Consider the following 56,964-nt stretch of genomic DNA (forward strand, 5'->3'; position numbering starts at 1 on the left):
GGTGGCGGGGGGTCCGCTGTGGGACGGTCCTTGGGTGGTGGATGGTCCACCGCGAGGCGGTCCTTCGGTGGCGTGAGGTCCGCTGTGGGACGGTCCCTGGGTGGCGGGGGGTCCGCTGTGGGACGGTCCTTGGGTGGTGGATGGTCCACCGCGAGGCGGTCCTTCGGTGGCGTGAGGTCCGCTGTGGGACGGTCCTTCGGTGGCGTGAGGTCCGCTGTGGGACGGTCCTTGGGTGGTGTGAGGTCCGCCTTGGGGCGGCTCCTGGGTGGTGGGCGGCGGCGTGAGGGGTCCGACGCGAGACGGCCCGGCGGCGGCCTGCGGTCCGCCCATCGGGGAAGCCGCGGTGCTCTGGGACGGGTCGTTCTGGGGGGTGGTTCCGGTGCCCTGGACGGGGTGCGCGGAGGTTCGCGGCGCGGGCGGGCCTCCGGTGCCCTGGGGCGGGCGGCTGCCGAAGCTGCTCGGAGGCGGGACCGGAACGCCCTGGATCACGCTGCCCGAGGTGTGCGGGCCTTCGGCGGCGGGGGGCGTCGGGGTCTGCGGATGGGCCTGGGCAGGCGGGTGGTCGCCCTGGGGAGAGGAGGGTCCGCGCTCGTCTTCCATGGGGGTCGGACGATCCTCCTGGGCGGATCGGCGGCCCCAGACCTCCGGGGCGAACGGGAGGTCGAGTTCGTCGTGGTCCGGGTCCTCGTGTTGCGGGGGAGGCGGCCATACGGGCACGTCGCTCGGTTCGGCACGGCGGCTCGCGGGCCGCGTGTCGGGTTCCTGGGACGTGTCGGGAATGTCGTGCTCTGCCTGGGAGCCGCCTGCGGGCTGGGAGTGAGGAGCGGCCAGGGGTTGAGAGACGGCATAGGGGACACCGGCGGCCGGTGGCGGGCCCACGGAGCCCGGTGCGGGCCGTTCGACCGGGTGGGTGCTCTGGCCGGGACCGCCTGCCGCGTCGGGGAGCGGGGCGGGCGGAGGCGCGGTGGTGCCCTGCTGGGCGGCGGGGGAGCGCTTGGGGTCGAACAGCGGCGCCGGCGGCCCCTTCGGACCGGGCGACGGCACCGGCACCCCGCCGCCGAACCCCGGCCCCGCCTTCCTCGCGAACGGCGGCACCCGGCCGGGCCGGGTCGGTCCCTCCACACTCGGCTGCCCATCGGGGCCGAGGTCCTGGTCGTACGAGGGACGGGTCGGCTCCACGCCGTAGGGCGGCCTCGGGTCCTCGACGGGGTAGACCTCCACGTCGTCCCCGCCGTACGGGGTACGGCCCTCGTCGTCGGCGGGCGGAGGCGCGTCGTGGTCGCCGGGTGTGGGGGCGCTGAGGGGCACCGGGCGTGCCATCGCCTCCGGCTCGAAGTACCGCGACGACAACGCTTCCGTTCCCCAGTCTTCCGGGGCGGATTCGGCATGGGCGGCTGCTGCGGGGGGCTCGGCGTGGCGCCCGCCGGGGTGGGGCGAGGCCGGACCTGACGGCCGGCCGGGAGCCGGTGCGTCGTGCCGGGGGTCGAGTCCGTACGGGCGAGTCTGGTTCCCGCCACTCTGGGGGCCTGGGGCGTAAGGGCCGGGCTGGTGGTCGCCGCTCTGGGGCCAAGGGCTGTAGGGCTGCGCCTGGTGGTCGCCGGTGCGGGGGTCTGGTTCGTACGGGCGGGTTTGGTGGTCGCCGCTCTGAGGGCCGCGCTCGTACGGGTGCTCGCCGCTCTGGGGGCCGGGGGCGTGGGGTTGTGCTCGATAGTCGCCGGTCCGGGGGCCTGGGCCGTAGGGACGGGTTTCGTGCTCGCCGCTCTGGGGGGCGCGCTCGTACGGGTGCTCGCCGCTCTGCGGGCCGGGGGCGTAAGGCTGTGTCTGGGGGGCGCCGGTGTGGAGGTCGGGCGCGTAGGGGCGCGGTTGGTGGGCGCCGGGGTGGGTGTCGTGGTCGATGGTGGCTCGGTCGTGCGCGTACGGCTGGGGGGTGTCGTCGTCGGGTTCGAGTTCGCCGGTGGCGGCGGGCCAGGGGGGCATGGCGGGGGAGTCGGTGACCGGGGCGGGCCATACCTGCATGCCCGCTGCCGCGGCGGTGAACGCCGGGGGAGGCTCCCAGTGGGAGGGGCTGGCGGTGGCGGGCTCGCCCCAGGAACCCTTGGGCGGCTGGGGCCAGGGGATGACGGCGGGTGGGGCGACGGGAACGGCCGCGGGGGGCTCCTCGCCGTCGGCGAACCAGTCGTAGGCCGCGCCCTCCGAGTCCTGCACCTCCCAGGGCTGCGCGCCGGGATAGGCGGGCGGCTCGCCGCCGACAGGCCGGGGCGGTGTGGCCGTGGAGTCGTGTCGTGCGGCTGGGGTGCTGTCTTGCGCGCCCGCTGAGTCGTGTCGCGCGGCTGCGGTGCTGTCTGGTACGCCCGATGAGCCGTCTCGTGCAGCCGCGGAGTCGTCTCGTACGCCCGCGGAGTCGTCTCCTGCAGCCGCCGAGTCGTGGCGGGCGGAACGGCTGCCGTGGGCTCGTGCCTCTGCGGCTTCGTCCCGTACGTCCGCGCGGGACGGTGGGGCGGAGTCGTCGACGGCGAGCCAGGTCTCGGCGGGGGCGGTGCCGGGAGGCTGCCAGGCGTCGTCGTGCGGCGGGTCGCCGTCGATGGTGAGCCAGGCTTGCGCCGAGGGGTCGTCCGGGAATGCCGGTGGACCCCCCTGCTCCTGGGGTGGCTGGCGACCGAAGCTCGGCGGGGGCGTCGGAGGTGCGCCGCCCGCTTCCCTGCGCTCGTGCTCGGACCCGGGTCCCTGGCCACGCATAAGCCGAGCGTAGCGAGAGTAGCTAGATCGTTCCCACGGTATGAGTGTTCCGGGCCTGATCGATCGTTACATTTGCGGGATTTTCTCGTACGAAGTGAAGATTCAGGCCGCGCGGGCCCCCGTCAGGGTGCGGACGTCGAGGGCCTTGAAGACCGTCGCCTTGGTGATGTCGTCGGCCGCCTGGAAGAGTCGCTTGGACGCCTTCTTGTCGGGCTCGGAGCCGTCCTTGTTCTGGAACCAGACCAGGACGGCGTAGTGGCCGTGGGTCCAGACCTTGGCGCCGCCGCTGCCCGAGCCCAGGAACTTGGTCACTTCGTCCTTGCCGGCGAGGGGCTTGACGTAGTTGGACTTGTCGCCGGTCTTGGCGACCCTGGCGGCGTTCTTGGTCGTGCTGAGGTTGGCCACGCCGACCGTGCCGATGATCTCGCCCTTCTTGTCACGGAAGCTGGCGCGCATCATCTGGGTGCACTTGGCGGACTTGAGCATCTTCGTGAGCTTGTCGCCGAGCACGCCGTCGCCGCACTTCTTGTCCTTGCTGGTGATCGTCATCTCGTACTCGCGGCCTGAGACGGCGATCTTCTTGGTCTTGAAGAGCTCCTTCACGGTGAGCGGGTCGGGGTCGGTGCTGCGGCTGCCCGCGTAGCCGAACTCGCCGGGCGGGGCCGACGGGAGCGGGGCGGAGGTGCGCTGCGCCGACTCGGACACGGCGGCGGGGTCGTCGGCGTTGAACATCACCGCCAGGCCGCCGCCGAGCAGCGCGAGCACGCCGAGACCGGCGAGCGAGGCCCACAGCGGCCCACGGGAGCGCGGGCCCTCGTCGTAGGGGCTCCACGTCTGCCGGGGAGCGGGCTTCTCCGACTTGTCCTGCGTGTCGGGGGAGTCGGCCTCGGGCTTCTCCGCCTTGGCGGCCTTCCTGCCGCGCCTGCCCCGAGGGGCCTCCTTGGCGCCGTCGGCGTCGGGGGCGGCGTCCGCGGGCGGCCCGGCCGGCGGCTGTCCGTTCGCGGGGTTGTTCGCGGGGTTGAAGGACTCCGGGGGCTGCGGCGCGCCGGGCGGCGGCTTCCTGTTGTTCGGCGTGAACGCGTCGGACGGGCCGTCGCCGCCGAAGGGGTCTGACGGGTTGCGCGGGCCGGGAGCGGCGGCGCCGGGCGATCCCTGCGGGCCGGTGGCGAGAGGGACGGGCGCGCCCAGCGGACCGTTGGGCGGGCCGCCGAACGGGTCGCCACCGGGGCGCGGGCCGGCGAACGGGTCCGCGCCCGCCCGAGGGCCGGGGGCGAAGGGGTCGGACGCGCCGCGCGGGCCGGACTGGCCCTGCTGGCGGGGCGTGAAGGCGTCACCGGCCGGGGAAAACGCGGGGGACGGCGGCTGCCCGTCGGCGCCCTGCTGGGCGGGCGTGAAGAAGCCGGAGTCGGCCGGGGGCTGGCGGTCTCTACGAGAACGACGCGGGGTGCCGTCTGTGCCGGTTTGCGGTTCCTCGGGAAAACCCATGCGGAGACATTACCGTGAAGGGGGTCACGAACGTCCGAAATCCTGCGTCCACCAAGGCCCTCCGGGGCCTGACACCACGCCGACGCCGATGGCGTTGAAGTCGCAGTTGAGCATGTTGCGGCGGTGGTCGGGGCTGGCGAGCCAGCCGCGGACGGCCTCCTGGGCGGAGGCGTAGCCCCGGCCGATGTTCTCGGCGGTGCCGTTGTGATATCCGGCCCGTTCCATCCGGTCCCAAGGCGAGGCGCCGTCGGGCGATTCGTGGGTGAACTGCCCGGACCTGGCCATCTCCATGGAGTGGGTACGGGCCGCCCGGGTGAGCCTGGCGTCGGTCTTGAGGGGGCGGCAGCCGTTCTTGGCCCGCGCGGCGTTGGTGAGGCGGACGACGTCGGCGGCCATGCCCGGCATGCTCCTGAGCGACTGGTCGTCGCCGAGGACCCGGACCGGGTCGCCGTCGGTGAAGCCGGCGATCTCCCCGGTGGGGCTCTTGGTGGGCCGGACGTCGGTCTTGCCGCGCGGGATCGTGGTGGTGGCCTGCCGGGGGATCCGCTCGGCCTGCGGCTGGGCCTTGCGCGGCGTGGTCTGCGGGGCGGCCTGTGCGGCGGTGGGCGGCGTCGTCTCGTTCAGGAAGATGTGGTCGTCGGGGATCGAGTCGCCCGACATGCGGCCGAGCAGCACACCCGTGAACAAGGCCGCAGCGAGCAGGCCCACGGCACCCAGGTTGGTCCGGCGCCGGACGGTCCGCTGGGTGTGCCGGGTGTGAGAACTCTGCCACATACCGCCACCAACGATAGGGATGTCGGGTCCTGGTAAAGAAGGGATTGCCGGGAACCGAAATAGATTCGTTCTGTGGTCAGGTAGAATCACGACAGGTTACCGGTCTTTTGACTGCCCTCCCGAGGGCAGGTAACCTCTCGTTCGTTGTGTGCATAGGTCCGCGTGACCGATGCGCGGCGCGTCCGGCGTCATCTCCCATCACCAAGGTCCATCGGGCCGGGAGACGGAAGGTCCGGGCCGTCGTGTGCCCGCACCGACCGACCCCAAGCGCCGCCGTGTCCGGCGGCGCGCCGAAGACGCGAGCATAAAGAAGGCTACGACCGTGCGCACGTACTCACCGAAGCCCGCCGACGTCCAGCGTCAGTGGTACGTCATCGACGCGACCGATGTCGTCCTGGGCAGGCTGGCCAGCCACGTCGCGACCCTGCTCCGCGGCAAGCACAAGCCGATCTTCGCCAACCACGTCGACACCGGTGACTTCGTCATCATCATCAACGCTGACAAGATCGCGCTCAGTGGCAACAAGCTCGAGCAGAAGAAGGCGTACCGCCACTCGGGTTACCCCGGCGGTCTGCGTTCCGTCACCTACGGCGAGCTCATGGAGAAGCGGCCCGACAAGGCCGTCGAGAAGGCCGTCAAGGGCATGCTGCCGAAGAACTCCCTCGGCCGGAAGATGATCAAGAAGCTGAAGGTCTACGCGGGCTCCGAGCACCCGCACCAGGCCCAGCGGCCCGTGCCGTTCGAGATCACCCAGATCGCCCAGTAGACCACCACCTGCGAGGGGGCGCCCCTCGCCAGGGCAGTACCGAGTTTCGAAAGATTCAGAGGAGAACCGTGGCTGAGCCCACCGGTGTCGAGACGGCCGTCGAGCCCGAGCAGGAGGACTTCTCCAGCGAGGAGTTCCCGTCCGAGTACACCACCGAATCCGCCGCCAGCGCCGACGCCCCCGTGCGCAAGCCCGTGACCACGGGCAACTCGTACGGCACCGGCCGCCGTAAGGAGGCGATCGCCCGCGTGCGCATCGTCCCCGGCACCGGCAAGTGGACGATCAACGGTCGTTCGCTCGACGCCTACTTCCCGAACAAGGTCCACCAGCAGATCGTCAACGAGCCCTTCGTGGTGCTCGGCGCCGAGGAGGCGTTCGACGTCATCGCGCGCATCGACGGCGGCGGCGTGACCGGCCAGGCCGGTGCGCTGCGCATGGGTCTGTCCCGCGCGCTGGCGATCCTGGACGTCGAGGTCAACCGCCCGCCGCTGAAGAAGGCCGGCTTCCTCACCCGTGACGCCCGCGCCACGGAGCGGAAGAAGTACGGCCTCAAGAAGGCCCGTAAGGCTCCGCAGTACAGCAAGCGCTAAATTGGCGCGGCTGTTCGGCACCGACGGGGTGCGTGGGGTCGCGGGACGCGACCTCACGGCCGAGCTCGCCATGGACCTTTCGGTCGCGGCGGCTCACGTCCTCGGCGATGCAGGCGTGTTCGCCACCGGCTCCAGCCTCAAGCGGCCGGTGGCGGTCGTAGGCCGGGACCCGCGAGCCTCGGGGGAGTTCCTCGAGGCCGCCGTGGTCGCCGGCCTCGCGTCGTCCGGAGTGGATGTGCTGCGCCTCGGCGTGCTGCCCACCCCGGCCGTCGCCTACCTCACGGCCGCGCTCGGCGCCGACCTGGGCGTCATGCTGTCGGCCTCGCACAATCCGGCGCCCGACAACGGGATCAAGTTCCTGACCAGGGGCGGCTTCAAGCTGTCCGACGCGGTCGAGGACGAGATCGAGCGGCGGATCGGCGAGGAGTGGACCTTCCCGGTCGGCTCGTCCGTCGGGCGGGTGCGTGACGCGTACGGCGAGGCCGACCGTTACATCAGCCACGCGCTCGACACGGTCAGTGGCCGGCTCGACGGGCTCGACGTCGTGGTCGACTGCGCCCACGGCGCCGCCCACATGGTGGCTCCTGAGGCGCTGCTGCGCGCCGGGGCGCAGGTGCAGGCCATCGGCGCCCGGCCCGACGGCCTCAACATCAACGACGGCCACGGCTCCACGCACCTCGACAAGCTGCGGCAGGTCGTGATCTCGCGTGGCGCCGACCTCGGCATCGCGTACGACGGTGACGCCGACCGCTGCCTGGCCGTCGACCACACCGGCGCGATCGTCGACGGTGACGCGATCATGGCCATCCTGGCCATGGACATGCACGAGCAGGGCACGCTGGCCAAGGACACCGTGGTCGCGACCGTCATGTCCAACCTGGGCTTCAAGCTGGCCATGCGCGAGGCGGGCCTCACCGTGATCGAGACCGCGGTGGGCGACCGTTACGTGCTGGAGCGGATGAAGGCCGACGGCTACAACCTGGGCGGCGAGCAGTCGGGGCATGTCATCATGCTCGACCACGCCACCACGGGCGACGGCCTGCTCACCTCGCTCCACCTGCTGTCGGTGATGGCCAGGACCGGCCGGTCGCTGCGGGAGCTGGCGTCGGTGATGACGGCGCTGCCGCAGATCCTGATCAACGTCAAGGGCGTCGACCGGGGCAAGGCCGCCGCGCCGGAGCTCAAGACCGCCGAGGCCGAGGCCGAGGCGGAGCTGGGCGAGACGGGCCGGGTGCTGATCCGGCCCAGCGGCACCGAGCCGATGATCCGCGTCATGGTGGAGGCCTCGTCGGAGGAGCAGGCCACCAAGGTGGCCGAACGGCTCGCGGACGTGGTCCGCACCGTCTGCGCCTGATCGATCCTCCGGGTACGGATCCCGTACCCGGAGGTCACGGCGGTTCGAGCCGTTACTCGTCGCCCGTGAGGGAGTAGGCGCGCAGGCGCACGCCGGCCCAGAGGACGGCGGCGACGGTGACGATGATCAGGGCCGGGACGGCGAAGCCCAGGCTGACCTCCGCCTCGAAGAACGGGGAGGCGGTGATCTGGTCGGCGATGCTCTGGCCCCACTGCTGGATGGAGAACCGCTTGGCCCCCGGCACCAGGCTGCCGACCAGCGACTCCCAGACCAGGGCGTAGATGATGCCGATCGTGACCGCATGGCGGGTGACGACGCCCAGCAGCAGGAAGACGGCCGCGTAGGCGATGCCCGCGACGAGGGTGCCGACGGCGAATCCGGCGGCGATGCCGTCTTCGTTGCCCACGAGGATCCAGGCCGCGAGATAGGTCGGCACGGCCGCGAACACGGCCACCAGCGAGGCGGCGACCGCGAACTTGGTGGTGGCGATGGCCGGCCGGGAGATGGGCTTGGACATCAGGTGGATGATGGTGCCGTCGTCGATCTCGGGGGCGATCACGCCGGTGCCGGCGATGAGGCCGAGCAGCGGCAGGAGGGTGCTGATGGCGAACGAGCGCATCAGCTCGATGGTCGTGCGCTGGTCGCCGCTGTCGAAGAAGCTGAACAACAAGGCCAGGGCGATCAGCGCGAGGGGCAGCAGGAGCAGCAGGATGACCCTGCGCCTGCCCAGCAGCGCCCGGTAGGTGATGCCTGCCACGACGGTGTTCATGTCAGCTGCTCCTGTTGATCAGGTAGGAGAAGACGCTCTCCAGGTCCTCGTCGGCGGGTGACACCTCGTGCAGGCGCACGCCCGCGTCGCGGGCCACCCGGGGGAGCAGCCGGGTGAACCTGCGGAACTCGGTGGCCTGCACCTCCAGGCCGTCGCGGCCGAGGGTGACGCCGCCGGCGGACTCGTCGCGGATGAGGGCGGCGGCGAGCTTGCGGTCGTCGCTGGAGCGGATCCGGAACAGGTGGGGCCGGTCGGTCATGAGCCGGCGGATGTCGCGGAAGTCGCCCGAGGCGGCGTGGCGGCCCGACACCAGCACCTCGACGTGCTGGGCGACCCGCTCGACCTCCTCCAGGATGTGGGAGCTGAACAGGATCGTCTTGCCGGAGGTGCCCATCGCCCGGATGAGGTCCATCAGGTGGAGCCGCTGGCGTGGGTCCATGCCGTTGAAGGGCTCGTCGAGCAGCAGCACGGCCGGGTCGTGGACGAGCGCGGCGGCCACCTTGACCCGCTGGCGCATGCCCTTGGAGTAGGTCTCGACCCGGCGGTCCTTCGGCTCTTCCATCTCGACCGTGGCCAGCGCCTTGCGCGCGGCCTCCTCAGGGTTGGGCAGGCCGTGGAGCCTGGCCGCCGACAGGACGAACTGCCAGCCGGTCAGGAAGCCGTAGACGCCCTCGCGCTCGGGCACCAGGCCGATGTCGCGGTAGATCTGGTGGTTCTTCCACACGCCGGCGCCGTCGAGGGTGACGGTGCCGCTGGACGGGGCCAGGAACCCGGCCATCATGTGGAGCAGCGTCGACTTGCCGGCGCCGTTGGGCCCGAGCAGCCCGGTGACGCCCGGCCCGATCGTCATGGTGACGTCGTTGACCGCGACGACGTTGCCGTACCAGCGGGAGACCTGGGAGAGCTCGATCTTCACTGCGAGGCCGCCTTCCGGTAGCGCGCAGACAGGACCGCCACGGCGGCGGCGATGAGGGCCGGCACGATGAGGAGGGGCGCCGGGCCGCTGGGGTACAGGCCGTCGGGGACGTGCGCGACGCTGCCGAACAGCCACACCTGCAGGGCGTCGATCAGCCAGAACGGGTTGATCAGCCACCCCCAGGCGCCGACCGACCGGTAGCCGGCCTCGTAGAGCGCGGCGTAGAACATCGGGGCCGCGCCGGTGGACAGCAGGTAGACGGTGATCACCGAGGCGACGCCGAGCCCGCGCCGGGGCGTCAGCGCGGCCAGGGCAAGCCCGACGGTGGACAGCAGCAGGGCCAGCACCGCGGCCGAGACCAGGGCGCCGAGATACTCGCCGGTGGGAGTCGGGCCGGGCATGTCGACGAGCAGGTCGCCGAGGAACATCACCGTGAGCGGCACGGCCAGCAGCAGGAACAGTGCCACGGTCATGGCCGCGACCTTGGCTCCCACGTACTCGGTGATGGTGACCGGGCGGGAGAGGTAGAGCGGGAGCACGCGGTGGCGCAGGTCGGGGGCGACCACGGTGGGCGCCTGGGAGGCCAGGAAGATGGCCACCACGGCCTGCATGACGACGGCGTAGCCGCTGTAGTCGAGGATCCGCTGCTGGGTCAGCGACATGACGGCGATGGCCACCACGACCGGCATCATCATGATGGCGGCCAGCGAGAACGGCATGATCTTGGAGCGGGCGGGCCGGCCCAGCCCGAAGACACCGCGCAGGCTGTGGACGCCCAGCGCCAGCGTGGTGTGGGAGCGGCCGAGCCGGGGGCCGTCGTAGTGGCGGTAACCGATGTCGTAGATCTCAGACACGGGCGGCCTCCTCCCTGAAGACGTCCTCGATGCGCTGGCGGCCCTGCTGCAGGCGGATGAGGCACAGGTCGAGGTCGGCGGCGGCGTCGCGGACGGCGTCGTAGGTCTCGGGGCCGCGCACGCTGACGAGGAGGGTGCGGCCGAGCGGGGTGACGGTCTGGCCGAGCTCGGACAGCCGCGCGGCCAGGGCGTCGGCGCCCTCGTCGACCTCGACCGTGATGGACTCGGTCGCCTGGGTGAACTCGGTGAGCGCGGAGGAGCGCAGCAGGCAGCCGGCGTCGATGACGATGACGTGGTCGCAGACCCGCTCCAGCTCGCCGAGCAGGTGGGAGGTGACGAGCACGCTGATGCCGAACTCGGTGCCGATGCGCCTGATCAGGGTCAGCATCTCGTCGCGGCCGCGCGGGTCGAGCCCGTTGGTCGGCTCGTCGAGGAGGACCAGCTTGGGGTCGTGGACGAGCGCCTGGGCCAGCTTGACCCGCTGCTTCATGCCGGTCGAGTAGCCGCCGATCGGGCGATAGCGCTCCTCGGCGAGGCCCACGTGGCGCAGCACGTCGGCGGCGCGCTCGCGGGCGGCGGTGCGCGGCAGCCCGGACATCCGCGCCAGATGGACGACCAGCTCGGTGGCGGACACGTCGGGCGGCAGGCATTCGTGCTCGGGCATGTAGCCGACGAGCCTGCGGATCTCCGCGCCCTGGGTGAAGGAGTCGAGACCGAGCACGGCGGCCCGGCCCTCGGTGGCGGGCAGCAGACCGAGCAGGATCTTGATCAGCGTCGACTTGCCCGCGCCGTTCGCCCCGACGAGGCCGGTGACGCCGGGACCGACGGTGACCGTGAGCCGGTCGAGCGCCGTGACGGTGGGGAAGCGTTTGGTCAGCCCCTCGATGGCGAGGATGTGCATGCCCCGGACCCTACCGGCCGGGGTGCTTCCGAATCGTCGTCCCAGGGGATGAATGGGTGTCATCCCTGAGTCCGGGATCCGGGGCCCGGCCGGGTCGTCCTCAGGGTTCAGGTCCTGCGCAGCACCACCCTGCGGACGGAGTGGTCGCGGCCCTTGTGCATGACCAGGTCGGCGCGGCCGCGGGTGGGGGCGATGTTCTCGACCAGGTTGCGTTCGTTGATGTCGCGCCAGACGTTGACGGCGAAGTCCGTCGCCTTGTCGTACGGCATCTCGGCGATGTACCTGAAGTAGGACTTGGGGTCTTCGAACGCGGTGCGGCGGAGCTTGTGGAAGCGGTCGACATACCACGTGCGGACGTGCTCGACCTTGGCGTCGACGTAGATGGAGAAGTCGAAGTAGTCGTTGACGGCGAGGGAGGTGGGCGGGGCGGGCTGGAGGACGTTGAGCCCCTCCATGATGAGGATGTCCGGACTTTTCACGACCTGGTGGGCGCCCGGGACGATGTCGTACTCCAGATGGCTGTAGACCGGCGCCCGCACCTCCGCGGCCCCCGCCTTCACCTCCGCCACGAACCGCACCAGCGCCCTGCGGTCGTAGCTCTCCGGGAAGCCCTTGCGGTGCATGATGCCCTTGGACTCCAGCACCGCGTTGGGATAGAGGAAGCTGTCAGTCGTCACCAGCTCGACGCGCGGGTGCTCGGGCCACCTGGCCAGCAGCGTGTGCAACAGCCGCGCCGTGGTCGACTTGCCGACCGCGACGCTGCCGGCGATGCCCAGGACGTACGGCACGCGCCGCTCGGGATGCCCGAGGAAGGCGCTCAGCACGCTGCTGCGCTGTTTGGATCCGGTGAAATGGAGGTTGAGCAGTCGCGTCAGCGGCAGGTAGATGTCGGTGACTTCGGTGAGGTCGATGGGGTCGTCGATGCCGCGCAGCTCCTCGAGCTCGTCCGCGGTGAGAGTCAAGGGCGTGTTCTTGCGGAGGTCGCTCCACTGCTCCCTGCTCAGTTCAACGTGGCCGTTGTTCACTCTGGCAGCGTAACGACGCCGTCCGGGTCCGCTGTCGGCCGGGGTATCCACAGGCTGTGGACGAAAACGGGGGATTACCGATAACCAGTTCGGGGAAGGATCGCCCATTCGCCCGAAGGGCAGCGGCGTCCGGGCTACTGTTTCGGATGTCGCCGCTGTTCGGAGGCGTCTTCTGGAGGTCGTGTGGATCGTCGTAGCTTCCTGGCCGGAGCGGCCGTCCTGGTGGCCGGGCCGTTCGCCGGGGTCGCGTGCGCGGGGCAGCGCGGCGGCGCGCAGCCGATCCTCAGCGACGGGCCGGGCAGAGGCTACGGCCGGCTGAAGCCCGTGCGCGACCAGGCCGACGGCAAGGTCCGGCTGCACCTGCCCGAGGGCTTCCGCTACCGCTCGTTCAGCGTGGCGGGCGAGCCGATGCCCGGCGGCGGCGAGGTTCCCGGCAGGCACGACGGCATGGCCGCCTTCCCCGGCCCGCGCGACAGCGCGATCCTCGTACGCAACCATGAGGTCGACGGCCCCGTCGGCGCGTTCGGTGAGCCCGGCCGCGCGTACGACAGGATGGCCGGCGGCGGCACCGTCACCCTCCAGGTGACCCGCCACGGCGAGGTGCTCAAGAGCCGGCCGTCGCTCACCGGCACGATGAAGAACTGCTCCGGCGGCCCCATGCCGTGGGGCGCCTGGATCAGCTGCGAGGAGACCGTCGACGGCCCCGACGTGCCCGGCTCGGGCAACGCCCGGCTGACCAAGAAGCACGGCTACGTCTTCGAGGTCCCGCTGAAGGGCTACGCCAGCGGCCGGCCGATCAAGGCCGCGGGCCGGTTCGCGCACGAGGCCGCCGCCTTCGACCCTTCCAGCGGCACGCTCTACCTCACCGAGGACAACTTCGACGACCCTTCTGGTCTCTACCGGTACGTCCCGCCTGAGGACCCCATGCGGGCCGGGCGGCTGCTCGACGGCGGCAAGCTCCAGATGCTCGCGATCGAGGGCGACCCGGGCGCCGACCTGTCCGTGGGGCACCCGACCGGCAGCGCCTTCGCCACCACGTGGGTGGACATCGAGGACCCCGACCCGTCATTCACCCCGGGCACGTCCCGCGCCGAGGCCGCGCGGGCCGTCGGCGACCAGGGCAGGACCGCCGGCGCCGCCGTCTTCGCCAGGCTCGAAGGCGCCGTCCACCACCAGGGCACCGTCTACTTCGTCTCCACCCAGGGCGGCGACACGGACCCGGACGACGACCCGCCCGACGGCTTCGGCGACGGGCGCGGCCAGATCTGGGCGTACGAGACGTGGAGCGGCACGCTCAGGCTCGTCTACCAGTCGCCCAGGGCCGCCGCGCTCGACCTGCCCGACAACGTGACCGTCAGCAACCGCGGCACGCTCGTGCTCTGCGAGGACGGCGACGGCGCCAACTACCTGCGCGGGCTGACCAGAAACGGCGAGATCTTCGACTTCTGCCGCCTGATGCCCGTCCCGGGAGACCCGGGCGCCGAGTTCGCCGGCTCCACGTTCGGGCCCGGCGGCCAGACCCTGTACGTGAACGTCCAGGCCGAGCGGGGACGCTCGTTCGCCATCTGGGGGCCCTGGCAGCGTGGCGCCTTCTGAGCGACGCCTCGCGCGGCGCTGGCCCCGTGCGCGGATCATCCCCGAGTAGCCTGGGACGATGATCCTCGGCATCGGGGTCGACGTGGTCGACATCGCACGCTTCCGCGACGCGCTGGAGCGCACGCCCGCGCTGCGCGAGAGGTTGTTCACCGCGGCCGAGCGGGATCTGGCGATCCAGTCGCTGGCCGCCAGGTTCGCCGCCAAGGAGGCCGTGGCCAAGGCCCTCGGCGCGCCCCGCGGCCTGAGCCACCTGGAGGCGGAGGTGCGCCGCGACGGGAACGGCAGGCCCGAGCTGCGCGTCACCGGCGAGGCCGCCGAGGTCGCCCGCGAGCTGGGCGTCCAGCGCTGGCACGTCTCGCTGAGCCACGACGGCGGCGTCGCGATGGCCTACGTGATCGCCGAAGGCTAGGTTGGTCAGGGTGTTCACCGCCTACACCGCCGACCAGATCCGGGCCGCCGAGCACGCGCTGATGGCCACGCTTCCGGAGGGCACCCTCATGCTGCGCGCCGCGACCGGGCTGGCCGCCGTCTGCGCCGCCGCGCTTCCCCGGGTGTACGGGAGCCGCGTCGCGCTCCTCGTGGGCAGCGGCGACAACGGCGGCGACGCCCTGTACGCGGGCGCGGACCTCGCCCGGCGCGGCGCCGCGGTGACGGCGGTCCTGGCCGGCTCCCGCACCCACGAGGCGGGGCTGGCGGCCCTCCTGAGAGCCGGCGGCCGGGCCACGAGAGCGTCCGGGGGCGCGGGCGGCGTGCGCCGGGTCGTCGAGGGCGCGGATCTGATCGTGGACGGGCTGGTCGGGATCGGCGCGGCGGGGGCCCTCCGCGAGCCGTACGCCGGACTGGCCGAGATGGCCGGCGACGCCGCCGCGCCGGTCGTCGCCGTGGACGTCCCCAGCGGCGTGGACGCCTCCACCGGGCGGGTCGAGGGGGCCGCGGTCCGGGCCGCGGTGACGGTGACGATGGGCGCACGCAAGACCGGCCTGCTCGTCGACCCAGGGGCGGCTCGCGCGGGCCGGGTCGAGCTGATCGACATCGGGCTCGGCCCGTACCTGCCGGACCCGGACGTCACCGCGCTCACCCGCGCGTCGGCGCCCGGTCTGCTGCCGCGCCCCGGCGCCGAGTCCGACAAGTACCGCAGGGGTGTGGTCGGCATCGCCGCCGGCAGTGACCTCTACACCGGCGCCGCCGTGCTGGCCGTCGGCGGCGCGCTCAACGCGGGCGCGGGCATGGTCCGCTACGCCGGTCCCGCCGGGCCCGCCGGCCAGGTGCGGGCGCGCTGGCCCGAGGCCGTCGTCACCGTGCTGGACGAGCCCACCCTGGACGAGGTGGGCAGGGTTCAGGCGTGGGTGGTCGGCCCCGGGATCGGCACCGGGCCGTGGGCCCGCGAGCTGGTCCGCCGGGTGCTCGCCACCGACGTCCCGGTGCTGGTCGACGCCGATGGGCTGACGCTCGTGGCGCAGGATGCCGCGGTGCTCCGCCGTACCGCGCCGGTCCTGATCACCCCGCACGCGGGCGAGCTGGCGCGGCTGACCGGAGCCGCGCGCGCCGGCATCGAGGCGGCGCCGCTCCGGCACGCGCGCGCGGCGGCGGCCGAGCTGGGGGTGACCGTGCTGCTCAAGGGATCGACCACGGTCGTCGCCGAGGAGGGCGCGCCGGCCCGGGTGAACGTCACGGGGACGCCGTGGCTGGCCACCGGCGGCACCGGCGACGTGCTGTCCGGCATCGCGGGCTCGCTGCTCGCCCAGGGGCTCGGCGCCCGCGACGCCGGCTCGCTCGCGGCCTACCTGCACGGGCTCGCCGGCCGCCTCGCCGCCGACGGCGCCCCGCTCACGGCGGCGGGCGTCGCCGAGACCCTCCCCACCGCCATCAGAACCCTGTACGGCCGCGCGCCGGCATGAGGACGCCGCCCGGGTGCGGACGGTGCCGGGGTGGGGCGGTGAGCGGGGAAATCGCGCTCGGCCACGTCCGGGAGCTGCCAAACTAGAAGGATGAGCTCCCCGATGGCGACGCCCGCCGAGGCGCGGGTCGACCTGGCTGCGATCAGGCACAACGTGACGCTGCTGCGTGAGCGGGCCGGTGGGGCGGAGCTGATGGCCGCCGTCAAGGCCGACGCCTACGGGCACGGGCTGGTCCCGGCCTCCCGGGGCATGCTGGAGGCGGGGGTGAGCCGGCTCGGCACCGCGTTCGTGCGGGAGGCGCTCGACCTGCGGGCCGCCGGGGTGACCGCGCCGATCCTGGCCTGGCTCATCACGCCCGGCGAGCCGATCGGCGAGGCGATCGAGGCCGGCGTCGAGGTGTCGGCGTCCGACGAGCGGCTGCTCGGCGAGATCGCCGACGCGGCCCGGGCCACCGGCGTCACCGCGCGCGTCCACCTGGAGGCCGACACCGGCATGAGCAGGGGCGGGGCGCCGCTCGCCGCCTGGCCTGGCCTGCTGCGCAAGGCGCTGGAGCTGGGTGCGGAGGGCGCGGTGGAGGTCGTCGGCCTCTGGTCGCACTTCGCCTGCGCGGACATCCCGGGCCATCCGTCCGTCGAATCCCAGCTCGACACCTTCGAGGCCGCGCTCAAGCTGGCCGAGCAGGCGGGTGTGGCCGGTTCTCACGTGATCAGGCACCTCGCCAACTCGGCCGCCGTGATGACGCTGCCCAGGGCGCACTTCGACATGGTGCGCGCGGGCATCGCCGTCTACGGTCTGAGCCCGATCCCCGAGATGGGCGACTTCGGGCTCCGCCAGGCCATGACGCTCGTCGCGCGGATCGCCATGGTCAAGCGGGTGCCGGAGGGTTCGGGGGTGTCCTACGGGCACCTCTACGTGACCAGTGGGGAGACGACGCTCGCGCTGGTCCCGCTGGGTTACGCCGACGGGGTCCTGCGGCACGCCACCGACCGCGCGGAGGTGCTGGCCGGCGGCCGGCGCAGGCGGGTGGCCGGTCGTGTGTGCATGGACCAGTTCATGATCGACGTGGGTGACGACCCGTTGCGGGCAGGGGACGACGTCGTCCTGTTCGGACCGGGAGACCAGGGCGAGCCGACCGCTCAGGAGTGGGCGGATACGCTCGGCACGATCACGCATGAGATCGTGACGAGGATCGGATCACGCGTGCCGAGGGTGTACGAAGGATAGGGGACATGACGACGACAACACGCCGCAAGGTCGGGATCGCCGGCGCGCTCGTCGGTGCCGCGTCCGCGGGGATCGCGGCGGCCGCGATGGCCAAGCGTTACGCGGTCGGCCGCATCCGCCTCCGCCCCGATCTGGAGGCCGGCGAGCCCTTCGGCGAGCTGCGCGGCACGGAGCACACGTTCATCACCTCCGACGGCGTCGCCCTGCACGTCGACGTCGACGAGCCCGAGAACGCGGGCGAGGGGGCCGAGCCGCCGCTCACCGTCGTCCTGTGTCACGGCTACTGTCTGAGCCTCGAGTCCTGGCACTACCAGCGCAGGGCCCTGCGCGAGCAGCACCGCGTCGTGCTGTGGGACCAGCGCTCCCACGGCCGCTCCCAGCGCGCCGTCTCCGGCGACACCTCGATCGACCGGCTCGGCGACGACCTGGCCGAGGTGCTGGCCGCGTTCGTGCCGGGGCCGTGCGTGCTCGTCGGCCACTCCATGGGCGGCATGACGATCATGGCATTGGCCGACCGTCACCCCGAGCTGTTCGGCGACAAGGTGCGCGGCGTCGCCCTGATCGCCACCTCGGCGGGCAAGCTGGCCGAGCTGACGCTCGGGCTGCCCGCGCTGGTGTCCAAGGCGGTGCACAGGGTCGCCCCGACGACGGTCTCGATGCTCGGCCGCAGGGGCTCGTTCGTCGACCGCACCCGTCACGCGGGCAGCGACATCGCGTTCCTGCTGACCCGCTACATGGCCTTCGGCGACTCCAAGAACATCAGCCCCACCCTCGTCGACTTCGCCGAGTCCATGATCAGGGCGACCCCGACCGAGGTGGTCGCCGACTTCTACCCCGCGCTGATGAACCACGACAAGCTGTCCGCGCTGCACGTGCTCGACCCGGTGCCGACGGCCATCATGGTCGGCGACAAGGACTGGCTGACGCCTCCCGACCACAGCCGCGCCATGGCCGAGGCGCTGCCCAAGGCCCAGTTCACCGAGGTGTCCGACACCTCTCACCTGATCCAGCTCGAACGCCCCGACGCGGTGAACGACGCGCTGCGCGACCTGATCAAGCGGGTGGCCCTGTGAGGCTGCGCACCGTCGAGGAGACGCGGGCGTACGGTTCGCGCCTCGCCTCCCGCCTGCGCCCCGGCGACCTGCTGGTCCTGTCGGGCGCGCTCGGCGCCGGCAAGACCACGCTCGTGCAGGGCATCGCCGAGGGGCTCAAGGTGCGCGGCCCGATCACCTCGCCCACGTTCGTCATCGCCCGCGTGCACCCGTCGCTGCGCGGCGGCCCCGCGCTGGTCCACGTCGACGCCTACCGGCTCGGCGGCGACCTGGAGGTCGACGATCTCGATCTCGACGCCTCGCTGGAGGAGTCGGTGACCGTCGTCGAATGGGGCGAGGGCCTGGTCGAGGGGCTGTCGGACGACCGCCTGGAGATCCACATCGACCGTGAGTCCGGCGACGACGCCCGCGTCGTGACCCTGCGCGGCGTCGGCCCGCGGTGGGCCGACACGCCGCCTGACGCCTCACAAGAGTAAAACCCACGCCAACGCCGGGTCATCCTGTCACCCTTGACGTACCTTCGCCATGACGGAAAACATGATCATTGGTAAGGGTTGGCCCAGAAAATCTGGGTATTCAGGAGTTCGGTGTCCACGAAAACGGTGGATGCTAGTAAAAGAGCGGCGGAGTGGGGTGCGGCGGTGCTCAGGGTCAAGCGAGTCGCGTACGCGGGGGCCATCCTGATGATCGGGGTCATGGGCTGCGCCGCGGAGGCACAAACGCCGACGGGCAGTCCGACGCCCGCGGGCACGGGCAGCCCGACCGGCACGGCCGCCCCGACTGCGACGGCGACCACCACCGCCACGACGACGACCACGGCGACCGCCACGCCGACCGTCCCCTCCATCTCGGTCCAGCTCAACCCCGACCGCGTCACCGCCGGAGAGAGCTCCACCGTGTGGATCCTGGCCAACTGCCCGGCGCCGCAGGGCGGGCCCGCACACACCGGCACCGCCACCTCCCGGGCGTTCGTCAGCGGCGTCACGCTCAACCCGGCCCCGTCGGGCGGCACGCCCAGCCCGACCGGCAGCGCCGGCGGTGACTGGGTGCGCGGTCAGGCCCAGGTCTCCGGCACCGTCCGGCGCGGCTCGTACCGCGTGGACGTCAAGTGCGACGGCACCAACCACGCGGGCCGCGCCACCCTGCGCGTGGTCCGGCCCGAACCGCTGCCCAGCGACGTGCCCACCAGGGCGCCCAGGGCGGGCGGCGGCGGCACCTTCGGCCAGGACGTCGACGAGGGCTCGTCGATCCCGCTGGGCGGCGTGGGCGCGGCTCTCGGGCTCGCGCTGGCCGTGGGCATCGGCGTGGCGGTCAAGCGCCGCCGGTCGTAGGCCATGGCGAGTTCCGGACGGGTGGTGCTCGCGGGCGCCGTCACGGGTCTGCTGCTGGTCGCCTTCGGCCAGAGCTTCGGGCAGCCCGAGCAGGCCGCGGCCGCGGTCGTCCCCGAGAAGATCGACATCCCCTCGATCGACGTCGAGGCGCCGCTGATGAAGCTCGGGGTGAAGGACGGCGAGGTCGAGCTGCCGCCCTACGAGAAGCCCGGGATGGCCGGCTGGTACACCGGCAGCGTGGTGCCGGGCGAGAAGGGCGCCTCGGTGATCATCGGCCACGTCGACACGAAGACCGCGCCCGCCGTCTTCTACAAGCTCCGCCACGTGCGCAAGGGCTCGAAGGTGCGGGTCGAGCGGAGCGACGGCAAGGTCGTCACGTACAAGATCGACGCTGTCGAGCAGGTGCACAAGGACCGGTTCCCGTTCAGGAAGGTGTACGTCGAGGACGGGCTCAAGCTGGTGACCTGCGGCGGGACGTTCGACCGGGCAAAGGGCGAGTATCTCGACAACGTCATCGTGTACGCCTCGCCCGCCTGAAAACCGGTTGCCCCGCCGGGGATCATGGAAGGGTGAGCACAGTGCAGAACCCGCCCGCGACCGGCGTCCGCGTGCCCTGGCCCGACGTGCACCCGCGGGTGCGCGCCGCGGTCGAGGAGTTCCTCGGCGGTCACGTGATCGAGGCGGTCACCCAGGACGGCGGTTTCTCCCCGGCCGCGGCCGTGCGGCTGCGCACCGGCGGCGGGCGCCGCGCCTTCGTCAAGGCCGTGGGGCCGGAGCCGAACGCCGACGCCGTCCGCATCTACCGGGCCGAGGCCGCGATCGCCGCCGTGCTGCCCGCCACCGTGCCCGCCCCCAGGCTGCTCACCACGTTCGAGCTCGACGGCTGGGTGGCGCTGGTGTTCGAGGACATCGAGGGCCGCCATCCGGCGACGCCGTGGCGCCGCGACGAGCTCGACCGGGTGCTGGCCGCCGTGCGGCGGATGGGCGAGGAGCTCACGCCCGCGCCGATCGACGCGCCGACCGTCGAGGAGCGGTTCGGCGACGTGTTCCGCGGCTGGCGACAGCTGCTGGAGGAGGACACGGCCGGGCTCGACCCGTGGGCGCTGCGCCATCTCGCCGCGCTGGCCGAGCTGGAGTCCGGCTGGGCCGCGGCCGCCGCCGGTGACACGCTGCTCCACTCCGACCTGCGGGCCGACAACCTGCTCGTGTCCGGCGACCGGGTGTACGTCGTCGACTGGCCGTGGGCGTGCCGTGGCGCCGCCTGGTTCGACCTGGTGGCGATGCTGCCGTCCGTGGGGATGCAGGGCGGGCCGCCGCCGCACGAACTCCTGCCCGACCCGGACCCGGCCATCACGGCGGCCCTGGCGGGGGTGGCGGGGTTCTTCGTGGGGCAGGGTCGCCGGCCCGACCCGCCGGGGCTGCCCACCGTACGCGCGTTCCAGCGCGCTCAGGGCGTGGTGGCCCTGGAATGGCTCCGGCACCGCACGGGGTGGTCCTGACCCGGCCCACGGCCGGATCAGGGGCTGAGGCCGGGGTCGGGGCTGCGGTCGGGGGCTGAGGCCCGGGTCCGGTGCTTCCGGTACGGGCGCGATCGGGGGTGGGCCGCGGGTAGGCTAAACAGTCGTGCTGGTCCTGGCCTTTGACACCGCGACGCCCGCCGTCACCGCCGCTGTCCACGACGGTGAGCGGGTGCTCGCCGAATCCACGACGATCGACGCCCGGCGGCACGGCGAGCTGCTCGCGCCCACCGTCGAGCGCGTCCTGTCCGAGGCCGGGGTGCGGCTGCGCGACGTGACGGCCGTCGTCGCCGGCCGCGGCCCCGGGCCGTACACCGGCCTGCGCGTCGGGCTGATGACCGCGCAGGGGCTGGCGGCCACCCTCGGCGTGCCCGCCCACGGGATCTGCACGCTCGACGCGCTCGCGTACGGCAGCGGCCTGGACGAGCCGTTCCTGGCGGCGACCGACGCGCGGCGCAAGGAGGTCTTCTGGGCCCGCTACGCCGACCGGCGCACCCGGCTCGACGGCCCGTCCGTCGACAAGCCCGCCGACGTGCCCGTGGCGGGCCTGCCGGTGGTCGGCGCCGGTGCGGAGCTCTACCCCCAAGTCCTCGGCTGGGCCGCGGAGCCCGCCTACCCGTACGCCGGGTTCCTGGCCGCCCTGGCGGCCGAGCGCATCGCGGCGGGAGCGCCGCTCGACGAGGCCCGCCCGATCTACCTGCGCCGCCCCGACGCGGCGGTGCCCGGTGCGCCCAAGAAGGTGACGGCGTGAGACTCCGCCAGATGACCGAGGGCGACCTGCCGGAGGTCATGGCGATCGAGCGCGCCACGTTCCCGCTCGACGCGTGGAGCGAGGTCATGATGCGCGGCGAGCTGGCCGACCAGCCGCGCACCCGGCATTACGTGGTGGCCGAGGTCGACGGGGTGATCGTCGGCTACGCCGGGGTCGCGGTCGCCGCCGACCAGGCCGACGTGCAGACGATCGCGGTGCTGCAGGCCCATCGCGCGGCGGGCATCGGCGCCGCCATGCTCACCGAGCTGCTGGCCGAGGCGCGCCGGCGCGGGGCCCGCGAGATCTTCCTTGAGGTGCGGGAGGACAATCCGGTGGCGCGCGGCCTCTATGAGCGATTCGGGTTCGAGAGCATCGGCACCCGCCGCCGCTACTACGACGACGGCACCGACGCGATCATGATGAGAAGGAAGCTGGATGGCTGACGCACCCCTGGTCCTGGGCATCGAGACGTCCTGCGACGAGACCGGCATCGGCCTCGTCAGGGGCCACACGCTGCTGGCCAACACCATCGCCTCCAGCATGGACGAGCACGCCCGGTTCGGTGGCGTGGTGCCGGAGGTCGCCTCGCGCGCCCACCTGGAGGCCATGACGCCCACCGTGGACGCGGCGCTGGCCGCCGCCGGGCTGAAGCTCTCCGACGTCGACGCGGTGGCCGTCACCGCGGGGCCGGGGCTGGCCGGGGCGCTGCTGGTCGGCGTGGCCGCCGCCAAGTCCTACGCGCTGGGCCTGGGCGTCCCTCTCTACGGCGTCAACCACCTGGCCGCGCACGTCGCCGTCGACCAGCTCGAACACGGGCCGCTGCCCAAGCCGTGCATCGCCCTGCTGGTGTCCGGCGGCCATTCCTCACTGTTGCTGGTGCCCGACGTGGCGCAGGACGTGATCTCGCTCGGGTCCACCGTCGACGACGCGGCGGGGGAGGCGTTCGACAAGGTGGCGCGGGTGCTCGGGCTGCCGTTCCCCGGCGGCCCGTACATCGACAAGGCGGCCCGCGACGGCTCCGGCACGGCCGTGGCGTTCCCCCGGGGCAAGATCGACGACGGTACGCTCGACTTCTCCTTCTCCGGGCTCAAGACCGCCGTGGCCCGGTGGGTGGAGGCCCGCGAGGCCGCCGGCGAGCGCATCCACGTGCCCGACGTGGCCGCTTCCTTCCAGGAGGCGGTGGTCGACGTGCTGACCCGTAAGGCGTTGCAGGCCTGCCGGAAGTACGACGTGCACGATCTGCTGATCGGCGGCGGGGTGGCGGCCAACTCACGGCTGCGCGCGCTGGCCCAGGAGCGGTGCGAGGCGGCCGGCGTGCGGCTGCGGGTGCCCCGCCCGGGCCTGTGCACCGACAACGGCGCCATGGTCGCGGCCCTCGGCTCCGACCTGGTCGCGGCCGGGATCACGCCTTCGGCGCTGGACATCCCGGCCGACTCGTCGCTGCCCATCACGACCGTCCACGTGTAGCGCCGCGCTTCGCGATCGTCCACGTGGGGCGAGGAGGGCACGATCGCAGGGTGCGGTGGTGCGGTGTCGCCGCCCGGCGGGAGGTGGCCTGGCCGTGCCGTTCGCCGTAGGTGACCGGCGCTGCCGGTGATGAGCGTGCCTTCGGGCGCGGCCGGGCTCAGGCGATTTTCCGGACGTGCGACGCCTCGGCGGATAGCGGCGCGCCGTCTTGGTCGAGCGGGTGGAGCTCGGGAAGCTCCCGTCCTCGGTCGTCGACGAGGACGGAGTGTGGCTCGTCAGGGGCGAAGGCATGGCGCTCGCCCCATTGACGCAGGGCGACGACGGCCGTGAAGAGGTCCTGCCCCGCTTCGGTGAGCCGGTAGGTGTGCCGTCTGCCGTCCGCGGCGGCGCTCTTGTCAAGGATGCCGTGCTCGACGAGTTTGCGGAGCCGGTCGGTGAGGATGTTGCGGGCGATCCCCAGCCGCTGGTGGAACTCGGTGAAGGTCGTCGCCCCGTCCATCGCGTCGCGGATCATCAGCAGGCTCCACCGGTCGCCTATCAGGTCGACGGTCCGCGCGACCGGGCAGGCCGGGTCGGTCCAAGCGCCTCGTGCGGCGGGTGTGACGTCCACTGACTCCTCCGAAATGGGTTGCAATATGAAACCATTCTACCCGTACCCTAGATAGGTTGCATTTCGAAACCTATCGGAGGGTGATATGCCGTCAGGATCGGCCGGGAGGCAGCGGGCCGTGCTCGCGCTGGTGTGCGCGGCGGCGGTGTCGACCATCTACGGCATCCAGCCGGTCCTCGAGGCCGCGGGTGAGGACCTCGGGCTGGGGGAAGGAGCGCTGGGGTGGCTGGTCGCCGCCGGCCAGATCGGCTATCTCGCGGGGCTGGTGCTGCTGGTCCCGCTCGGCGACCTGTTCGACCGCCGCAGACTCATCACGGTGCACCTGCTGCTCACAGCAGCGGGCGCGGGGACGGCCGCCGTCGCGCCCGGCGGCGGCATCGTGATCGCGGGCCTGGCCCTGGCCGGACTGTTCGCCGTGGTCGTCCAGATCACGGTGGCCTACGTCGCCGCCGTCTCGCCGCCCGGCGAGCGCGGCCGCGACATCGGAGCCGTCACCTCGGGTGTGGTCCTCGGGATACTCGGAGTACGTGTGATCGCGGGCACCCTGGGCGAGCTGACCGGCTGGCGCACGGTCTACCTCGTGATCGCCGGGCTGTGCGCGGTGCTCGCGCTCGCCGCCCGATTCACCCTGGAGGCCGACGTCCGCCGCCCCCGAGCCCGGTACGGGCAGTTGCTGTCATCGCTGGGCCGTCTGGTCGTCGGCGACCGGCTCCTGCTCAGCCGGGGACTGGTCGCGTTCTTCCTGTTCGCCTCCTTCGGCACGCTGTGGAGCGGACTGGCGCTCCCGCTCGGCGACGAGCCGTGGCACTTCGGCACTACCGAGATCGGATGGTTCGGACTCGCCGGTCTCATCGGGGCGCAGGGCGCGGCCCGGGCCGGCCGATGGGCCGACCGGGGCCTGGCCCTCTCGGTCACCGGCTGGTCGCTGGTCCTGCTCACCGCCTCGTGGCTGCTGATCGCCCAAGCGCGGGCCTCGCTGTGGCTGTTGATCGTCGGCGTCATCGTCCTGGACTTCGCCGTGCAGGCCGTTCACGTCAGCAGCCAGCACCTGCTCACCACCGCCCGCCCCGACCGGAGCAGCACCGTCATCGGCGCCTACATGGCCTTCTACTCCCTCGGCTCGGCGCTCGGTGCGATCACCGCCACCTGGGCCTACAGCGCCGCGGGATGGCCGGGCGCCAGCCTGCTCGGCGCGGCCTACGCCGCACTCGGGCTCCTCGTGGCCACCTCGACCCGGCGGTTCGCCGCCCTGCCCCGGGTCACTCCTTGCCGCGGCTCGGCCGCAGCAGGGCCTCCGCCAGCGCCAGCATGGTCTCCTCCAGGGCGCCGAGGCGCTTGTTGAGGTCGGTGGTGGCGGGTTCGACGATGTCGGAGACGGTCTCGGCGAGCGTGTCGCGGTCGGGGCGGGAGCGGACGATCTCGGCGAGCGAGGCCGCCGCCTCGGTCAGCCGCTCGCCGTGGGTGTCGAGCAGCTCGCCGATGCCGAGGGCGGCGGGCAGGCCGTCGATGCGGCGGCCGACCGCCTCCAGGGTCTCCCCGGCCTGCTCGGCGCGGGTGTTGAGGCCGGTCAGGTGGGCGTCGAGGCCGTCGACCCGGTGGGCCAGGCGCTCCTCGGCCTCGGTCAGGCGCCCGTCGAGCGAGGTCAGGTGGCCGTCGATGCCGGTGAAGCGGTCTTCGTGACGGCCGGCGGCCTCGGTCAGGCGGCCGTCGACGGACTCCAGCCGCTCGTCCTGCGAGGTCAGCCGGTCCTCGACGGTGTCGAACCGGCCGATCTGCGCGATCAGCCGCTCGTCGACCGCGTCGAAGCGCTCTCCCTGCGCGGCGAGGCGCTCGTCGACGGCGTCGAACCGGCCGGTCTGGGCGGCGAGGCGGCCGTCGAGGGCGTCGAACCGGCCGCCGTGCGTGGTGAGGCGCTCGTCGAGCGTGTCGAACCTGCCGGTGTGGCCGATCAGCCGCTCGTCGACGGCGTCGAAGCGCTCCCCGTGCGCGGCGAGGCGCTCGTCGACGGTGTCGAGACGGCCGGTGAGGCGCTCGTCCAGCGTGTCGAGCCGGCCCGCGTGGCCGGCCAGGCGGGCGTCGAGCGTGTCGAACCTGCCGGTGTGCGCGGTCAGGTGCTTGTCGAACGCGTCGAAGCGGCCGGTGTGGGAGGTCACCCGGGCGTCCACGCCGCGCAGCCGGGCGTCGACGTCGGCCAGGCTCTCCTCGGCCGTCTCGAAGCGGGTGTCGAGCGCCATGAGCCGGCTCTCCACCCGGTCGACCCGGCCGTCGACGCCGTCGAAGCGGCCGGACAGGTTCTCGCCGATCTCCTCGACGCGGGTGCGCACCTCCAGGGTGGCGCCGGCGACCCGCTCGTCGAAGGTGTCGGACAGGTCGAGCACCACGCCCTCGACCCGGTCGGTGCGCGAGTTGAGCTCGGCCAGCGACTTGTCGAGCCGGGTGAACCGGGTGGCCGCCACCTCCATGCCCGCGCTCACCTGCGCCAGCTTGGCCGTGACGTCACCCATCCGCTTGGCCATGTCGTCGGTGAACTCGACCACGGTCTGCAGCCGGCCCAGCGTCTCCTCCACCCCCTGGCACACGGCGGTCACGTCGGCGCGCAGCTTGGGCAGCTCCATGACCGGGTGGACGCGCTTGCCGACCGACTCCACGGCCGAGTCGACGCCGCCGACCTGCTCGCCCACCGCGTCGACGTGGTCGCGCACCGCCTCGACGTGCTGGGCCAGGCCCTCGGCCCACATGGGGGGCTTGGCGGCGATGTCGTCGAGGCGGCCGCTGACGGTCGCCAGGGTGCCGCTGAGGCCGCCCAGCTCCCGCTCGCGCACCTCGCGCAAGAGCCACTCCATGCCTTCCAGCCGCTGCCGGATCTCGTCGAGCACGGCTCCCTGCGTGCGCTGCTCGTACACGTGATCCTGCGCGGCACGTGCCAGCAGCTCCCGCATCCGCTCCGAGATGGCGGTCTGGCCACCCGCTTGCAGCAGGGTGGTGTGGTTGGAATGGTCCACCGAAAGGCTCCTTCGCTGTCGACGGTCTGCCGCGTAGCGGTGGGATGGTCCGATTTGCAGATAAGAAGGAGAACGCGGCTCACCGCAATAGGGGGGAGAACTCCCGCCCGCTCACCTTAGCCTCTCGATCAAGGTCCGTCAGGGGCGAAGAAAAACATCGCGCTTATCGGTGAATCGCCCTGGTTTGTCATTCATGCAGGTGGGCTGGGGTCGCAGATCAGGACAGTGGGCTTATCGGATACCCGGGTCAGAATGACCACAGCGGTTTTGTCGCCAGATAGTCTGAGGTCTCCCCGCAAACGTTCTATGTCGACCGCCGAACCGCGTTTCTTGATGACGGCGTTGCCCACGCCCCGCTCCCTGAGCGCGGCCCGCAGCCGCTTCAGCGAGAAAGGCAGCACCTGCCGCACCTCGTAGCGGGCGGCCCAGGGGGTGTCGACCGGTTCGTCGCCCGAGATGTAGGCGATCATCGGGTCGGGCAGCCATCCGCCCACCAGCTCGGCCACCTCGCCGACGAGGTGCGCCCTGACGGCCGCCCCGTCGGGCTCGTACACGTACCGTCCGGCCGGACCGGTGGCCGCCCGCACGCCGGTGGCGGTGAGCGTGTGCCCTCCCGGCAGCAGCGTGGCGCGCCGCGCCGTCCCCGGCGCGCGGCCGGTCCACAGCGTCGCCTCCTTCACCTCGCCCTTGTACGAGACCCACTCGGCCTCGGCGTCGTCCGGGATGAACTCGTACGGGATGCCCGGCGCGACCTTCACGCAGCCCGCCCGCGCCCGGCCCAGCAGGTCGAGCACCACCGGCCAGGGCGGGGAGTAGGCCAGCGGGTCGAACGTCCGGCCCCGGGTGGTGCGCCTGGCGGGGTCGGCGAAGAGCACGTCGTACGCCTCCGGCCGGACCTCGGCCGCGTCGCCCACCCGTACGGTCACCAGGTCGGCCACCCCGAGCGCCTCGGCGTTGGCCGTGGCCACGGCGACCGAGAGCGGGTCGGTGTCGACGGCGTCCACCGCGCACCCGGCCCGGGCCAGGGCCAGCAGGTCGCCTCCGATGCCGCAGCAGGCGTCGGCCACGCGCAGCCCGGGGGCGGCGCCCAGGCGGCGCGCTCGGTGCGCGGCGACCTCGGCCCGGGTCGCCTGCTCCAGGCCGTGGGGCGTGAAGAACATCCGCGCGGCGTCGGCGCCGAACTTGGCCCTGGCCCGCTCGCGCAGCCGGGCCTGGGTGAGGGCGGCCGAGGTGAGCGCGGCGTCGTGGCTCTTGCGCATGCGGGTCGCAACGGCGACGGGGTCGGCGTCGGCGAGCGCCTCCGCCTCGGCGAGCGCCGCCCGGCCTCGCGGGGTCAGCAGCGCGGTGAAGGCGTCGAGATCCACGACATCCGACGGTATCGCCCGTACGGGACCGTCCCGGGTCAGCGTGTCGGCCCGGGGGCGGCGTCCGCGGCCGTAAGCTGGGACCCCAGGCGCCTCCGACGCGGGGGCGACCTCGCTCGCGATCGCTCTGAGCAGACGCGTTCGTGTTGACTGTCAAGCCCCTCTTGCATATGTTTCCTGTTGGCACTCTCCCCTTGAGAGTGCCAACGTGCGACGAGGCAGGTCTGGCACCCGCGACGGCAGGCCCAGCTGGTCGCCTCTTCTAATCAGTCAAATCTGAAGGGGAGGTCCGATCGTGACGACCGCCACCAAGGTTCCCGTTAAGCCGCTCGGCGACCGCATCGTGGTGCAGCCGCTTGAGGCAGAGCAGACCACCGCTTCCGGCCTGGTCATTCCCGACACCGCCAAGGAGAAGCCGCAGGAGGGCAAGGTCCTCGCGGTGGGCCCGGGCAACTGGGACGAGGACGGCGAGAAGCGGATTCCGCTCGACGTGAGCGAGGGCGACATCGTCCTCTACAGCAAGTACGGCGGCACCGAGGTCAAGTACGGCGGCGAGGAGTACCTCGTGCTCTCCGCCCGCGACGTTCTCGCGATCATCGAGAAGTAAGCCGGATGTGTCGGGCCCCGGGCGCCTAGCAGGGCACCCGGGGCCTTCGACGCCAGGAGAGGACTTTCAGCAAAATGGCGAAGATCCTGGAATTCGACGAGGACGCCCGTCGCGCGCTCGAGCGCGGCGTCAACGCCCTCGCGGACGCCGTGAAGGTAACCCTCGGCCCCCGCGGCCGCAACGTCGTCATCGACAAGAAGTTCGGTGCCCCGACGATCACGAACGACGGCGTCACCATCGCTCGCGAGGTCGAGCTGGATGACCGCTACGAGAACCTCGGCGCCCAGCTCGCCAAGGAAGTGGCCACCAAGACCAACGACATCGCGGGTGACGGCACCACCACCGCGACCGTCCTGGCCCAGGCCATGGTCCGCGAGGGCCTGCGCAACGTGGCGGCCGGCGCCTCGCCGCTGTCGCTCAAGCGCGGCATCGACCGGGCCGCCAAGGAGGTCAGCGACAAGCTGCTCGCCTCCGCCCGGCCGGTCGAGGACAAGAAGGAGATCGCCAACGTGGCGACGATCTCCGCCCAGGACGCCAAGATCGGCGAGCTGATCGCCGAGGCGTTCGACAAGGTCGGCAAGGACGGCGTGCTGACCGTCGAAGAGTCCAACGCCATGGGCATGGACCTGGAGTTCACCGAGGGTCTCCAGTTCGACAAGGGCTACCTGTCGGCCTACATGGTCACCGACACCGAGCGCATGGAGGCCGTCCTGGAGGACGCCTACATCCTGCTCACCCAGGGCAAGATCTCCTCCATCGCGGACTTCCTGCCGCTGCTGGAGCAGGTCGCGCAGACCAAGAAGCCGCTGCTCGTGGTCGCCGAGGACGTCGAGGGCGAGGCCCTGGCCGTCCTGGTCACCAACAAGATCCGCGGCACCTTCACCTCCGTCGCCGTCAAGGCCCCCGGCTTCGGCGACCGCCGCAAGGCGATGCTGCAGGACATGGCCATCCTCACCGGCGGCCAGGTCGTCAGCGAGGAGATCGGCCTCAAGCTGGAGAACGTCGGCCTGGAGGTGCTCGGCACCGCCCGTCGCGTGGTGATCGACAAGGACAACACCACGATCGTCGACGGCGCCGGTGACGCCGCCGCCATCGAGGACCGCGTCAAGGAGATCAAGCTCGCGATCGAGCAGTCCGACTCCGACTGGGACCGCGAGAAGCTCCAGGAGCGCCTGGCCAAGCTGGCCGGCGGTGTGTGCGTGCTGCGCGTCGGCGCCGCCACCGAGGTGGAGCTCAAGGAGAAGAAGCACCGCCTGGAGGACGCGATCTCCGCGACCCGCGCCGCCATCGAGGAGGGCATCGTCTCCGGCGGCGGCTCGGCGCTGATCCACGTCTCCAAGGAGATCGACGACCTCGGCCTGTCGGGCGACGAGGCGACCGGCGTCAACATCGTGCGCCGCGCCCTGGTCGAGCCGACCCGCTGGATCGCCGAGAACGCCGGTCTCGAGGGCTACGTCGTCACGCACAAGGTGTCGGAGCTGTCGGCCGGCAACGGCCTCAACGCCGCCACCGGCGAGTACGGCGACCTGATCGCCCAGGGCGTCATCGACCCGGTCAAGGTCACCCGTTCGGCCGTGCAGAACGCGGCGTCGATCGCGGGCATGCTGCTCACGACCGAGGCGCTTGTCGTCGACAAGCCCGAGGAGGAGGCCCCGGCCGCCGGCCAGGGTCACGGTCACGGCCACGGCCACTGATCCCCCTTCCGGCTCCTCACGGCCCGCACCGGTTCCGGTGCGGGCCGTCGCCGTTTTCGGACCTCGGCTCCGGGCGCATTCGCATCGCACCTTCTTTCGAATGGCTAGTGGTATGTCATGTTGCGTGCGACGCATCTTGATGGAGAATGTCGGATAAATTGGGTAAACCATCTGCCGGTGCTATGCGTCTCCGTCTGACAAATGTCGTGCATAGCGGGTTATTCGATGAAATATCGCGTCACACTCAAAGGCTTAGTGTGATCAAGTGATTACCGAGAGTTATCGTCGCGTCAATGTGACCAATCCGTAGCCGTTCGCCATGACGACAGGCCGGATCAACGCGGGCATCATGCCTATCGTGAGCGAGGGAAGCGTCGCCGACGCCAAAATTGGGGTAAGGCTCGCGTCGAGACTTCCGGCACGGACGGATGACTCCGACCTAAGAGAACTGACGAGCCTCGCCGTGCAGGGTGATCGCAGTGCGATCGAATCCTTGCTCGGCGAGTTGCGTCCGATGGTGGTGCGCTATTGCCGCGCCAGGCTGGGCAGGGTGTCAGGGCAATATCACATCGCCGATGACGTGGCTCAGGAAGTGTGCATCGCGGTCCTGTCCGCGCTGCCGCGATACCGCGACATGGGGCGGCCGTTCGCGTCGTTCGTGTTCGGCATCGCCTCGCACAAGGTGGCCGACGCGCTGCGCAGCTCCGTGCGCTCGGCCGTGCCGACGCAGGACCTGCCCGACGGGCCCGACGACGGGCCGGGGCCGGAGGAGACCGTCGTCCGCTACATCGAGGTCGAGCACGCCCGCCGGCTGCTCGCGCGGCTGCCGCAGAACCAACGTGAGCTGCTGCTGTTGCGGGTGGTGTCTGGGCTGTCGGCCGAGGAGACCGGTAATGTACTCGGCATGTCACCAGGCGCCGTACGCGTCGCCCAGCACCGGGCGCTCGCCAGGCTGAGGCAGATGGCCGAGCTGGAGTCCGCTTGACGCCAGAGGAAGAGAGCGACGCGCTGCTGGACGCGCTCGCCGCCGGAGAGCCGCCCGACCGCGACGACCCCGCCGCGCGGGTGCTCGCCATCCTCGTCGGCGAGGTCCTCGATCAGCGGCGTTCCTCGGTGTCGATGACACCGTCGACGTAACCTCTGGCGTACTCCCAGGTGACGTAGTCGGCCGGGTCAGGGTGGAAGGCGGGCTCGTGCACCTGGGGCCGGCCCTGCTCGATCATCTGGCGCAGGTTGCCGCGCAGCAGATCCCAGTCGAAGAAGTGCTGCTCGCCGCACTCCGGGCAGTCGAGCACCAGCCCCAGCACCCCCTGCGGCTCCAGCAGGGAGCGGAAGACCTCCACGTCGGCCAGGTCGGTGATCGCCTCGTCGCGCTCCTCGGCGGTCAGCGGCTCGGCGTCGTCGAGCCGGCCCATCGCGGACGACGGGTCGTTGGGATCATCCGCGAACGGGTCGCGGGGCACGTCTTCCGGCACCTTCCCACCATATGACCGAGGCGGCGGCTGCGGTGGTCATTGACCCAGCCATCCGCGCCGGGCCGCCTCCACACCCGCCTGGAAGCGTGACTGCGCGCCCAGCTCCGCCATGGCCTCGGCGAACCTCGCGCGCACCGTACGGACCGACACGCCGAGCTGGCGCGCGATCGTCTCGTCGGACAGGCCCTGCGCGGCCAGGCGGACCACCTGGACCGTGGCGTCGCCCCTGCGGCCCCACGGCAGCGGGACCGCCCGGCTCCACAGCTCCTCGAAGAGCGAGGTCAGCATGCCGACCACGATCGGGGTGCGGAGCAGGTAGAAGTTGTACGCGAGCTCGGGCAGGTTGCCGCCCCAGCGGGCGGGCAGGCCGGCCGCCTCCGGCCCGGCCGTCATGAACCAGCTCGGCACCCGGTCCAGCGTGCGCATGCTGCCCCCGGCCTCGATCACGCGCGTCATCGCGTCGCGTACCCCCGGCAGCGGCAGCACCCCGACCGGCACGATGGCGCGCACCTCCATCAGGCCGCGCTCCTGAGCGTCGATCCACAGGTCGGCGAACTTGCGGGCGAAGTCGGTCATCGTGCGCCCGTCGGGGATCGCGACCAGCAAGGTGAGCGGCGGCGCCTGCACCGCCATGCCCATGACGCTCTCGTACAGCACGTCGGCTCCGCTGACCAGCTCGACGGGGAACGGGCCGCTGCGGTAGTCGCGCCCCATGTCGTAGTCGCGGATCAGGGTGCGGATGGAGCCCAGCGCGCTGTCGATCCTGCGGCTCTCCTCGGCCAGCCGGTCGAGCCGCTGCGCCACCAGCCGGCCCAGCGCGGCCGCGGGATGCCGGGCGAGATACTCGCCCGACTGCTCGTCGACCACCCCCAGCCTGACCAGGTCGTCGAGCTGGCTGCCCACCGTGTCGACGGGGCCGTTCATGGCCTCGGCCAGCTGACTGCGGGTGGCGCGGTGCAGGCGCAGGATCGCCGTGTAGAGGGCCCTCTGGGTGGGATCCAGACCCAGCGTTTCGAGCGGATCGGCCAGACTCTGCTGCTCGTTGCGCATCGTGGCGGGCTCCGTTGGGGGATACGGCGTGCCGTGAGGATAACCCGGCATGGCGCCCTTGTCCGCCGGTTGTGCCGGAGGCGGTGCAACTTCGTGCAATTGCACGTTTTCACGTTGCGGTATGCCGAAGAGTGACGCAGGCTTAACAGAGCGTCGGTGCTCCTTGTGCGGCCGGAGCAGTGCCAGCCATCAGGACGCGGAGGGGGGTTCGGTGGCAGGGCGCGCGCTCTCCGACCCGGGTGCCGGTGGCCGGAGGGTGGGCGGTGACACCGACCGTCCGCCCTCCGGCTCTTTCGATGCCGGGAGTACGACGAACCGTGGGGGTCCTCGTCCTCCCGGCATCCGTGCGTTTTGCAGTCACCCTCTAGACTTGGCCTAATCAGGCGAGGCAGGGGAGGGGCCGCGGCATGTCCAAGTTCACGCAGACGGGTCTGACATTCGACGACGTGCTGTTGGTTCCGGCGTACTCGGATCTCCAGCCGGGCGAGGCCGAGACCGCGACCCGGCTCTCGCGCGGCATCACGCTCAACATCCCGCTGGTCTCCGCCGCCATGGACACCGTGACCGAGGCGCGCATGGCCGTCGCCATGGCCCGCCAGGGCGGCATCGGCATCCTGCACCGCAACCTGTCCGTCGAGGAGCAGGCCCAGCAGGCCGACCTGGTCAAACGGTCCGAGGCCGGCATGGTCACCAACCCCGTGACGTGCAACCCCGACGACACGCTCGCCGACGTCGAGCGGCTGTGCGCCACCTACCGCATCTCCGGGGTGCCGGTCACCGACACGACGGGCATCCTCGTCGGCATCGTGACCAACCGCGACATGCGCTTCGAGACCGACCACGCGCGCCCCGTCCGCGAGGTCATGACGAAGATGCCGCTGGTGACCGCCCCGGTCGGGGTGTCCCGTGACGAGGCCTTCAGCCTGCTGCGGCGCAACAAGATCGAGAAGCTTCCCCTGGTCGACCCCGACGGCAGGCTGCGCGGCCTCATCACGGTCAAGGACTTCACCAAGAGCGAGCAGTACCCCCTGGCCACCAAGGACTCCGACGGCCGGCTGGTGGTCGGCGCCGCCGTGGGCGTCGGCGGTGACGCCGAGCTGCGGGCCAAGGCGCTGATCGAGGCCGGGGTCGACGTCGTCGTGGTGGACGTCGCCCACGGCCACTCCAAGGGCCTGGCCGACATGATCGCCAAGATCAAGGCCAACGCCAAGGTCGACGTCATCGGCGGCAACATCGCCACCAGGGCCGGTGCCCAGATGCTGGTCGACGCCGGCGCCGACGCGGTCAAGGTGGGCGTGGGCCCCGGCTCCATCTGCACCACCCGGGTGGTCGCCGGCGTGGGCGCGCCGCAGATCACCGCCATCCACCAGGCGTCGCTCGCCTGCGCCCCGGCGGGCGTGCCGGTCATCGGCGACGGCGGGCTGCAATACTCCGGCGACATCGCCAAGGCCATCGCGGCCGGCGCCGACTCGGTCATGCTCGGCTCGCTGCTGGCCGGATGCGAGGAGTCGCCGGGCGAGCTGATCTTCATCAACGGCAAGCAGTTCAAGTCCTACCGCGGCATGGGCTCGCTCGGCGCGGTGCGCAACCGCGAGCGCGGCGGCACCTCGTTCAGCAAGGACCGTTACGCCCAGGCCGAGGTCGGCGGCGAGGACAAGTACATCCCCGAGGGCATCGAGGGTCAGGTGCCCTACCGCGGGCCGGTCGCCGCCGTCGCCCACCAGCTCGTCGGCGGGCTGCGCCAGGGCATGTGGTACGCGGGCTGCCGCACCATCGAGCAGATGCACACCAGCTGCGAGCTGATGCCCATCACCGCGGCGGGCCTCAAGGAGAGCCACCCCCACGACATCCAGATGACCGTGGAAGCTCCTAACTATCACAGAAGGTAATCAATGACTCAGCAGGTGGAGATCGGCCGGGGCAAGTCGGGCCGCCGGGCGTACTCGCTCGACGAGATCGGCCTCGTGCCCTCGCGGCGCACCCGCGACCCGGAAGAGGTCTCGATCGCCTGGCAGATCGACGCGTACCGGTTCGAGCTGCCCGTCGTCGTCGCGCCGATGGACAGCGTCGTCTCGCCCGCCACCGCGATCGAGATCGGCCGGCTCGGCGGTCTCGCCCCGCTCGACCTCGAAGGTCTCTGGACCCGGTACGACGACCCGACCTCGCTGCTGGAGGAGTGCGCCTCCCTCAGCGCCGAGGCGGCCACCAAGCGGCTCCAGGAGATCTACGCGGCCCCGATCAAGGAGGAGCTGATCGGGCGGCGCATCGAGGAGATCAGGGCCGCCGGGGTGACCACCGCCGTCCGGCTGTCGCCGCAGCGCACCGTCCAGTACCACAAGGCGGTGATCGACGCCGGTGTCGACATCTTCGTCATCCGCGGCACCACGGTTTCCGCCGAGCACGTCTCCGGCCGGGCCGAGCCGCTGAACCTCAAGCAGTTCATCTACGAGCTCGACGTGCCGGTCATCGTCGGCGGCTGCGCCACCCACACCGCCGCGCTCCACCTGATGCGCACCGGCGCCGCGGGCGTGCTGGTCGGCTTCGGCGGCGGCGCCTCCCACACGACCCGCAACGTGCTGGGCGTGGCGGTGCCGATGGCGACCGCGATCTCCGACGTGGCGGCGGCCCGCCGCGACTACATGGACGAGTCCGGCGGCCGCTACGTGCACGTCATCGCCGACGGCGGCATGGGCACCTCCGGCGACATCGCCAAGGCCATCGCCTGCGGGGCCGACGCCGTCATGGTGGGCTCGCCGCTGGCCAGGGCCACCGAGGCGCCGGGGCGCGGGTTCCACTGGGGCTCCGAGGCGCACCACCCCGACCTGCCGCGCGGGCGCCGGGTCGGGTTCGGCTCGGTGGGCACGCTGGAGCAGATCCTGCACGGCCCGTCGAGCGTGGCCGACGGGTCGATGAACCTCATGGGCGCGCTGAAGCGGACGATGGCCTCCACTGGTTACTCCGACATCAAGGAGTTCCAGCGGGTGGAGGTCGTGGTCGCGCCGACCCAGTAACGGCGCGCCACGCTCTCAGCCGGAGAAGAAGGCGGTCAGGGCCGGGGCGAGCGCGTCGGCCTGGACGTCGTGGGTCTGGCCGTCCAGGGTGCGGTGCTCCGCCGTCGGGATGGCGTCCGCGGTGGCCTTGGCGGCCCCCTGCAGCTCGTCGGGGCCGGCGCCGCCGGAGAGGACCAGGGTCGGCACCGTGATCGCCGACGCCAGGTCGCCCGGCACCCGGCCGCCGCCGAGCAGTTCGTCGTCGTACGCGAGCGTCGGCGCGATGGCCTCCAGCACGGCGAACATCGGCTGGGCGCGCATGCCGTCGACGGCCTGGGGCGGCATGCCGACGTGGGCCATGAACAGCGCGACGGCGTCGCCCGCGCGTCCGGCGGCGAGCAGCTCGCGCAGGCGGGCGGTGTATGCGGCGTTGCCGGGGCCCTCGATGAACGGCGGCTCGTAGAGGGCGAGTCTGGTGATGCCGGGGCCGGTCGCCGCGGCTCGCAGGGCGAGGGCCGCGCCGGAGGAGATGCCGTAGACGTACGCCTCGCCGCCCGCCTCGGCGATGAGCGCCTGGAGGTCCTCGACCTCGCGGGCGGGCGCGTACGGCAGGGTGTCGGTGCTCTCGCCGCGCCCGCGCCGGTCGTAGGCGTAGACCGTGAACGACGAGCTGAGCAGGGCGGCGAGCGGGCGCATCGGGCCCGCGGCGCGGTCACACATGGCGCCGTCGACCAGGATGAGCGCGGGGCCGTCGCCGGAGCGCTCGTAGCCGATCACGGTGCCGTCGGGTGAGGTGATCTCGGGCATGGTGGTGTCCTTCACTCGGTGAGGCCGGCCACGTAGGCGTCGAAGCGGTCGAGGCTGGTGGCGAAGCCCGCCCGCGCCTCGGCGCTGAGGTAGGCGGCCGGCACGTTGGTCTGGTGGGTGATCACCTCGGTGCGGCCGTCGCCCAGGTCGCGGAAGGTGATCGTGGTCTTCATGCCGCCCTCGACGCCGGGCTCGATCCACACCAGCCGCTCGGGGCGGCGCACCTCGACGTAGGTGGCTTTCATCGTGTACGTGCCGTCGCCGGCGTCGCTGACCATGGTGGTCTCGAAGGCGCCGCCGGGCCGGAGGTCGACGACGATGCCGTCGGCCGGGGTGATCGTCCCGGCCGGGCCCCAGAAACGGGTGAGGTGCTCGGGGCTGGTCATGCAGTCGAACAGCAGCTCGGGTGAGGCGCGGTGGACGCGTCGGTAGGTCATCTCGCCCGTCTCGGTCATGGCGTCGCGCCTCCCTGACGCCGCAGCGCGGCCAGGTGCTCGTCGAGCCGGTCGTGGCGGTCGGCCCAGACCTGGCGGTGACGGGCGATCCACCCGGCGGCGGTGTCGAGCCGCTCGGTGTCGAGGACGCACGGACGCGACTGGGCGGAGCGGGTGCGGGTGATCAGGCGGGCGTGTTCGAGCACTTTGAGGTGCTTGGAGACGGCCTGCTGGGTCATCGCGAAGGGCTCGGCGAGCTGGCCCACGGTCGCCTCGCCCTGGGCCAGGCGCTCCAGGATGGCCCGGCGGGTCGGGTCGGCGAGCGCGGAGAACACCAGGGTCAGCTCGTCTTCGGCTACGGTCACGCCTCGGAGCCTATCCACAACCTCTAGCTTGCACAACCATTCGGTTGCAAAAGGACGCGTGCCGGGGGCCCGGCGGGCGCGGTGCTCCCTGAACTTGTTGCGATTGCCGCAGCGCTCCATCGCGCACCAGCGCCTGGCCCCGGGGCGGGAGGTGTCGACGAACACCATGGGGTAGGGGTGTCGCTCGCGCACTCGCGGAAGCGCTCGGCGAGCGGGCCGGACAGCAGCTCGATCATCTCCCGCGCCAGGTTGGACAGCGCCTGCGTCGCGCGCACCGGCGGCGTCCCAGATCGCCTGGCGCAGGGTCTTGGCGGCGGTCAGGTCGCGGGCCGACGCGGGGACCGTCAGCCAACCCCGAGGGGCTGCACCGGAGTCCGGCCTTCAGCCAGGCCGTCGTGGTCGAGCAACCCGCGAAGACGATCGACATCGGCGGCCAGAACGGGGTCGACGACCAGGGCAAGGTCGTCGGCCCGACGCTCAAGGAACCGGCCACGCGGGCGTTCCGCAACATCGCGACCATCCTGGAGAGCGAGGGCGCGAGCCTGGCGGACGTCGTGCACTGGCGGATCGCCGCGGTGCAGGGCACGTCGTTCGACGAGGGGGTGGCCGCTTCCAGGAGGTGTGGAACCGGGACGATCCGCCACCGGCGATCACGGTCCACTTCGTCGCCGGGCTCGGGCCCGGGATGCTGGTCGAGACCGACGCTGTGGCGGCCGTCTGAGCCCGTGGGGCGGTCAGCGCGCGTCGGACAGCGTGGTCCTGGCGAGACGCGCGGCCTCCGGCGGGGTGAGGGCCGTGCCGCGCAGGAACGTCTCGGCGTGCGCTGCCTCACCCAGGACGGCTCTCGTCACCGCCATGATCCGATCCACGTCACCGCGTTCGGCGGGCGGCAGCGGCGCGCCCACGCTTCGCCGCGCCGCGTCCGCCGCGCCGAGCAGCAGCACCGCGGTCTCGGCCCGGCTCGCGCCGCCGGACACCGCCGCAGCGCCCGCCAGCCCCTCGAAGGACAGGGCCACCGCCCGCGGCTCCCCGAACGAGAAGGCGACCTCCAACCCGCGCAGCTGACAGTCCGCGGCCCGCGCCGCGTCCCCGCGGAGCTCGGCGGTGAAGCCCAGCTCCACGAGCAGCAGGTGCTCGCCGGCCGCCGAGGACGGGAGCTCGTCGCGAAGCCTGATCAGGTACGCCTCCGCCGCGTCGAGGTCGCCGGAGCGGCGGGACCCCAGGGCGAGCCCCATGACCGCGTGCACCTCGCCGAAGACGTAGCCCTGCTCCGCGGCCAGCCGCCGGGCCTTGTCGTGCAGGTCATGGGCCTGGTCCCAGTCATGGGAGAGCAGGGCCAGCCGGCCCAGCCCGGAGTGGCGGGCGGCCACCTCCGCCGCCAGCCCCAGCTCCTGGGCGATCCGCAGCCCCTCGGTCTGGCGGCGGGCGGCCTCGGGGTAGTCGCCCTTGATCTCGGCGAGCGTGGAGAGCGGTGACACGGTCTGCAACGCGCCCCAGCGGTCCCCGAGCTCGTGGAAGAGCGCGGCGCCGCGCAGGCCGTCGCGGGCGACGGCGTCGAGGTCACCGCCGGTCAGCGCGTTCATGGCCCGCAGCCCGAGCGTGGCCGCCGTGCCCCACGCATCGCCGGTCAGGAGGCCGAGCGCCTGGGCGTTGACCTCCTGGCTGATGGCCGGGAGCCCGGCGTGATAGAGGCCGTACGCGTGCAGCCACAGCGCCCGGCCCCGTCGTACCGGATCGTCGATCCCGGCGGACGGCGGCGGCTCCGGGCTGGAGCGGTCGCCGGTCAGCAGCGCGAACGCGGCTGACAGCACGCGCAGCTCGGCGGTCTCGGCTGTCTCGGGGGCTTCGGCGGTCTCGGCTGTCTCGTCGGCTTCGGGGGCTTCGGGGGCTTCGGGGGCTTCGGGGGCGACGGCGAGCACTGCCGACAGGGCGCGGTGGCCCTCGTTCAGCCTGCCGCGCAGCAGCCACCACCAGCAGAGGGCGGTGGCCAGCCGGACGGCCGTGTCCGGCAGGACCGGCTCCTGGAGCGCCACCCGGACGTTGGCGGCCTCGGCGTCGAGGCGGTCGAGCCACGCCTGCTGCCCCGGCCCGCGGAGCCGAGGTTCGGCCTGTTCGGCGAGGTCCAGGTAGTGGCGCAGGTGCCGCTCGCGGACGCCGTCGAGCTCCTCCGCCTCGCGCACGCGCTCCGTCGCGTACGCGGCCACCGATTCGAGCAGCCGGTAGCGCGGCCCCGCCGGGCTGTGGGCCAGGACGACCATGGACCGGTCGACCAGCCGCGCCACCAGGTCGAGCACGTCCTCGCGCGGCACCTCGGCCCCCGCGCACACCGCCTCGGCCGCGTCCAGCGTGCAACCGCCGGCGAACACGGCCAGGCGGCGCAGGACCACCTGCTCCGGCTCACCGAGCAGCCCCCAGCTCCAGTCGATCATCGCCCGCAGGGTCTGCTGCCGTGCCGGGGCGCCCCGCTGCCCGGCGGTGAGCACCCGGAAACGGTTCTCCAGCCGCGCAGCCAGCTCCCGGGTCCCCAGGCCCCGCACCCGGGTGGCCGCGAGTTCGAGCGCGAGCGGGATGCCGTCGAGGCGGCGGCAGATCTCGGCCACCGCGTCGCGGGTCTCGTCGTCGAGAGCGAAGCCCGGGGCGGAGGCGGTGGCCCGCTCGGTGAACAGCCGGACCGCGTCGGCCGGTCGGAGCGGCTCGACCGCGTACACGATCTCGCCTGTCAGGCCGAGCGGTTCTCGGCTGGTGGCCAGGATGCCGATCCCCGGCGCGGCGCGCAGGAGGAGAGCCGCGAGCTCGGCGGCAGGCTCGATGACCTGTTCGCAGTTGTCGAGCACCAGTAAGATCCGGCGCTCGCGCAGAGCGGCGGCGAGCCGGTCGGCGGGCGCCCCGGGCGTGCCGGCCGGGAGGTCGCCGCCGAGACCGAGGGCGGCCGCGACCGCCTGGGCGAGGTCGGCCACGCCCCCGCGCTGGTCGGCGAGCTCGACCAGCCATACCCCGTCAGGGAAGAGCGGACCGGGCGACGAGTCGTCCTGCGGTGCCCGCGCCGCGATCCGGGTCGCGGCCTCCACCGCGACCCGCGTCTTGCCCACCCCGCCCGGTCCGATCAGCGTGACCAGACCTGCGCCACCGAGCAGCCTGTCGACCTCCGCCAGCACATGATCGCGCCCGATCAGGGCGGTGAGCTGGGCCGGGAGATTGGTCCGGGGGCGCCCGGGGACATCACGCCCGGGGACATCACGAGGCGGGCCGGGTAAGGGGTCCTGGTGCGGGATGCGGATCGGGCCGGGCGAGGGGTGCGGGGCGTGAGGCGGGCCGGGTGAGGGGTCCTGGCGCAGGGGGCCGGACGTGCCGGGTGAGGGGTGCGGGGCGTGAGGCGGGCCGGGTGACGGGTCCGGGTGCGGGATGTGGGGCCGGTCGAGGGACGGGTCCTGGCGGAGGATCGCCTGGTGGAGAGCGGCCAGCTCCGGGCCGGGGTCGACGCCGAGTTCGTCCGCGAGCAGGCGGCGCAGCTCCGCGTACGAGGCGAGCGCCTCGCTCTGGCGGCCGGCCAGGTAGAGGGCCCGGAGCTGGACGGCGCGCAGTCGTTCGCGCAGCGGGTGGAGCGCCACCAGGCCGTCGAGCTCCGCGGCGAGCAGGAGGTGGTCGCCCGCGGCCAGCCGGGCCTCGGCCTGCTCCTCCACGACGGCGAGACGTTGTTCGGTGAGGCGGTGCGCCGCCGCGCGGACGAACTCCTGGTCGGCGAAGTCGGCGTACGCCGGCCCGCGCCAGAGCCCGAGCGCCTCGGTGAGCAGCGCGGCCCGCGTCGCGGGGTCGGCGGAGCGGGCCTCGGCGACCAGGGCCAGAAAGCGGTCCGCGTCCACCTCGTCGGCCGGGCCGAGGCGGAGCAGGTAGCCGGGCGCCTGGTGGGCCACGCGGTCGCGGCCGACCGCCCGGCGCAGCTGGGAGACCTTGGCCTGCAGGGCGTTGGCGGGGTTGCCCGGCGGCTGCGCCCCCCACAGGTCGTCGATGAGCCGGTCGGCGGCGACCGTCCGCCCCTCGTGCACGAGCAGGTCGGCGAGCAGCGCCCTGACCTTGGCTTCGAGGACCTTGACCGGGCGGCCATCGTCGTCTTCCACCATCAGGGGACCGAGCACTCCGAACCGCACGCTGGCCACCGTACACAGGACCGGGCAGCGGGCCGTCAGCGGACCGTCAGCCACTCCGAAGCGCCGGGGAGCACAGTCGTCACTGCCCCACAGATCATGAGAGATCGGACGACGACCATGTCAAGCGCAGCGTTCACCTCCCGCCTGTTCGAACCCGCCAGGCTCGGCGGTCTCCACCTGCCCAACCGGCTGGTGATGGCCCCGCTGACCCGCAACCGCGCGTCGGCCGGCGGTGTCCCCGAGCCGATCATGGCGACGTACTACGCCCAGCGCGCGTCCGCCGGGCTGATCATCGCCGAGGCGACCACGCCGAACGCGGTCGGGCAGACCTATCCCGACATCCCCGCGATCTATGACGAGGCGCACGTGGCCGGCTGGCGGCGGGTCACCGGCGCGGTGCGCGCCGCGGGCGGCACGATGTTCCTGCAGCTGCAGCACGGCGGCCGGATCGGCCACCCGGACACCAGCGGGCTGACGCCGCTCGCGCCCTCGCCGGTGGCGTTCCCCGAACCGATCCACACCCCCGGGGGGTCCAGGCCGGGGGTCGTGCCCCGCGAGATGACCGTCGCCGGGATCCGGTCCACCGTCGCCGACTTCGCCGCTGCCGCCCGGCGTGCCGTCGACGCCGGGTTCGAAGGGGTGGAGGTGCACGGCGGCAACGGCTACCTGATCCACCAGTTCCTGTCGGAGGTCACCAACCGCCGCGCCGACGCCTACGGCGGCTCGGTGGCCGGGCGCATCCGCTTCGCGGTCGAGGTGGTCGAGGCCGTCGCCGACGCGATCGGCCCCGCGCGGGTGGGCCTGCGGATCGCCCCCGGGGTCACGGCCAACGCCATGCGGGAGCACGACATCGAGCGGGTCTATCCCGCGCTCGTCGGGGCGCTGGCGGACAAGGGTCTGGCCTATCTGCACGTCGTGTTCGCCGACCCGGCCCAGCCGCTGTTCCACCGCATCCGCGGCGGCTGGCCGGCCGCGTTGATCGCCAACCCGGCGCTGCCCTGGCCGACGCCGTTCCCGGCCGACGGGGGCAGGCACGCGGGGGAGCGGCTGCTCGGGGCGGGCGCCGACCTGATCTCGCTCGGCCGGGCGTTCCTGGCCAACCCCGATCTGGTCGAACGGTTCCGGCGCGGCGCGCCGCTCAACCCGGTGCGCGTGGAGCACTGGTACGGCGGCGGTGAGGTCGGCTACACCGACTATCCCGTACTGCGGGAAGAGCTCGTCTGACGCGGCGCTCAGGCGGACGTCAGCACGCCGAGCAGGTGGGTGACCTCGCGGGCGACCGCGTCCCTGCCGGACCGCACGTACTTGCGGGGGTCGACCACCTTGGCGTCCTCGGCCAGATGGTCGCGGATCGCGCCGGTGAACGCCTTGTTCAGGTGGGTCGCGATGTTGATCTTCTTCATGCCGTGCCGTACGGCCTCGCGCAGGGTGTCGTCGGGCACCCCGGAGGAGCCGTGCAGGACCAGCGGGACCGGCAGCGCGGCCCGCAGCTCGGCGATGAGCGCCAGGTCGAGCACCGCCTCCTTGGTGGTCATGGCGTGGGAGGTGCCCACGGCCACGGCCAGCGCGTCCACGCCCGTCCTGGCCACGTAGTCGGCCGCCTCGTGCGGCTTGGTGCGGGCGCCGGGGGCGTGCACGCCGTCCTTGCCGCCGACCTCGCCCAGCTCGGCCTCCACCCAGACGCCGCGCGCGTGGCACCACGCGGTCACCTCGGCGGTCGTGGCCACGTTCTCCTCGTCGGGCAGCGCGGAGGCGTCGAACATCACCGAGCCCAGCCCGAGCGCCACCGCCTCCTCGACCAGCGCGCGGTCGGTGGCGTGGTCCAGGTGCACGGCGACCGGCACCGAGGCGGCGCGGGCGACGGCGAGCGAGGCGAGCGCGACGGGCTCCAGCGCGCCGTGGTAGCGCACGCAGTTCTCGCTGATCTGCAGCACCACGGGCACGCCGAGGGCCTCGGCCCCGTCCACGATGGCGGTCGCGTGCTCCAGCTGGATCACGTTGAACGCGCCCACCCCGGCGGGGGACTGGCGGACGATGTCGCCGATGGCGGTGAGCGGCATGACGGGTCTCCTTCAGACGATCTCGATCAGCGGGTGGACGGCCTCGTACACGCTCGCGTCGAAGGCCCCGGCCACCGGCGCGGCCACCGCGGCGGCGCCCAGCGCGGCAGCCCGGCGCAGCAGCTCGGGCCAGGGACACGGGGACACCAGGCCGAGCGCCAGCCCGGCCACCAGCGCGTCGCCGGCCCCCGTCGGGTTGCCTTCGACGGCGTACGGCATCCGCGCCCGGAACGTTCCTTCGCCCGTGGCCGCCAGCACCCCGGCCGCGCCCAGGGACACGACCACCGCCCCGGCGCCCCGCCCGCGCAGGGTCTCGGCGCCCTCCTCGGGGGTGCCGTGCGGGACGGCCCTGGCCAGCTCCTCGGCGTTGGGCTTGACGATGGCGGGGCGGCCGTCGGGCGCGTGGCGCAGCGGCTCGCCGTCGGCGTCCACGATCGCGGGCACGCCCTGGTCGCGGGCGAGTGCGGCCAGGGTGGCATAGGTGGTGGCGGGCAAGCCTCGCGGGAGGCTGCCCGACAGCACGACGGCCCGCGCCTCGCGCAGCAGCGCCTCGTACGTGCGCAGGAAGTCGGCGAACTCCTCCTCGCCCACCCGCGGCCCCGGCTCGTTGAAGAGCGTGTGCGCGCCGGGCTCGGCGACGACGAGCGTGGTGCGGGACTCCCCGGCGACCGGCACCAGGGCGTGCGCCAGGCCCGCGGCGTCCAGGTCCTGCTCGACGGCCCGGCCGGTGGGTCCGCCGGCCAGGCCGGTGACCAGCACCTCCTGGCCGAGCGCGGCCAGCACCCTGGCCACGTTGACGCCCTTGCCGCCGGCGCGCCGGTGGACCGCGGCGACGCGGTTGACCCCGTCCCAGGAGACCTGAGGCGTCTCGTAGGTGACGTCGAGCGCGGCGTTGAGCGTCACGGTGACGATCATCAGGGCTCCGTGATCCAGGCGCCGCGTCTCATCACGCCGGCCACCTCCAGGTCGTCGTCGAGCACCACCAGGTCGGCGAGCTTGCCGAGGGCGATCGAGCCCACCCGGTCGGTCAGGCCGAGCACGCGGGCCGGCGTCAGCGACGTGGCGGAGGCCGCCTCGGGCAGCGACAGGCCCAGCTCGCGCACGGCCCTGCGGAAGGCGACGTCCATGGTGAGCGTGGAGCCCGCGATGGAGCCGCCCTCGGCCAGCCGGGCCACCCCGTCGACCACCCGCACCCGCATCGGGCCGAGGAGGTACTCGCCGTCGCTCAACCCGGTCGCCGAGATCGAGTCGGTGATCATGGCCACCCGCCCGGCCCCGGCCACCGCGCAGGCCAGCCGGAGCATGGCGGGGTGGACGTGCACGCCGTCGTTGATCAGCTCGACCGTGACCCGCTCGTCCTGCAGCAGCGCCGCGATCGGGCCGGGGGCGCGGTGGCCGAGCTGCGGCATCGCGTTGTAGAGGTGGGTGGCCACGGTGGCGCCGGCCTCGATGCCGGCCAGCGTCTGCCCGTAGTCGGCCTCGCTGTGGCCGAGCGCGGCGATCACGCCCTCGGCGACGGCCGTCCGGATCGTGTCGAGCGCGCCCGGCAGCTCGGCCGCGATCGTGAGCATCCGCACGTGCCCGCGCCCGGCCTTGACCAGCCCCGCGAACTCGGCCGGCGACGGCTCGCGCAGCAGCTCCGGGTCGTGCGCGCCGCAGCGCGCCCTGGCGATGTACGGGCCTTCGAAGTGGATGCCGGCCAGCAGGCCGTCGTCGCAGAGGTCGGCCAGCGACGCGGCGGCCGCGGCCAGCCGCTCCGGGGTGTCGGTGACCAGGCTGGCCACCATCGTGGTGGTGCCGTGCCGCTCGTGCAGCGCCACCGCGTCGCGCGCCCGGTCCTGCTCGCCGGTCGGGAAGGACCCGCCCGCTCCGCCGTGGTTGTGCAGGTCGACGAAGCCGGGCACGACGTGCCGCCCGCCCAGGCTGTGGCCGGGGCGGGGGGCGGATCCGTGGCCGATGTGCGTGATGCGGCCGTCTTCGATGGTCAGCCACCCCTCGTGCACTCCGTCGGGGGTCACGATGCGGGCGTCGGCGAGAGTAAGGCTCATGGAGAAAGGATCACAGATCGGGTGAGGTGGAGGGGCTCGTCGGGGTTCAGCCCCCGGGCGAACGCCCTGGCCACCGCCACCCGCTGGGCGCGGACCAGCTCGGCCATCGGGTCCAGGCCGCTCTCGAAGAACGTGCCGCCGGTGGCCTCCACCTGGCCCCGCAGCCCTTCGGGGGCCGGGCCGAGCGTCCAGGTGACGCGGCCGGGGCCGGCGATGCTGACCGGGCCGTGGCGGTACTCCATCGCGGGGTAGGCCTCGGTCCACGAGCGGGACGCCTCGCGCATCTTCAGCGCGGCCTCCTGCGCCAGCCCGACGGACCAGCCCGTGCCGAGGAAGGTGACCTGCTCGGCGCTGATCAGCTCGTCCGGCAGCGGCTCGGCCAGCGCCCGCTCGGCGTCGGCGACGGCCCGCTCCAGGTCCTCGCCCAGGCTGGCGCGGAGCATGGCGAGCTGGGTGGTGGCGAACCGGGTCTGCACGACCGAGCGCTCGTCGGCGTAGTCGAGCACGATCACCTGGTCGGCGGCCCGCATGATCGGCGTCTCCGGGTCGGCGGTGATCGCCGTGGCCGGGACGTCCCACCTGGACAGCAGGTCGAGCACCTCGGTCGTGGTGCCGGAGCGGGACAGTGCCAGCACCCGGTCGTAGCGCCGCCCGACGGGCGCCTCGGAGGCGGCGAACGCGTCGGTCTCGCCCTGCCCGGCGCCCTCCCGGAGTGCCGCGTACGCCATCGCGACGAACCACGAGGTGCCGCAGCCCACGACGGCGACCCGCTCGCCCGGACGAGGCAGCTTGTCGGCGGGGACGTGCGCGACCGCGCGGCGCCAGCACTCGGGCTGGGACGCGATCTCGGCTTCGGTATGGGTGGACACCGCTACCTCCGTGATGCTTGTTTCTGCACTTTTTATAGCATAAATGAGCAAATATAGGCAGTGGTGGCCCCGGATGCGCGGGTATGCCACGCTTGCCCCCTTGACGGATCTCCGAAGGGAGGGTGATCGTGTCCCGATACGACCGGTGGAACGCGATCCTGGAGCTGCTGGCGCAAGAAGGCAGGCTCTCCGTCGAAGACGCGGCCGGCGCGCTCGACGTCTCCACCGCGACCATCCGCCGCGACCTCGACCAGCTCGCCCAGCAGCAGATGCTCATGCGCACCCGCGGCGGCGCCGTCGCGCAGAGCGTCAGCTACGACCTGCCGCTGCGCTACAAGACCGCCAGGCACGCCGACGAGAAGCACCGCATCGCGGCCGCCGCCGCCGAGCTGGTGCAGCCCGGCGCCGTGGTCGGGCTCAACGGCGGCACCACCACCTCCGAGCTGGCCCGCGTGCTGGCCACGCAGGCGACGCTGGAGTCCGGCTTCACCGTCGTCACCAACGCGCTCAACATCGCCGCCGAGCTGGTGGTCCGGCAGCACGTGAAGATCGTCGTCACCGGCGGGGTGGCCAGGCCGCAGTCGTACGAGCTCATCGGCCCGCTCGCCTCGGGCGTGCTGGAGCAGGTGACGCTCGACATCGCCTTCCTCGGCGTGGACGGCCTCGACGTGGAGCTGGGCGCCTCGGCGCACCACGAGGGCGAGGCCGACGTCAATCACCTGCTCATCAGCAGGGCCGCCCAGGTCGCGGTCGTGGCGGACTCCTCGAAGCTGGGAAAACGGGCATTTTCCCGTATCTGCCCCATCGGGGAGATCGACACCCTCGTCACCGACGAGCGGCTGCCCGAGGCCGAGGCCGCCCGCTTCACCGAGGCGGGCGTGAAGGTGATCCGCGCATAGCGGGTAGGTATGGACGCAAGTCTCGTAACGCTGGGGAGATGCGCATGACGGCGGGGAAAGGCGCGGCCCGGCTCGGGCCCGTCGAGCGGAGCGCGGCACTGGCGGCGATGGCCGCGCGTGAGCTCGACGTGGTGGTGGTCGGCGGCGGGGTGGTCGGCGCCGGCACCGCGCTGGACGCCGCCACGCGCGGGCTGGAGGTGGGCCTGGTCGAGGCCCGCGACTTCGCCTCCGGCACCTCCTCCCGCTCCTCCAAGCTGATCCACGGCGGCCTGCGCTATCTCGAACAGCTCAACTTCGACCTGGTCCGCGAGGCGTTGCAGGAGCGGGCGCTGCTGCTGCAGCGCATCGCGCCGCACCTGGTGCGGCCGGTGCCCTTCCTGTTCCCGATGACGCACTTCGGGTGGGAACGCCCGTACGTGGGAGCGGGCGTGATGCTCTACGACACGCTCGGCTTCGCCTCCGGGCTGACCAGGGGCGTGCCGGGCCACCGCCACCTGTCCAGGAAGCGCGCGCTGCGGCTGGCCCCGGCGCTGAAGCGGTCCGCTTTCACCGGCGCGGTGCAGTACTGGGACGCCCAGGTCGACGACGCCCGCTACGTGATGACGCTGCTGCGCACCGCCGCGACCTACGGCGCCTACGTGGCGCCGCGCGCCCAGGCCGTAGGGTTCCTGCGCGAGGGGGAGCGGGTCACCGGCGTGCGGGTGCGCGACCTGGAGTCCGGCGACGAGCTGGACGTGCGCGCGCAGCAGGTGGTCAACGCCACCGGCGTGTGGACCGACGACATCCAGGAGCTCGTCGGCGGACGCGGCCAGATCCACGTGCGCGCCTCCAAGGGCATCCACCTGCTGGTGCCGCGCGACCGGATCCACTCACTCACCGGGCTCATCCTCCGTACGGAGAAGTCCGTGCTGTTCGTCATCCCGTGGGGCCGCCACTGGATCATCGGCACCACCGACACCGAGTGGACCCTCGACAAGGCGCACCCGGCCGCGTCCCGGGCCGACATCGACTACCTGCTCGACCATGTCAACGAGGTGCTGTCGGTCCCGCTCACCAGGGACGACGTGGAAGGCGTGTACGCGGGGCTGCGTCCGCTGCTGTCCGGCGAGTCCGACGAGACGTCCAAGCTGTCGCGCGAGCACGTGGTCGCGCACCCGGTGCCCGGCCTGGTGATGATCGCCGGGGGCAAGTACACGACCTACCGGGTGATGGCCAAGGACGCCGTCGACGCCGTCGCCCACGGGCTCGACCAGCGGGTGCCGCCCTCGTGCACCGACCGCATCCCGCTGGTGGGCGCCGAGGGCTACCAGGCGCTGTGGAACTCCCGCCACCGGACCGCGCACGAGTCCGGCCTGCACGTGGCCAGGATCGAGCACCTGCTGCAGCGCTACGGCTCGCTCATCGACGAGGTGCTGGCACTGGTCGAGGCCGACCCGTCGCTGGGCGCCCCGCTGCACGGGGCCGACGACTACCTGCGGGCGGAGATCGTCTACGCCGCCACCCACGAGGGCGCCCGGCACCTCAACGACGTGCTGACCCGGCGCACCCACATCTCCATCGAGACCTTCCACCGCGGCCTGGTCGTCGCCCAGGAGGCCGCCGAGCTGCTCGCCGGCCCGCTGGGCTGGGACGACGAGCAGGTCAAGCGCGAGGTGGAGTACTACACCAAGCGCATCGAGGCCGAGCGCCTGTCCCAGGAGCAGGACACCGACCAGGAGGCCGACGCGATCAGGCTCGGCGCCCCCGAGATCGTCCCGGTGGCCATGCCCGAGTCGTCATGAGGTGAGCGGGATCCACGCCTGCTTGGCGAGCGTGGCCAGGTCGTTCACCTGGACCCCGTCGTACGAGAACGTCCAGATCGACTCGCCGATCACCATCGAGCGCTGGATGCCGGGCTGGTAGGTGTAGTCCTGCTCGGTGCGGGTGGGGTGCTCGATCGTGCCGGTCCTCCTCACCTCCGCGTCGGTGATCCTCAGGACGGCGGCGCCGGTCTGGAACCGGCCGCCCTCGTGGCTGCTGAGCGGGATGACCGCGGTGCCGGTCTTCGGCCAGTAGAGGAACGCGTGCGGGTCCCACTCGGCCTCGGAGCCCGACGCCTTCTGGAACATCTGCGACAGCCTGCGCGGCGCGGCCGGGTCGCTGACGTCGAACAGCGAGACCTGGGTGCCGAGCGTCCTGCCGTCCTTGTCCGCCTCCTGCCCGATGCCGATCAGCCGCCCGTCGCCCGCCGGGTGCAGGTAGGCCGAGTAGCCGGTGATCTTCAGCTCACCGGTCACCTTCGGCGCCGCCGGGTCCCGCAGGTCGAGCGTGTAGAGCGGGTCGACCTGCCGGAACGTGACCACGTAGCCGACCGGGCCGATGAACCGGACCGAGTAGATCCGCTCGCCCTCGCCCAGCCCGCCGACCTGGCCGACGGTGTTCATGCCGGCCGTGTCGAGCACGTACACGCTGCTGGAGCTGGCCCGGCCGTCGGCCGAGTTGAACGTGGTGGCGACGCGCAGGTGGCCGTCGTGCTCCGACAGCGAGTACTGGTTGAGCAGCCGGCCAGGCATCTTGCCGGAGGCCGCGTACACGGGCGCGCCCGGCCGCGAGACGTCGAACCGGTGCACCTCGGTCTCCTCCGGCGGCGGCCCCTGCTCCTTGGTGACGCCGGGGGTGGGCTCCTCCGGTGACGGCTCGGTCGCCGGGGCGTCCTCGACGGGCACCCTTCGGGTCGGCCACCACCAGCGCGGGTTGCTCGCGACGTACAGGCTCTGGCCGGTTCCGTAGACGATGTCGCCGTCGGCGGCCAGCGCGATCGGGTCGGAACCCGCGGTGGTGACGCCCTGGGCCAGGTCGAGCGTGTGCAGGGTGAGCAGCGAGGTGCCGGTGTAGTCGGCCGGGTGGCTGATCCGCTCGCACGGCACCGTGGCCTTCCTGACGGCGCCGGAGGCGTCGGTGATCTCGACGTCGGGCAGCCAGGCGGTCAGCGGGGCGCCGCGCACCACGGCCTGGTTCATGGCCGTGCGCTCGGCGTCGCTGGTGTTCGTCTTGGCCTCGGGGAAGCCGATGTCGGGCTGGCTGCGGGTGACGAGCCGGACCGTGGAGCCGACCATGCGGGCGTCCACGTGGGCGCCCTCGGGCTTGATCGTGCCGATCACCTTCGGCCCGCCCGCGAGGTCGACGAGCACGTACCGGGTCTCGCCCGGCGGGGCGAAGCCGTCCGCGACCCGGCTGCTCACCATGCCGCCGCCCTGGAGCAGCACCAGCGCCCGGTCACCGGAGACGAGCAGGTCGGCGGGGGCGTAGCCGCGGTCGCCGGGGGTCAGGTCGAGTGAGGCGGTGACCTTCCTGGTCGCGGTGTCGATGATCCGCAGGGTGCCGCCGGTGATCGTGAAGACGCGGTCGCCGTCGGTCTTGACCAGGTCGGGCTCGTCCACGCCGGCCTCGTGCACGTTCGTGGTCGAGTGGTCGGGGGTCTGCTTGACCGCGCTGTCCCTGGCCGACGCCGCGTCTTCCGCGAACATGATCTGCGGGCCGCCGAAGCCCCACGGGCCCACGTTCGCGGCGGCCTTCTCGCGCAGTCCGGACAGCAGTTCGTCGCAGTCGCTGTAGGAGACCAGGCGGACCGCCCCGAGCGGCTGGGTGCGCGGGGTGGCGGGCGCCTCGCCGGGGGCGGCGGAGGTGCAGGCGGCGAGGGCCGCGACGAGCGCGGCGGCCACGGCCGGGCGGGTGAGCGTCTTCATGCCCCCACAACGGATCAGGCGGGCGACCGGTTCAGGCGGGTACGGGGGTGAAGATCGGAGCCATCCTCACCTCCGAGGCCGTCCGCACGAGCGTGCGCCCCAGCGTGCCGCGGAAGTCGGCGACCCGGATGTCGTCGCCGATCCAGCAGTAGAAGTGGCGCTCGCCGTACCAGCCGAGCAAGTTGTCGCAGGGCGAGGTGAAGCTGTGGCTCAGCGCGCCGGTCCGGGCGTCCCAGACGCAGTGGTCGCCCTGCTTCTTGTCGAGGCAGTCGGTGACCAGCGCCTTCCCCGACGGGCTGAACAGCGCGTCGGTGCCCGCCCCCAGGACGCCCGTCGAGCGCAGCTCGCGGACGACCTTCCCCGAGGCGTCCAGGAAGCGCAGCCCCTTGGTTCCGGCCTCGTTGACGACGCCCTGACGCCGGTCGTCCCAGCCGAAGGTGTTCTCGTACTCGTCGGAGCCGGTGCGGGCCACCTCGACCTGGCCGGTGGCCGCGTGCACCATGACGAATCCGACGTACATCCCCTTCTGCCCCGCGCCTTTCTGGATGCTGAGCAGGATCTTGCCAGAGTCGGGCGTCCAGGCGTCGATCGAGGCCTGCAGCGGCGAGCCGATGGTTTCGACGGTCTTCCTGCCGCCGTCGCGGCGGTCGACGATCTCGATGAGGTCGCGGTCGTTGGCGGAGTAGTCGTCGCCCCGGGTCGCAAGGTAGCGGCCGTCGGGGGAGACCAGCGCCTCCCGCGCGCCGGAGTGCTTGACGAAGTCGCCGCCGAGCGACTCCCTGGCGTAGGGCACCCACTCTTTCCGCTTCTTGTCGTAGATCTCGTACGAGGTGAGCCTGATGGGGTCGTCGGGATGCTCGAACACGGTGATCGCGCCACCGGGGAGCTCCGACGGGCTGCCGGTCGGCGGCACGGTGGGCTGCTCGGCCGGCTGCCCGGTGGGCTGTCCGGTGGGCTGACCGGCGGCGGTGGCGCGCGCGGAAGCCTGGGACCGCGACGCCGTCGGGCTTTCGTCGCCCGGGCGGGCCACCAGCACGCCGGCGACCAGCAGCAGCGCGCCCGCCACGGCCGCCCCGGCGATCAGGGCCGTCCTGCGGCGCTTCCGGGCGGGCGCCGAGGCGGTGGAGCCCTGGGCCAGGATGCCCGAGGCGGCGCCCGGGTGGCGCAGCAGGCGCATGAGCACCTCTTCGGCCGTGGGCCGCCGCGCCGGGTCCTTGTCGAGGCAGGCGGCCACCACCTCGCGCAGCGGGCCGTCGAGACCGGTGAGGTCGGGCGTCTGGGTGAGCACCCGGTTGATCACCGCGGGCACCGTGTCGGAGCCGAAGGGCGCCTTCCCGGTGGCGGCGTAGATCATCGTGCCGGCCCAGGCGAACATGTCGGCCGCGGGGCCGACCTGGTGGCCTTCGACCTGTTCCGGGGCCATGTAGGCCGGGGTGCCGACCAGCGAGGCGCTGATCGTGGAGGTGGCGTCGAGCGCGCGGGCGATGCCGAAGTCGATCACCCGCGGCCCGTCGGCGCCCAGCAGGACGTTGGCCGGCTTGAAGTCGCGGTGGACGATGCCCGCCTGGTGGATGGCGGCCAGCGCGGTCGCGGTGCCGATGGCCAGGCGGTGCAGGGCCGTGCCGGTGCGCGGCCCGTCGGCCTGGACGGTCGCCGACAGCGGGCGGCCCTCGACGTACTCGCTGACGATGTAGGGCCGGTCGTGCTCGACCCCGGTGCCGAGCACGGCGGCCGTGCAGAACGGCGCCACCTGCCGGGCCACCTCGACCTCGCGCAGGAACCGGGCGACGCTGGTCTGGTCGCCGGACAGGTCGGGGCGCAGCCACTTGACCGCCACCCTGGCGCCCGAGTGGTCGGTGGCGAGGTAGACGACGCCCTGGCCGCCCGCTCCCAGCCTTCCGGACAGCTCCAGACCGCCGAGCCGCGGGGGGTCGCCGGGGCGGAGGGGCGCGATGGTGGTCATAGGGAAAATTCTGGCCTCCCTGAGGCGGCTGAGGATAACTACCGGTCGGTAGCAAACCCGAATATCCTTCTGGCATGCATCTGACCGCCGGCACCACCCGGCAGATCATCGCCCCGTTCACCGGCGAACCTCTCGCCGAACTGGCCCTGGCCGGCGCGGACGACGTGCGCGAGGCGTACCGGAAGGCGCGGGCGGCGCAGGAGGAGTGGGCCGCCCGGCCCGTGCAGGAGCGGGTGAAACCGTTCCTGCGGCTGCACGACGCGATCCTGGACCGGCGCGAGGAGATCCTGGACCTGCTCCAGGACGAGACCGGCAAGGCCCGCTCGCACGCCTTCGAGGAGGTGCTGGACGTCGCGGGCTGCGTGCTCTACTACGCCCGCCGGGCGCCCGGCCTGCTCGCCCCGCAGGGGCGCAAGGGCGTCTTCCCGATCGCCACCCGGGTCAGCGAGCTGCGCCGGCCCAAGGGCGTGGTCGCGCTCATCTCGCCGTGGAACTACCCGCTGTCGCTGGGCGTCACCGACGCCGTGCCGGCGCTGCTGGCGGGCAACGCGGTCGTGCACAAGCCCGACACCCAGACCACCCTGTCCACCCGCTGGGCCGTCGACCTGCTGGTGGAGCTGGGCATGCCGGGCGACCTCTGGCAGGTCGTGCCCGGCGACCCCGCCGAGATCGGCGAGGCGCTGCTCGACGGCGCCGACTACGTCGCCTTCACCGGCTCCACCCGCAGCGGCAGGAAGATCGCCGAGGAGGCGGCCAAGCGGCTCATCGGCTGCTCGCTGGAGCTCGGCGGCAAGAACCCGATGCTGGTCCTCGACGACGCCGACCTGGACCTGGCCGTGCAGGGCGCGGTCCGCGCCTGCTTCGCCAACGCCGGCCAGCTGTGCATCTCCATCGAGCGGCTGTACGTGCACGCCTCGCTGTTCGACGCGTTCGCCGACCGCTTCGCCCGGCAGGTGCGCAACATGAAGCTGGGCCCCGGCCGCGACTGGTCGGTCCAGATGGGCTCGCTCACCCACCGCCACCAACTGGAGACCGTCACCCGGCACGTCGAGGACGCCGTGGCCCGCGGCGCCACTGTGCTCGCGGGCGGCAAGGCCAGGCCCGACCTCGGCCCGCTGTTCCACGAGCCGACCGTGCTCACCGGGGTGACCGAGGACATGGAGCTCTGCCGCGAGGAGACGTTCGGCCCGGTGGTGGCGCTCCACCCGTTCACCACCGACGACGAGGCGGTCGAGCTGGCCAACGACACCGCCTACGGCCTGAACGCCTCCGTCTGGACCTCCGACACCGCCCGCGGCCGCGCGCTCGCCGCCCGGATCAAGGCCGGCACGGTCAACGTCAACGAGGGGTACGGCGCCGCCTACGCTTCCTACGACGCCCCTATGGGCGGCATGAAGGCGTCCGGCCTGGGGCGCAGGCACGGCACGGAGGGCCTGCTGCGCTACACCGAGGCGCAGACCGTGGCGACGCAGGCGTCCTGGCTGCGCCTGGAGCCGCCGTTCGACCTTTCCCAGGAGACGTGGGCGGACGTGCTGTCCACCACGCTCAAGGTGATGAAGTGGCTGAGGGTGAAGTGAGCGGGTTCGACGTCGTCGTCATCGGCTCCGGGTTCGGCGGCAGCGTCTCGGCGCTCCGGCTGGCGGAGAAGGGCTACCGGGTCGCGGTGCTGGAGGCGGGGCGGCGCTTCGAACGGTCCGAGCTGCCCGCCACCTCCTGGCGGCTGCGCGACTTCCTGTGGGCACCGTGGCTGGGCTGCAAGGGGATCCAGCGGATCCACCTGCTCCGGGGCGAGAAGGGCACCGGAGTGCTGGTGCTCGCCGGGGCCGGGGTGGGCGGGGGGTCGCTGGTGTACGCCAACACGCTGTACGAGCCGCTCGACCCGTTCTACCGCGACCCGCAGTGGGCCTCGATCACCGATTGGAAGGGCGAGCTGGCGCCCTACTACGACCAGGCCAAGCGGATGCTCGGGGTGACGACCAACCCGACGCGCACCGCGGCCGACGACGTGATGCTGAAGATCGCCGAGCGGATGGGCGTGGGAGACAGCTTCCGCCTGGCCCCCGTCGGCGTCTACTTCGGCCCCGACGGCGCGGACCCGTACTTCGGCGGCGCGGGCCCCGAGCGGCGCGGGTGCGTCGAGTGCGGCGCGTGCATGACCGGCTGCCGCCACGGCGCCAAGAACACGCTCACCGAGAACTACCTCTATCTGGCCGAGCGGGCGGGCGCCCGGGTCTACGCCGAGTGCACGGTCACCTCGGTCCGCCCGCTGCCGTCGGGCGGGTACGAAGTGCTCGCCCGGCGCACCGGCTCGGCCCGGCAGCGCCGCGTCTTCACCGCCGGGCAGGTCGTCTTCGCGGCCGGCGCCTGGGGCACCCAGCGGCTGCTCCACCGGCTGCGCGACGGCGGCACGCTGCCCCGGATCTCGCCCCGGCTGGGCACGCTCACCCGTACCAACTCCGAGGCCCTGCTCGGCTTCGAGCGGCTGTCGCGCGGCGGCGGGAAGCTCAACGCCGGGGTGGCGATCACCTCCTCGATCCACCCGGACGAGGAGACGCACATCGAGCCGGTCCGCTACGGCGACGGCTCCAACGCGATGGGCCTGCTGCGCACGTTGCTGATCGACGGCGGACGCAACCGGTGGAAGGCGTTCGCCGCCGAGGCCGCCCGGCGGCCGCTGCGCGCGCTGAAGCTGCTCGACCTGCGCGGCTGGTCGGAGCGCTCGGTGATCGCGCTGGTCATGCAGGTCAAGGACAACTCGATCACGGTACGGCGCGGCCGGTCCGGGCTGCGCTCGGCCCGGGGGCACGGCGAGGCGAACCCCACCTGGATCCCGGCCGGGCACGAGGCGGTGCGGATCGGGGCCGAGGAGGTCGGCGGCGAGCCGCGCGGCTCGTGGCTCGATCTGTTCGACATCCCCGCGACCGCGCACTTCCTGGGCGGCTGCGCGATCGGCGCCTCACCGGACGAAGGCGTGATCGACCCGTACCACCGGCTCTACGGGTACGACGGGCTGCACGTCGTGGACGGCTCCTCGGTGGCCGCCAACCTGGGCGTGAACCCCTCGCTGACCATCACGGCGCTGGCCGAGCGGGCCATGGCGTTCTGGCCGAACGCGGGCGAGCCCGACGCGCGCCCGCCGCTGGGCTCCCCTTACCGGACGGTCGCGCCCGTGGCCCCGCGTTCCCCGGCGGTGCCGGCCACGGCTCCCGCCGCGCTCCGGCTGATCAGCCGCTGACCGCCTCGATCTCGTCCAGCAACGCGACGAGCGTGGCGTCGTCCGTGGCCGGGGCCATCACCGTGATCCGCAGGTGACGGACCCCGGCCAGCTCGGTCGAGGTGAGGTAGAAGGTGCCGTCGCGCATCAGCCGCTCACGGATCGCCACCTGGTCACCGTCGCCGTACCGGAAGCACACGATGTTGCTCTCCGGCTCGTACGGGAGGGTGAACCCGCGCCGCTCGCGGGCCAGCTCCCAGAACCGGTGCGCGGTGTCGTACCGCGAGGCCACGTAGTCGCCGAGGCCGCGCTCGCCCCGCCAGGCCAGGTTGAGGAACACCTTCAGCCCCAGCTCGGCCTTGGTGCACTCGACCGTGCGGCGGATCTGGTCGAAGCCCTGGTCCTCGCCGTAGAACAGGTAGCTGGCCTCCTGCTTGAACGCCGCGTCCAGGTCGCTCTCCCTGCGCACCAGCACCGCGGCCGACAGCGCCGAGGTGCGCAGCATCTTGTGCGCGTCCCAGATCACCGAGTCGGCCAGCTCGACGCCGTCGAGCAGGTGGGCGTGCCGGTCCGACAGCAGCGCCGAGGCGCCGTGCGCGCCGTCCACGTGGAACCACACCCCGCGCTCGCGGCACCA

The 56,964-nt window shown here is 72.7% G+C and carries 50 protein-coding genes and 3 pseudogenes (1 of these 53 only partly in view); 28 read left to right on the forward strand and 25 right to left on the reverse strand.

From position 1 onward, the window contains the following. From ACGFI7_RS02255 to ACGFI7_RS02265, 3 genes and pseudogenes are all read right to left on the reverse strand, one after another. A pseudogene (locus ACGFI7_RS02255) lies at positions 1-2,205 on the reverse strand (hypothetical protein); the annotation flags it as partial. 633 nt (positions 2,206-2,838) lie between these two features. After that, positions 2,839-4,221: a hypothetical protein gene (locus tag ACGFI7_RS02260; protein ID WP_393398125.1), complete on the reverse strand. Its 1,383-nt coding sequence runs from the start codon at positions 4,219-4,221 to the stop codon at positions 2,839-2,841. Between the two features lie 24 nt (positions 4,222-4,245). Next, a complete protein-coding gene (locus ACGFI7_RS02265) occupies positions 4,246-4,929 on the reverse strand; it encodes a CAP domain-containing protein (RefSeq protein WP_393398127.1) in 684 nt (227 codons plus the stop codon). 388 nt (positions 4,930-5,317) lie between these two features. Here ACGFI7_RS02265 and rplM point away from each other — a divergent pair, with 388 nt between their 5' ends. From rplM to glmM, 3 genes are all read left to right on the forward strand, one after another. Then, positions 5,318-5,761: a 50S ribosomal protein L13 gene (gene rplM / locus ACGFI7_RS02270; protein ID WP_393398129.1), complete on the forward strand. Its 444-nt coding sequence runs from the start codon at positions 5,318-5,320 to the stop codon at positions 5,759-5,761. 68 nt (positions 5,762-5,829) lie between these two features. Further along, entirely contained in the window at positions 5,830-6,351 is a 522-nt protein-coding gene (gene rpsI / locus ACGFI7_RS02275; protein WP_393398131.1) for a 30S ribosomal protein S9, read from the forward strand. Position 6,352: 1 nt separating this feature from the next. Next, complete coding sequence (gene glmM, locus ACGFI7_RS02280) at positions 6,353-7,705, forward strand: phosphoglucosamine mutase (RefSeq protein WP_393398133.1); 1,353 nt, start codon at positions 6,353-6,355, stop codon at positions 7,703-7,705. A gap of 52 nt (positions 7,706-7,757) precedes the next feature. Here glmM and ACGFI7_RS02285 read toward each other — a convergent pair whose 3' ends face one another. The 5 genes from ACGFI7_RS02285 to coaA all read right to left on the reverse strand — a co-directional run bounded on the left by ACGFI7_RS02285 (position 7,758) and on the right by coaA (position 12,170). After that, complete coding sequence (locus ACGFI7_RS02285) at positions 7,758-8,474, reverse strand: ABC transporter permease (protein ID WP_393398135.1); 717 nt, start codon at positions 8,472-8,474, stop codon at positions 7,758-7,760. A gap of 1 nt (position 8,475) precedes the next feature. After that, positions 8,476-9,390, reverse strand: a complete 915-nt coding sequence (locus ACGFI7_RS02290; protein WP_393398137.1) for an ABC transporter ATP-binding protein — start codon at positions 9,388-9,390, stop codon at positions 8,476-8,478. Next, positions 9,387-10,244 carry an ABC transporter permease gene (locus tag ACGFI7_RS02295; protein WP_393398139.1) on the reverse strand — a complete coding sequence of 286 codons (858 nt, stop codon included), beginning with the start codon at positions 10,242-10,244 and terminating at the stop codon, positions 9,387-9,389. The genes ACGFI7_RS02290 and ACGFI7_RS02295 overlap by 4 nt, the downstream gene beginning before the upstream one ends. Continuing rightward, positions 10,237-11,145, reverse strand: a complete 909-nt coding sequence (locus ACGFI7_RS02300) for an ABC transporter ATP-binding protein (protein ID WP_393398141.1) — start codon at positions 11,143-11,145, stop codon at positions 10,237-10,239. The genes ACGFI7_RS02295 and ACGFI7_RS02300 overlap by 8 nt, the downstream gene beginning before the upstream one ends. A gap of 107 nt (positions 11,146-11,252) precedes the next feature. Further along, the gene (gene coaA / locus ACGFI7_RS02305) at positions 11,253-12,170 is read right to left on the reverse strand and encodes a type I pantothenate kinase (RefSeq protein WP_393398143.1); all 918 of its coding nucleotides are present in this window, start codon (positions 12,168-12,170) and stop codon (positions 11,253-11,255) included. A 183-nt stretch (positions 12,171-12,353) separates the two neighbouring features. Here coaA and ACGFI7_RS02310 point away from each other — a divergent pair, with 183 nt between their 5' ends. From ACGFI7_RS02310 to tsaD, 12 genes are all read left to right on the forward strand, one after another. After that, entirely contained in the window at positions 12,354-13,766 is a 1,413-nt protein-coding gene (locus ACGFI7_RS02310) for an alkaline phosphatase PhoX (protein WP_393398145.1), read from the forward strand. Positions 13,767-13,824: 58 nt separating this feature from the next. Next, positions 13,825-14,175, forward strand: a complete 351-nt coding sequence (locus tag ACGFI7_RS02315; RefSeq protein WP_393398147.1) for a holo-ACP synthase — start codon at positions 13,825-13,827, stop codon at positions 14,173-14,175. 10 nt (positions 14,176-14,185) lie between these two features. Further along, positions 14,186-15,664, forward strand: a complete 1,479-nt coding sequence (locus tag ACGFI7_RS02320; protein WP_393398149.1) for an NAD(P)H-hydrate dehydratase — start codon at positions 14,186-14,188, stop codon at positions 15,662-15,664. A 102-nt stretch (positions 15,665-15,766) separates the two neighbouring features. Continuing rightward, the gene (gene alr, locus ACGFI7_RS02325) at positions 15,767-16,888 is read left to right on the forward strand and encodes an alanine racemase (protein ID WP_393399582.1); all 1,122 of its coding nucleotides are present in this window, start codon (positions 15,767-15,769) and stop codon (positions 16,886-16,888) included. Positions 16,889-16,893: 5 nt separating this feature from the next. Then, the gene (locus ACGFI7_RS02330; protein ID WP_393398151.1) at positions 16,894-17,961 is read left to right on the forward strand and encodes an alpha/beta fold hydrolase; all 1,068 of its coding nucleotides are present in this window, start codon (positions 16,894-16,896) and stop codon (positions 17,959-17,961) included. Then, positions 17,958-18,416 (forward strand): tRNA (adenosine(37)-N6)-threonylcarbamoyltransferase complex ATPase subunit type 1 TsaE, encoded by a 459-nt coding sequence (gene tsaE, locus ACGFI7_RS02335; protein ID WP_393398153.1) that lies wholly within the window; start codon positions 17,958-17,960, stop codon positions 18,414-18,416. The genes ACGFI7_RS02330 and tsaE overlap by 4 nt, the downstream gene beginning before the upstream one ends. 111 nt (positions 18,417-18,527) lie before the next feature. After that, positions 18,528-19,271: a hypothetical protein gene (locus ACGFI7_RS02340; RefSeq protein ID WP_393398155.1), complete on the forward strand. Its 744-nt coding sequence runs from the start codon at positions 18,528-18,530 to the stop codon at positions 19,269-19,271. A 3-nt stretch (positions 19,272-19,274) separates the two neighbouring features. Continuing rightward, positions 19,275-19,808, forward strand: coding sequence for a class F sortase (locus ACGFI7_RS02345; protein ID WP_393398157.1), 534 nt, complete (start codon positions 19,275-19,277; stop codon positions 19,806-19,808). A gap of 32 nt (positions 19,809-19,840) precedes the next feature. Continuing rightward, the gene (locus ACGFI7_RS02350) at positions 19,841-20,770 is read left to right on the forward strand and encodes a phosphotransferase family protein (RefSeq protein WP_393398159.1); all 930 of its coding nucleotides are present in this window, start codon (positions 19,841-19,843) and stop codon (positions 20,768-20,770) included. A gap of 124 nt (positions 20,771-20,894) precedes the next feature. Further along, complete coding sequence (gene tsaB, locus ACGFI7_RS02355; RefSeq protein ID WP_393398161.1) at positions 20,895-21,539, forward strand: tRNA (adenosine(37)-N6)-threonylcarbamoyltransferase complex dimerization subunit type 1 TsaB; 645 nt, start codon at positions 20,895-20,897, stop codon at positions 21,537-21,539. An 11-nt stretch (positions 21,540-21,550) separates the two neighbouring features. Further along, complete coding sequence (rimI, locus tag ACGFI7_RS02360) at positions 21,551-21,982, forward strand: ribosomal protein S18-alanine N-acetyltransferase (protein WP_393399584.1); 432 nt, start codon at positions 21,551-21,553, stop codon at positions 21,980-21,982. Further along, a complete protein-coding gene (gene tsaD / locus ACGFI7_RS02365) occupies positions 21,975-23,006 on the forward strand; it encodes a tRNA (adenosine(37)-N6)-threonylcarbamoyltransferase complex transferase subunit TsaD (protein ID WP_393398163.1) in 1,032 nt (343 codons plus the stop codon). Before rimI ends, tsaD begins: the two co-directional genes overlap by 8 nt. A gap of 157 nt (positions 23,007-23,163) precedes the next feature. Here the strand turns inward: tsaD and ACGFI7_RS02370 are convergent, their stop codons facing one another. Beyond that, the gene (locus tag ACGFI7_RS02370; RefSeq protein ID WP_393398165.1) at positions 23,164-23,616 is read right to left on the reverse strand and encodes a winged helix-turn-helix transcriptional regulator; all 453 of its coding nucleotides are present in this window, start codon (positions 23,614-23,616) and stop codon (positions 23,164-23,166) included. Between the two features lie 85 nt (positions 23,617-23,701). Between ACGFI7_RS02370 and ACGFI7_RS02375 the strand changes: the two genes are divergently transcribed. Then, complete coding sequence (locus ACGFI7_RS02375; protein ID WP_393398167.1) at positions 23,702-24,958, forward strand: MFS transporter; 1,257 nt, start codon at positions 23,702-23,704, stop codon at positions 24,956-24,958. On the opposite strand, the gene ACGFI7_RS02380 is transcribed toward ACGFI7_RS02375, so the two are convergent. Continuing rightward, on the reverse strand, positions 24,876-26,618 hold the full coding sequence (locus tag ACGFI7_RS02380; protein ID WP_393398169.1) for a hypothetical protein: 1,743 nt from the start codon (positions 26,616-26,618) through the stop codon (positions 24,876-24,878). The two genes, ACGFI7_RS02375 and ACGFI7_RS02380, sit on opposite strands and share 83 nt — an antisense overlap. Positions 26,619-26,809: 191 nt before the next feature. Beyond that, positions 26,810-27,982 carry a methyltransferase domain-containing protein gene (locus ACGFI7_RS02385; RefSeq protein ID WP_393398171.1) on the reverse strand — a complete coding sequence of 391 codons (1,173 nt, stop codon included), beginning with the start codon at positions 27,980-27,982 and terminating at the stop codon, positions 26,810-26,812. Between the two features lie 292 nt (positions 27,983-28,274). On the opposite strand from ACGFI7_RS02385, the gene groES reads away from it, so the two are divergent. From groES to ACGFI7_RS02405, 4 genes are all read left to right on the forward strand, one after another. Then, entirely contained in the window at positions 28,275-28,589 is a 315-nt protein-coding gene (groES, locus tag ACGFI7_RS02390; protein ID WP_219545199.1) for a co-chaperone GroES, read from the forward strand. A gap of 74 nt (positions 28,590-28,663) precedes the next feature. Beyond that, positions 28,664-30,283: a chaperonin GroEL gene (groL, locus tag ACGFI7_RS02395; protein ID WP_393398173.1), complete on the forward strand. Its 1,620-nt coding sequence runs from the start codon at positions 28,664-28,666 to the stop codon at positions 30,281-30,283. Between the two features lie 349 nt (positions 30,284-30,632). Beyond that, positions 30,633-31,268 (forward strand): sigma-70 family RNA polymerase sigma factor, encoded by a 636-nt coding sequence (locus tag ACGFI7_RS02400; protein ID WP_364030897.1) that lies wholly within the window; start codon positions 30,633-30,635, stop codon positions 31,266-31,268. Then, positions 31,265-31,420 carry a hypothetical protein gene (locus tag ACGFI7_RS02405; protein WP_393398175.1) on the forward strand — a complete coding sequence of 52 codons (156 nt, stop codon included), beginning with the start codon at positions 31,265-31,267 and terminating at the stop codon, positions 31,418-31,420. Before ACGFI7_RS02400 ends, ACGFI7_RS02405 begins: the two co-directional genes overlap by 4 nt. Here ACGFI7_RS02405 and ACGFI7_RS02410 read toward each other — a convergent pair. Both ACGFI7_RS02410 and ACGFI7_RS02415 read right to left on the reverse strand, forming a co-directional pair. Further along, entirely contained in the window at positions 31,381-31,758 is a 378-nt protein-coding gene (locus ACGFI7_RS02410; protein ID WP_393398177.1) for a DUF5319 domain-containing protein, read from the reverse strand. The two genes, ACGFI7_RS02405 and ACGFI7_RS02410, sit on opposite strands and share 40 nt — an antisense overlap. Positions 31,759-31,794: 36 nt before the next feature. Then, positions 31,795-32,808: a helix-turn-helix domain-containing protein gene (locus ACGFI7_RS02415; RefSeq protein WP_393398179.1), complete on the reverse strand. Its 1,014-nt coding sequence runs from the start codon at positions 32,806-32,808 to the stop codon at positions 31,795-31,797. Positions 32,809-33,215: 407 nt separating this feature from the next. Between ACGFI7_RS02415 and guaB the strand changes: the two genes are divergently transcribed. Together guaB and ACGFI7_RS02425 are read left to right on the forward strand one after the other, a co-directional pair. Next, the gene (gene guaB / locus ACGFI7_RS02420; protein ID WP_393398181.1) at positions 33,216-34,697 is read left to right on the forward strand and encodes an IMP dehydrogenase; all 1,482 of its coding nucleotides are present in this window, start codon (positions 33,216-33,218) and stop codon (positions 34,695-34,697) included. A gap of 3 nt (positions 34,698-34,700) precedes the next feature. After that, positions 34,701-35,819 carry a GuaB3 family IMP dehydrogenase-related protein gene (locus ACGFI7_RS02425; RefSeq protein ID WP_393398183.1) on the forward strand — a complete coding sequence of 373 codons (1,119 nt, stop codon included), beginning with the start codon at positions 34,701-34,703 and terminating at the stop codon, positions 35,817-35,819. 15 nt (positions 35,820-35,834) lie between these two features. On the opposite strand, the gene ACGFI7_RS02430 is transcribed toward ACGFI7_RS02425, so the two are convergent. The 4 genes and pseudogenes from ACGFI7_RS02430 to ACGFI7_RS02445 all read right to left on the reverse strand — a co-directional run. Continuing rightward, positions 35,835-36,605: an alpha/beta fold hydrolase gene (locus ACGFI7_RS02430; RefSeq protein ID WP_393398185.1), complete on the reverse strand. Its 771-nt coding sequence runs from the start codon at positions 36,603-36,605 to the stop codon at positions 35,835-35,837. A gap of 11 nt (positions 36,606-36,616) precedes the next feature. Then, a complete protein-coding gene (locus tag ACGFI7_RS02435; RefSeq protein ID WP_393398187.1) occupies positions 36,617-37,060 on the reverse strand; it encodes an SRPBCC domain-containing protein in 444 nt (147 codons plus the stop codon). Further along, entirely contained in the window at positions 37,057-37,404 is a 348-nt protein-coding gene (locus tag ACGFI7_RS02440) for an ArsR/SmtB family transcription factor (RefSeq protein ID WP_393399586.1), read from the reverse strand. The genes ACGFI7_RS02435 and ACGFI7_RS02440 overlap by 4 nt, the downstream gene beginning before the upstream one ends. A 114-nt stretch (positions 37,405-37,518) precedes the next feature. Continuing rightward, a pseudogene (locus tag ACGFI7_RS02445) lies at positions 37,519-37,572 on the reverse strand (CGNR zinc finger domain-containing protein); the annotation flags it as partial. Between the two features lie 194 nt (positions 37,573-37,766). Between ACGFI7_RS02445 and ACGFI7_RS02450 the strand changes: the two are divergent. Further along, a pseudogene (locus ACGFI7_RS02450) lies at positions 37,767-37,991 on the forward strand (RidA family protein); the annotation flags it as partial. 147 nt (positions 37,992-38,138) lie between these two features. Here ACGFI7_RS02450 and ACGFI7_RS02455 read toward each other — a convergent pair. Beyond that, positions 38,139-41,549 (reverse strand): BTAD domain-containing putative transcriptional regulator, encoded by a 3,411-nt coding sequence (locus ACGFI7_RS02455; protein ID WP_393398189.1) that lies wholly within the window; start codon positions 41,547-41,549, stop codon positions 38,139-38,141. Positions 41,550-41,666: 117 nt separating this feature from the next. Between ACGFI7_RS02455 and ACGFI7_RS02460 the strand changes: the two genes are divergently transcribed. Beyond that, positions 41,667-42,773, forward strand: a complete 1,107-nt coding sequence (locus ACGFI7_RS02460) for an alkene reductase (protein ID WP_393398191.1) — start codon at positions 41,667-41,669, stop codon at positions 42,771-42,773. 8 nt (positions 42,774-42,781) lie between these two features. On the opposite strand, the gene ACGFI7_RS02465 is transcribed toward ACGFI7_RS02460, so the two are convergent. From ACGFI7_RS02465 to ACGFI7_RS02480, 4 genes are read right to left on the reverse strand one after another with little or no spacing between them, the layout of a single operon-like run. After that, the gene (locus ACGFI7_RS02465; protein WP_393398193.1) at positions 42,782-43,609 is read right to left on the reverse strand and encodes a ketose-bisphosphate aldolase; all 828 of its coding nucleotides are present in this window, start codon (positions 43,607-43,609) and stop codon (positions 42,782-42,784) included. 12 nt (positions 43,610-43,621) lie between these two features. Beyond that, a complete protein-coding gene (locus ACGFI7_RS02470; protein WP_393398195.1) occupies positions 43,622-44,524 on the reverse strand; it encodes a 1-phosphofructokinase family hexose kinase in 903 nt (300 codons plus the stop codon). Beyond that, positions 44,524-45,657, reverse strand: coding sequence for an N-acetylglucosamine-6-phosphate deacetylase (gene nagA, locus ACGFI7_RS02475; RefSeq protein WP_393398197.1), 1,134 nt, complete (start codon positions 45,655-45,657; stop codon positions 44,524-44,526). Before nagA ends, ACGFI7_RS02470 begins: the two co-directional genes overlap by 1 nt. Further along, positions 45,654-46,526 carry an SIS domain-containing protein gene (locus tag ACGFI7_RS02480; protein WP_393398199.1) on the reverse strand — a complete coding sequence of 291 codons (873 nt, stop codon included), beginning with the start codon at positions 46,524-46,526 and terminating at the stop codon, positions 45,654-45,656. The genes nagA and ACGFI7_RS02480 overlap by 4 nt, the downstream gene beginning before the upstream one ends. 128 nt (positions 46,527-46,654) lie before the next feature. On the opposite strand from ACGFI7_RS02480, the gene ACGFI7_RS02485 reads away from it, so the two are divergent. Together ACGFI7_RS02485 and ACGFI7_RS02490 are read left to right on the forward strand one after the other, a co-directional pair. Beyond that, positions 46,655-47,425, forward strand: coding sequence for a DeoR/GlpR family DNA-binding transcription regulator (locus ACGFI7_RS02485; protein WP_393398201.1), 771 nt, complete (start codon positions 46,655-46,657; stop codon positions 47,423-47,425). A 44-nt stretch (positions 47,426-47,469) separates the two neighbouring features. After that, a complete protein-coding gene (locus ACGFI7_RS02490) occupies positions 47,470-49,206 on the forward strand; it encodes a glycerol-3-phosphate dehydrogenase/oxidase (RefSeq protein WP_393398203.1) in 1,737 nt (578 codons plus the stop codon). On the opposite strand, the gene ACGFI7_RS02495 is transcribed toward ACGFI7_RS02490, so the two are convergent. Continuing rightward, a complete protein-coding gene (locus ACGFI7_RS02495) occupies positions 49,201-51,150 on the reverse strand; it encodes a beta-propeller domain-containing protein (protein WP_393398205.1) in 1,950 nt (649 codons plus the stop codon). The genes ACGFI7_RS02490 and ACGFI7_RS02495 overlap by 6 nt on opposite strands. A gap of 31 nt (positions 51,151-51,181) precedes the next feature. Further along, a complete protein-coding gene (locus ACGFI7_RS02500) occupies positions 51,182-53,113 on the reverse strand; it encodes a protein kinase (RefSeq protein WP_393398207.1) in 1,932 nt (643 codons plus the stop codon). Between the two features lie 74 nt (positions 53,114-53,187). Here ACGFI7_RS02500 and ACGFI7_RS02505 point away from each other — a divergent pair, with 74 nt between their 5' ends. Together ACGFI7_RS02505 and ACGFI7_RS02510 are read left to right on the forward strand one after the other, a co-directional pair. Continuing rightward, positions 53,188-54,690 carry a succinic semialdehyde dehydrogenase gene (locus ACGFI7_RS02505; RefSeq protein ID WP_393398209.1) on the forward strand — a complete coding sequence of 501 codons (1,503 nt, stop codon included), beginning with the start codon at positions 53,188-53,190 and terminating at the stop codon, positions 54,688-54,690. Next, positions 54,672-56,348, forward strand: coding sequence for an FAD-dependent oxidoreductase (locus ACGFI7_RS02510; protein ID WP_393398211.1), 1,677 nt, complete (start codon positions 54,672-54,674; stop codon positions 56,346-56,348). The genes ACGFI7_RS02505 and ACGFI7_RS02510 overlap by 19 nt, the downstream gene beginning before the upstream one ends. Here ACGFI7_RS02510 and ACGFI7_RS02515 read toward each other — a convergent pair. After that, positions 56,338-56,964, reverse strand: partial view of a pyridoxal phosphate-dependent decarboxylase family protein gene (locus ACGFI7_RS02515; RefSeq protein ID WP_393398213.1) — the final stretch only. It continues 732 nt past the right edge of the window; only the last 627 of its 1,359 coding nucleotides appear in the window; its start codon lies off the right edge, out of view — the gene reads right to left on this strand; the stop codon is at positions 56,338-56,340. The two genes, ACGFI7_RS02510 and ACGFI7_RS02515, sit on opposite strands and share 11 nt — an antisense overlap.

The organism is Nonomuraea sp. NPDC048826 (assembly GCF_043198225.1).
GTDB lineage: Bacteria > Actinomycetota > Actinomycetes > Streptosporangiales > Streptosporangiaceae > Nonomuraea.

Excerpts from the sequence above, each read along its gene's own strand:
- ACGFI7_RS02260 (WP_393398125.1), bottom strand. The coding sequence starts at position 4,221 with ATGGGTTTTCCCGAGGAACCGCAAACCGGCACAGACGGCACCCCGCGT.
- ACGFI7_RS02285 (WP_393398135.1), bottom strand. The coding sequence starts at position 8,474 with ATGAACACCGTCGTGGCAGGCATCACCTACCGGGCGCTGCTGGGCAGG.
- ACGFI7_RS02300 (WP_393398141.1), bottom strand. The coding sequence starts at position 11,145 with ATGCACATCCTCGCCATCGAGGGGCTGACCAAACGCTTCCCCACCGTC.
- ACGFI7_RS02315 (WP_393398147.1), top strand. The coding sequence starts at position 13,825 with ATGATCCTCGGCATCGGGGTCGACGTGGTCGACATCGCACGCTTCCGC.
- alr (WP_393399582.1), top strand. The coding sequence starts at position 15,767 with ATGGCGACGCCCGCCGAGGCGCGGGTCGACCTGGCTGCGATCAGGCAC.
- ACGFI7_RS02330 (WP_393398151.1), top strand. The coding sequence starts at position 16,894 with ATGACGACGACAACACGCCGCAAGGTCGGGATCGCCGGCGCGCTCGTC.
- ACGFI7_RS02345 (WP_393398157.1), top strand. The coding sequence starts at position 19,275 with ATGGCGAGTTCCGGACGGGTGGTGCTCGCGGGCGCCGTCACGGGTCTG.
- rimI (WP_393399584.1), top strand. The coding sequence starts at position 21,551 with ATGACCGAGGGCGACCTGCCGGAGGTCATGGCGATCGAGCGCGCCACG.
- tsaD (WP_393398163.1), top strand. The coding sequence starts at position 21,975 with ATGGCTGACGCACCCCTGGTCCTGGGCATCGAGACGTCCTGCGACGAG.
- ACGFI7_RS02375 (WP_393398167.1), top strand. The coding sequence starts at position 23,702 with ATGCCGTCAGGATCGGCCGGGAGGCAGCGGGCCGTGCTCGCGCTGGTG.
- groL (WP_393398173.1), top strand. The coding sequence starts at position 28,664 with ATGGCGAAGATCCTGGAATTCGACGAGGACGCCCGTCGCGCGCTCGAG.
- ACGFI7_RS02400 (WP_364030897.1), top strand. The coding sequence starts at position 30,633 with ATGCCTATCGTGAGCGAGGGAAGCGTCGCCGACGCCAAAATTGGGGTA.
- ACGFI7_RS02415 (WP_393398179.1), bottom strand. The coding sequence starts at position 32,808 with ATGCGCAACGAGCAGCAGAGTCTGGCCGATCCGCTCGAAACGCTGGGT.
- guaB (WP_393398181.1), top strand. The coding sequence starts at position 33,216 with ATGTCCAAGTTCACGCAGACGGGTCTGACATTCGACGACGTGCTGTTG.
- ACGFI7_RS02425 (WP_393398183.1), top strand. The coding sequence starts at position 34,701 with ATGACTCAGCAGGTGGAGATCGGCCGGGGCAAGTCGGGCCGCCGGGCG.
- ACGFI7_RS02430 (WP_393398185.1), bottom strand. The coding sequence starts at position 36,605 with ATGCCCGAGATCACCTCACCCGACGGCACCGTGATCGGCTACGAGCGC.
- ACGFI7_RS02435 (WP_393398187.1), bottom strand. The coding sequence starts at position 37,060 with ATGACCGAGACGGGCGAGATGACCTACCGACGCGTCCACCGCGCCTCA.
- ACGFI7_RS02460 (WP_393398191.1), top strand. The coding sequence starts at position 41,667 with ATGTCAAGCGCAGCGTTCACCTCCCGCCTGTTCGAACCCGCCAGGCTC.
- ACGFI7_RS02465 (WP_393398193.1), bottom strand. The coding sequence starts at position 43,609 with ATGCCGCTCACCGCCATCGGCGACATCGTCCGCCAGTCCCCCGCCGGG.
- ACGFI7_RS02470 (WP_393398195.1), bottom strand. The coding sequence starts at position 44,524 with ATGATCGTCACCGTGACGCTCAACGCCGCGCTCGACGTCACCTACGAG.
- nagA (WP_393398197.1), bottom strand. The coding sequence starts at position 45,657 with ATGAGCCTTACTCTCGCCGACGCCCGCATCGTGACCCCCGACGGAGTG.
- ACGFI7_RS02490 (WP_393398203.1), top strand. The coding sequence starts at position 47,470 with ATGACGGCGGGGAAAGGCGCGGCCCGGCTCGGGCCCGTCGAGCGGAGC.
- ACGFI7_RS02495 (WP_393398205.1), bottom strand. The coding sequence starts at position 51,150 with ATGAAGACGCTCACCCGCCCGGCCGTGGCCGCCGCGCTCGTCGCGGCC.
- ACGFI7_RS02500 (WP_393398207.1), bottom strand. The coding sequence starts at position 53,113 with ATGACCACCATCGCGCCCCTCCGCCCCGGCGACCCCCCGCGGCTCGGC.
- ACGFI7_RS02505 (WP_393398209.1), top strand. The coding sequence starts at position 53,188 with ATGCATCTGACCGCCGGCACCACCCGGCAGATCATCGCCCCGTTCACC.